We start from the raw sequence: 57,671 nt of genomic DNA on the forward strand, positions 1-57,671 counted from the left end.
ACTCGCACCTCACAACAGGGAAGACAACTGACCTGCTGCAAGCTCCAGTTGGCCCCCACTCGCGCTCCGGGGGCAGTCGAGAGACCGCGATGACCATCGGAACTGTCCGTCTCGGCCCTGGCCGAGAAGACTCCCGAAGGGGCCGATCCCGTGAAGAACCTTGCCTCGTCGGCCGCGCTGTCGGAGCGCGCCGAACGTATTGCCCAACGAGCCCGCGCCGACAACTGGAAGAAGCCGCCGCGGCGCATCGAGACGTCCGAGTGCATCACCTGCGACAGCTGCCTGCGCGGCTGCCCCGCAGAGTTCGGCGCCATCTTCGACCGAGGCCTGGACGTGGTGATCGTCCCCGAACTCTGCTCGGGCTGCCCCGCGTGCGTGCTCGAATGCCCGGTCGACTGCATTTACGTGGACGAGGACTGGACCCCGACCGACGACGCGATGTGGAACCACATCGAACTCACCGCCGAAGGTGCCGCATGACAGGCCCCGCAGGGCGCCGCGAATCCCGCCGCGCCAGCAACGCGAGAAAGCGGATCAGCCGCCGCCCCAGCCGGCTCGGCATCCCCGCCGGAACCACCGCCAAACCGGACCGCGTGCGCGAACCCGATGCCGGATTCCCCGGGCTGCTCAAGAACGTCTGGCAGCGCGCCACCGAGGCCGGTGAGCTGCCCGCCGTACTCGACGTACTGCTCACCCTCGACCGGCACGTGCCCGCCGACGTGCAGCTGCGGGCCCTGAACTCGGCCGAACAGGCGGCCCTGTTCGCCCTCAGCGGGCTCAGCTGGCGCACAGACGCGAAGGCGGAGGTGGCGGCGGACGCGGGCGACGGCGCCGAAGCGCCCGCCTTCCTCGGCGAGATCGGCCTTGCCACCAACGGCCGCATCGCCCTGCGCACCCCCGGCGGCCGCCCCCTCGACCCCCGCGACCTGGTCGGCGGCATCCGCCGCGTGCCGTGGACGGCGACCACTCTGGCCACGTACCGGCAACAGCTTGACCGTGCCGCCGAGCGGCGCACCCAAGCCGTCGCGGACTGCCGCGCCTGGCTCGCGGAACAGGGACCCGAGGGCCGCGACGCGCTGCTCGATCAGGCCAAGGAAGCAGCCCTGCGCACCGCCCCGTTCGTCCTCTACCAGGAGGACAAGCAGTACACGAACTTCCGCGACCAGAACACGCTCACCGGCAAGACCCTCTGGCCAGGTCACCCTGACTGCGCCCTCAGCGCGCTGCAGGGCGTCCCGCTCGACCTTTGGTCGGACCACGACACCCAGTTGCTCGTCTGCCTCACCCTGCTTGTCCGCTCCGCCGGGCCGGGGCGGGTCGAAGAGGCCAACGGCACCCAGCTGACCGTCGAGCACGTCGCGCACATGCTGGAGCGGATCCGCCGCGGCTACAACGCCGTACCCGGCGGCGAACCGGTCCCCGCTGCCCCCTCGACCCGCGTCGCCGACCTGCACGACCTCGCCGTCGCCCTGCGCGAACGCCGCCAACACGCCGGCCGGCACGCCCAGTTGTACCGGGAGATCCACGGCGCGCTCATGCACAAGACCGAGCGCGTGGCCGCCGCGCCTGGCAGAGCCGCCCGCGCCCGCGAGGACGCCGTCGTCGCCCGCCTGTGTCGACGACTGCCGCTGCACGGTGACACGCTCTCCGAGCTCGGCCAGGACGTGGCCGCCGCGCCCGGCTGGCTCGCCGAGCCGCACGGCGACTTCGGCACCGGCCTGGAATCGCTGGTGTACGAAACCGTCGCCGCGACCAGTGTTGCCTTCCGTGCCGACTTCGCGATGAGCCGCGGCATGCGCTCCCTGCCCGACCTCGTCCGGGCGCTGCGCGGCGAGAGCTGGGCGGAGATCTGCGACTGGGACATCACCCACTTCTTCTGCTGCGTGGTGCCGCTGCCCGAGGCCGCCGAGCACTTCGGCGGCACCGCCGCGCTCGCCGACGCCGCCTGGGCCATGTCCTCGCGCATGCAGTACAACTCCTGGCACTTCGTCGCGGGCAACCTGCCGCGCGAGCCCGAAGTCCTCGCCCGCGACCACTTCGTGCCGCCCACCATCCCGGACGTCGCGTTCCACTCCGACCAGCACCACCACGGGCACGTCAACAACAGCGTGCGATTCTCCATCCGCTCCCCGCAGGCCGTCGAGGTCGACGGGCGACGGTTCAACGGCTTCATGGACCTGCGCCTGCTGCGCAGCACCGGGGAGCCGTTCGGCGAGCAGGACCTACTCGCCGCACACCGGGTGTCGGCATTCATCGCCCACGCCACCGGCCTCGCCGCGGAACTCGTCACCGCCGGAACCGACGTGGAGGTCACCGCGTTCGACGCCGCCTGGCATTGGGCGAACGTCACCGGCCAGACACCCGACGCACCCGAGGCCGACCAGGTCCGCCGCGCTTCCTGACGCGCGACGGGCCGCCCGCCCGCACGCGACAGCCTGACCCGTACGGCAGGTCCCGGCACCCACAGGAGAGGAGAAACCGATGATCGCCCGCGGCATCAGCCACACCAGGGAACTCCTGCGACGGCAGGAGATCACCGCCGTCGAGCACACCGAAGCCGTACTGCGCGCCATCCGCGAACGGGACACCCTCGACGCCTTCGTCGCCGTCGCGGGCGACGAGGCGCTGCGCGCCGCCGAGTACGCGGACGCCCGCATCCGCGAATTCGGCGCCGACGCCTGGCGGAACATGCCGCTCCTCGGCGTCACCGTCTCCGTGAAAGATCTGCTGCAGACCCACGACCTGCCCACCACCCGCGGCTCGCTCCTGCCCAACGACCGCCGCGCCGAGGACGCCCCCGCCGTGGCCCGGCTGCGCGCCGCCGGCGCCGTCGTCGTCGGCAAGACCACCACCTCCGAGTACGGCTGGTGCGCCGCGACCGTCAGCCGGGCCGCCCCGCCCACCCGCAACCCGTACGACCCGCGCCTGACCGCGGGCGGTTCGAGCGGCGGCGCCGCGGCAGCCGTCGCCGCCGGGCTCTGCGACGGTTCCCTGGGCACCGACGGATCCGGCTCGATCCGCATCCCGGCCGCTTTCTGCGGCGTCGTCGGCTACAAACCGTCCTACGGCCGCGTCCCGTACTTCCCCAACGGCGCCGACCGGCTCGCCCACCAGGGCCCGATCACCCGCACCGTCGCCGACGCCGCACTGCTCGGACAGGTCATCGAGGGCCCGCACCTCAACGACCCCGACTCCGGCCTCGGCTCCCTCGACGCACCCCGCGCCACTCAGCGGCTGCGCATCGGCTGGATCGAGTACGAAGGCACCGGCGACGAGATCCGCCACGTCACCGACCGCGCCCGCGCCGCCCTCACCGCCCAGGGCCACGTCGTCGAGGACGTCGAAGTGCGCTGCACCAACATCTACCCCGCCCTCGTCGACATCTACGCCGCCTCCGAAGCAGCAGGACAGCGGCCCGAGGACGACGAGTGGGCCGACCGCGGGCGTCTGGAGGTCGTACGGCACGGACACACCCTCAGCGGCGCGGACGTGATCCGCGCCGAGGAAGTCCGCCAGGGCCTGCGCTCCACCCTGCGCACCGTCATGGACAGGTACGACATCCTCGCCATGGCAACCGTGCCCATCGAGCCGTTCGCCGCCGAGGACATCGGCCCATCCTGGGCCGCCGACCCCCGCGACCTGCTCTGGCTGGCCTGGGCGCCCGCCTCGTACCCCTTCAACATGACCGGGCAGCCCGCGCTGTCCCTACCCGCCGGCCTGACCCGCTCCGGACTGCCGGCCGGCCTCCAGCTCGTCGGCCCCGTCGGCGCCGACGACCTGGTCATCTCCCTCGCCGGAAGCCTGGAGTCCGAACTCGGCGTACCGGCACCGCCCGTGAGCAGCCCCGCAACCGCTCCCACTGTGTGAACCAAGGAAGGGACGTACCGCCATGCATGCCAGGTCCTGGTCCTCGCCCGCCGCGGAGGGCAGCGTCGGGCGGCCCTCGTTCGTCACTGATCACGCACTGTGGGACGAGGCCCGGCTCGCCGCCGCCGAACGCGTCGAGGCGAGCCTCGCCGACATCGACTTCGTCCGCGTCGTGTTCGGCGACCCGCACGGCCTGGCCCGCTCCAAGACCCTCACCGCCACTACCTTCCGCAGCGTGCTGCGCAACGGCATGAACTTCAGCCCCGGCCCGTTCCTCTTCGACACCGGGCACGCCGTAGCCGTCGACTTCCTCGGCGACCACGGCATCGGCGTCGACGAGATCGCCGGGGCCGGAAACTTCATCCTGGTGCCTGACCCGCTCACCTTCCAGGAACTGCCCGGCGGCGAGGCCCGCACCGCCTGGGTGATCGGCGACGAGTACCTGCGCGACGGCACCCCGCACCCGCTGTCCTCCCGGGCCGTTCTGCGCCGCATCGCCGACCGGTACACCGCACACGGCCTCTCCGCCGTTCTCGGCCTGGAGGTCGAGTGGTACCTCACCCGGCGCCTCGACACCGCACCCGGCAACACCGGCAACGGCTTCGGCCTGCAGGGCCAGGCCCCGCACGTGGCCGCCCTGAACGCGGGCTACCAGTTCAACCTCGACGCCCACTACGACAGCGTCGCCCCCGTCACCGACCCGCTCGCCCTGCACCTGCTGCGCCTCGGTCTGCCGCTCAGGTCCATGGAGCACGAGTCCGGGCCAGGGCAGGTCGAGACGACGTTCAGCCCGATGTCCGCCCTGGACACCGCCGACGCGATGCTGCTCTTCCGTACCGTCACCAAGAGCTGGTGCGCCCGCCGCGGCTACCACGCCTCCTTCATGGCGCAGCCGCTTCTGGACGCCGCCGACCCCAGCGGCTGGCACCTGAACCAGTCCGTCACCGAACTCGCCTCCGGCGCCAACCTGTTCCGCGCCGAGGGCCTCTCCAGCGGCCTCTCACCCCAAGGCAAGGCGTACGCCGACGGGCTGCTTTCCTGGGCCCGCGAGCTGTTCCTGCTCTCCGTACCCACCGTCAACGGCTACCGGCGTCTGGCCGCCGAGCACACCCTGGCGCCCACCCGCATCGGCTGGAGTCAGGAGGACCGTACCGCGATGCTCCGCGTCGTCGGCAACGGCGCCGGTGCGCACATCGAGAACCGCATCGGCGAGCCCTGCGCCAACCCGTACCTCAACATCGCCGCCCAGCTGTTCGCGGGCCTGGAGGGACTCACCGCCCAGGCCGCGCCGGCACCCGCGCCCGGAGGCCCGGCCGCCGGCCCGGGCAGCGGCGGCGCCGAACTCGTGCCGCAGAGCCTCGCCGACGCCCTCCATGCCTTCCGCGCCGGGCGCGCCGCACAGCTCCTCGGCGAGCCGCTCGCCGCCTGTCTCGCCAAGCTGAAGGAGAGCGAACTGCGTCGCTACGAGGCCTGGTCCCTGCAGGCCGCACCCGCACCCGGGCAGGTCACCGAGTGGGAGCAGCGTGAGTACTTCGGCGCCTACTGAATGCTCGCGGCCCCCGCTGCCCGAGGTTGTGTCCCCACCCGCCCCGATGGACGAAGGCCCCGCATGATTCCCCGTTACACGCTGCCCGAGATGGCGGACCTCTTCTCGGACCGGACCCGCTACACCACCTGGGTCCGGGTGGAGATCCTCGCCTCCGAGGCACAGGCCCGCCTCGGCCGCGTACCGCACGAGGCCGTCGAGGACATGCGCCGGGCCCCCGTACCCGAGCCGGAGCGGGTCGCCGAGATCGAGCGCCAACGCGACCACGAGGTGCTCTCCTTCCTCGCCGCCTACTGCGAGAACATCCCCGAGACCTCCGCACGCTGGGTGCACCTCGGCATGACCAGCTACGACCTCGTCGACACCTCCCTCGGCCACACCCTGGCCCGGGCCACCGACCTCGTCGCCGGTGCCGCCCGGCGGCTGCGCCGCGTGCTGACCGAACGGGCCCTGGAACACTGGGACACCGCCATGGTCGGCCGCACCCACGGCGTGCACGCCGAACCCACCACCTTCGGGCACAAGCTGGCCTCCCACGCCTTCGCCGTCGACCGCTCCCTCACCCGCCTCGCCGCGGCCCGCGAGGCCGTCGCCGTCGGCACCGTCTCCGGTTCCGTCGGTACGTACGCCCTGATCGACCCGCGCGTCGAGGAGCACGTCTGTGCCGCACTCGGTCTCACCGCCGAGCCCGCGCCGAGCCAGGTCGTCGCCCGCGACCGGCACGCCCAACTCCTGCAGTCTGTCGCCACGTTGGGCGCCTGCGTCGAGCAGATCGCCCTGGAGCTGCGGCTGCTGCAGCGCACCGAGGTCCGGGAGGTCGAGGAGCAGCGCACCACCGCCTACCAGGGCTCAAGTGCCATGCCCCACAAGCGCAACCCCACCACCAGCGAACGCCTCTGCGGCCTCGCCCGGCTGCTGCGCGGCTACGCCGACACCGCCCTGGAGAACGTGGCGCTCTGGCACGAGCGGGACCTCGCTCACCAGTCCGTGGAGCGGGTGATCCTGCCCGACAGCCTCTCTGTCGGCCACTTCCAGGTCACCAAGGCCGCCGACCTGGTGGCCTCCCTCACCGTCAACACGGACCGGATGCGCGCACACATCGACCAGACCGACGGCCTGATCTACAGTTCCCCGGTCCTCGCCGAACTGCTCGGCGACGGCATGGAACGCGAACGCGCCTACCGCAGCGTGCAGGCCGCCGCCAACCACACCATCGCCACCGGGGAACACTTCGGCGCCACTCTCGCCAAGGAAGGCATCGACCTGGCCGGGCTCAGCCCCGAGCGCTTCCTCGCCCACCACGCTGTGATCCGCACCCGATTGGAGAAACTGCATGAGCTGGAAGACTGACCGCGTCGAGGGCGCCTCGCTCGACCTGGACGAGGTCCTGGCCGTCTACCACGCCTCCGGACTCGGCGAGCGCCGCCCGGTCGAGGACCGGGAGCGTTTCGCGGCCATGCTCGAACACGCCAACCTCGTGCTCGTCGCCCGCGACGAACAGGGCGCCCTCATCGGCATCGTGCGCGCCGTCTCCGACTTCTCGTACGTCACCTACGTCTCCGACATCGCAGTCGTACGGGACCACCAGCGCACCGGCATCGGCCGCGCCCTGCTCGACGCCACCCGCGACGCGGCCCCGGCCGCGAAGCTCGTACTCCTCTCCGCGCCCGCCGCCGTCGACTACTACCCGCACATCGGGTTCACCCGGCACGAATCGGCGTGGGTGCGCAACCCGTAGGACCTGAACAGCCGGGGCAGCCGGGCTGTACCGGGGCTCGACCACGCTCGCCTAGATTCACGGCGAGGGCGAGCCCCGGACCTGCGGCGGCGCGCCCGGCGGCCGCACGCGCGCACCGCACAGGAACCTCGGGGGAGGCATGACCCAGACATCGGCACCCGCGCTGCTCGACACCCGCCCACCCGCACAAGCCCCGCCGCCCGCCCCGCGCGGCGAGCCCGAGGTCAGCGGCCACGGCACGCCCGTCCCGAACCCCTCCGGGCGCCGCATCCTCGTCGTCGACGCCGACCCCGGCTGTGCCGACGCCCTGGTCACCCAACTGCGCCGGCACGGCCACGAGTCCCTCGGCGTCAAACGGGGCGCGGCCGCGCTGCGCGCCCACGAGGACGCCGACCTGATCCTCCTCGACCTCGAACTGCCCGACCTGGACGGCCTGGAGGTCTGCCGCGCCATCCGCGCCGTCAGCCGGGTGCCCGTCATCATCGTCACCGCCCGCGCCTCCGAACTCGACTGCGTCCTCGGCCTGCAGGCGGGCGCCGACGACTATGTGGCCAAGCCGTACGGCCTGCGCGAACTCATGGCCCGGATCGAGGCCGTAATGCGCCGCGTCCAGTGGCAGCCCGCCGCCGCCCACACGATCCACCGCGGCCGCCTGCACATCGACGTCGGCTCCCGCGAAGTCCTGGTCGACGGCGAGGAAGTCGCCCTCACCCGCAAGGAGTTCGACCTGCTGCGGCTGCTCGCCTCACACCCGGACACGGTCATCTCACGCAAACAGCTGCTGCAGCAGGTCTGGGGCGACTCCTGGTCACGCCGCACCGTCGACACCCACGTCAGCAGCCTGCGCGGCAAGCTCGGCGACAGCAGTTGGATCGTCACCGTACGCGGCGTGGGCTTCATGCTCGGCAACGGCTGAGGAACCCACGAGGAGGTGCGGGCGGGCACAGCAGAGCGGTGGCGCCGGGGTTCTCCCCGGCGCCACCGTCATGTCATCCGTCAACCTCCCACCGCAGTGGGGCCGTTCAGCCCTGGGCCGGCAGCTCGGCAGGCTGCCGGGTGGTGGGCATGATGCGGTGCCAGAAGTTGGAGATACCCGTCGCCACCAGGAGCGCGGCGAGCTGCTTCTCGTCGTAGTGCTTCGAGGCCTCGGCCCACAGCTCGTCCGACACCGGGTCGACCGTGTCGCTCAGCCGGGTCGCGGCCTCGGCAAGGGCGAGGGCGGCACGCTCCTCCGGCGTGTAGAACGGGGTCTCGCGCCAGGCGGCGACGTTGAAGATCCGCTCGGTGCTCTCCCCGGCCGCCTTGAGGGCGGTGGAGTGCTGGTTCACGTTCCAGCTGGAGCCGTTGATCTGGCTGGCACGCAGGTAGACGAGCTGAAGCGTGGTGTCAGGAACACCCGTCTCCTTCACCGCGCCGACGACCTTCAGCAGGGACGGGAGTACCTCGGGGCCGAGCACGGCGGCGGGGTTGGGCATACGAGCGGTCATGATTTCCTCCAGAGTTCTCACATCAATTGGCGCATCCGGCTACCGGGCGCTCCGTGCTTCTCAGGTGCTGCTACTGCTCTGACGAACCGGAAGGCACAGTTGTGACCATCGGCCCCGAGCAGTTCCGAAATCCCCCAGGTCGTTGTCGAAGGCAGGCGTCCAAGGTGTGCCGCTGTCGTCCGGGGCGCTCCCGGGAGGTGCGCGCAAGCAGGCCGGTCCCGATGATGCCGCAGCCGCACCCCGGGCACGGGGCGCCCGGAGCCAACCTTGAGCAGGGCCCGAGCGGTCCTGCAGCGGACTCCGACTGCCGCTGAACCAGGACCTGTTGGAAGGATCAGACTGGGGGAGGGGGCGGGTCAGACCGGGATCGCCTCCACGATCGAGACCGCCGACGCAGTCTCCACCACGCGCTCCAGCCTGAAGCCCGCCCGGGACACCAGATCGGCGTACTGGGACGGCGTACGCTCCCTGCCGCCCACCAGCAGCATCAGCCACATGTCGACGAGCTTGCCGGAGTGCGGGTCGTCGCCCTCCTCCGGGATCACCATCTCGATCAGGAGCAGCCTGCCGTCCGGTTTCATGGCGGCCCGGATGTTCCGCAGGATCTGCAGGGCCTGCTCCTCGGGCCAGTCGTGCACGATGTGCTTGAGGACATACGCGTCACCGCCCTCGACGACCGGCTCGAACAGGTCACCGACGTGCGTGTCGCAGCGGTCCGCGACGCCCTGCTCGGCGAGGAAGGCGGCCGCGCCGTTCCCGGCCACCCGGGGGTCGGAGAGGATGCCCCGCACGCCGGGGGACTGCTGGAGAATGCCCGCGAGCAGGCCGCCGCGTCCGCCGCAGAAGTCGACGACGGTCCCGAAGCGCGAGAAGTCGTAGGCCGACAGGATCGGCAGCGTCTCCGTGTCCGACATGTTGCCCATGCCGCGGATGAACACCTCGCCGTACTCCGGGTTCTGCGTCAGGTACTCGAACGAGCCCATGCCGCGGTGCTTGGGCACGCTCGGCTCCCCGGTCCGCACCACTTCCAGAAAGTGACTCCAGTCCTCCCAGTGCGTCGGGTGCCCCATCAGGACAGCGATATCGCGCATAGACATCGGGTGGTCAGCGCGCAGCGCGTCGGCCATCGGCGTCATGGCGTACGTGCCGTCCGCCCGGCCCTCGAAGATCTGGTGCCCGGCCAGGAGGCGCAGCAGGCGGCCCACGGCCCCGGCATCAGCGCCGACCCGCCGGGCGATCTCGGCGGGGGAGAGCGGGCCCTCGTGCACCTCCTCGGCGATGCGCAGCTCCGCGGCGGCGTAGATCGCCTGGGTGAGCATGGAACCCATCGCCAGCTCAAGCAGGGCGAACGGCGGCGGGGCGAGCTCACGGCTCTGCTTCTGCAGCTCGGCCCGGTTCTTTTCCGCTTCCCGGACGACCTGCGGGGGCGGCAGTTCGAGCATGCGATTCCTCCAGGTGAATGGCGCAGTATTTCCCCGCATGGGAAGGGGGCTCGAGCCGACGGTAAAGAAAAGGAGTGGATTTCCCCTGGAGCTTCGCTCGATACCGATCAGGGCCTATTCGGGCCGTCCGGCCTAGGGCGTGTCCGGCTCTTCGTAAATTCAAGTGGGGCCCTCTACGGTGGCGCACGCTTCTAAAACTGCTCTCCGGAAAACAGGGGGGAGCGTGCATCGAAGGAGAGAAATGCAGAATTCGCGCAGCTCCTGGAAGAGGATCCTGCTGACCTCGGGCGTGGCCGGTGCCCTGGCCGTGCCGCTGGCCGTCGCCCCGGCCGCTGCCACGGACCGCACCGACTGGACCGTGCAGGTCATCGCCTCCGGCTTGAAGAACCCCCGGGGCGTCACCGCGCTGCGCGACGGCACCGTCCTGGTGGCCGAAGCCGGCGAGGGCAGGCCCGGCTGCGCCGTCGGCGAGAAGTGCGTGGCCGCCACCGGTGCCGTCTTCGCCGTCGACGGCAACCGCCAGGGCAGGGTCGTGACCGGCCTCGCGTCCGTCGCCGAAGGCGCCGAGGCGGGCGCCCCGGCGAGCGCCAACGGCCCCTCCAACGTGCTGCCCGACCATCGGGGCGGCTACATCGTGGTCAGCGGCCTCGGCGGCACCACCGGCGAGCGCACCGCCCTCGGCGCGGACGCCGCGACCCTGGGCACCGTGTTCCGTACCAGTGACAACAAGGTCCTCGCGGACCTCACCGACCACGAGACGCGGCTGAACCCCGACGGCGGCGACGTACATGCCAACCCGTGGTCGCTCGTCCGCAGCGGCTGCGGCTTCCTGACCACCGACGCGGGCGCCAACACCGTCATCCGGTCCGCCCCGGGCGGCCGCACATCCACCGCGGCCGTCGTGCCCAAGAACGAGCTGCCCTCCGGCGCCGCCGAGAGCGTGCCCACCGGCATCGCCAAGGCCGCGGACGGCACCGTGTACGTCGCCGACATGAGCGGCGGGCAGGTCGACGCCTCCCGCATCTGGAAGATCGCCCCGGGCGGTGAGCCCGAGGTCCTCGCCACCGGTATGACCAACCTGGTGGACATCGCCCTCGACGAGAAGGGCGACCTGCTCGCCCTGTCGTACAGCCAGGCCCCGCTGGCCGGCCCCCCGCAGCCGGGCGCCGTCTTCGCGGTCGGCACCGGCACCGGGGACGTCACCGAGATACCGACCGACGGCAAGCTGAAGCAGCCGACCGGCATCGAGGCCGACGGCAACGGCGGGGTGTACATCACCAACAAGACCCTCGGCACCGACGGCGAGCTGGTCCACCTCTCCCGCTGATCGCTCACCGCTGACCCAGTGGCAGCCCCTCAAGCACGGCCCCGTCGCACCTCCCCCGCCGACGGGGCCGTCCGCCGTCTGCATCCACTGCCTCCTGACCTGACCAGCAGAACTCCCCTGTCTCCACCGACACTTGAGGAACTCTCAGGCGCACTCCGGTTATATCTGGCGCGTGCCCGCATACCGTCCGCACGGACTCGTATCCGGGTCATGGCCCAGCAAACCGACGGGAGTTTCCATGAGTGACGCGGCTCAGAACCCGGGTGCCCGCATGTACGAGGAGTTCGTCGCCGTCCACGCGATCCTTCGCCGCGGCACCCGGCTGGTCGCCGACGCATTCCACGGGCTCGCCGCCGGACGGCGGACGGACACCGCCACGCTGGTCGAGGCGACCCGCTGGCTGCTTGCGTTCACCCACGCCCACCACACGGCCGAGGACGACCTGTTCTGGCCCGTACTCAACGGCCTGTACCCGGACTCCGCGGCCGGCCTCAAGAACCTCTCGGACGACCACGTGGTGCTCGACCGGGAGCTGCACGCCCTGGAGACGGCCGTCGACGACCTCGACCGGGCCCACGCCGCCGGGGCACCCACCGATGGGCCCGCGCGCCTCGGCGCCGAGGTCGCACGCCGGGTCCAGGACGTGCTCAGCGGGCACCTCACCGCCGAGGAGGCCATAGTGCAGGAGCTGTTCCCGGGCGTGCCCGGGGACGACATCGCCCGGCTGCGCGAAGCCTTCATCCAGGGCTCGCCCCGCTTCGGCCTGCACTTCATGTTCGGCCTGCTCGAAGACCCCGAGCCCGCCCGGGGACGCGACCTGTTGACGGAGAACTTCCCGCCGCAACTGCGGGACGCGGGCCCCCAGCTCCTGGGCCGGTACGAGGACAGCGTCCGGGCCCTCGGCCTCCGACAGGGAACGGAATCCGGCAGCCCGGTCACATCCGTCACCTCCGATCCGTCATAGCAGTGACGGACGCTCCCCAGGCCCACCGCGCCGGCCCGTCCCCAAGGTTCCCGCTGTGCCGACCGCTGCGTCGGGGACCGCTCACCGATGACCCGATCCCGCACAGTTGAGGAGTAACACAATGGCTGCACCCGACTCGGCCACGAGCCGGTCAGGTCCCGGGGCGGGCTTCAGCCCCGGGGTGATCCTGGCCTTCGTCTGCATGGGCCAGTTCATGGTCTTCACCGACGTGTCGATCGTGAACCTCGCGCTGCCGTCCATTCAGGACGGCCTGGGCATGACCGACGTCAGCCTGAACTACATCGTCACCGCGTACGCGACGATGCTCGGCGGCTTCCTGCTCTTCGGCGGACGCCTCGCGGACACCTTCGGCCGCCGCCGCATGATGCAGATCGGCTTCACCATCTTCGCCCTGGCCTCCCTGACCTCCGGCCTCGCGGAGAACGGCACGATGCTCATCGCCTCGCGCGCCGTCCAGGGCTTCGGCGCGGCGATGATCACCCCCGCCGCCCTGGCGACCCTCACCAACACTTTCGAAGAGGGCGCCGCACGCAACAAGGCACTCGGCGTCTGGGGTTCCCTCTCCGGTATCGCCTCGATCATCGGCGTGATGCTCGGCGGTGTACTCGCCGACGGACCGGGCTGGCAGTGGATCTTCTGGATCAACGTGCCCATCGGCCTCGGCGCCGCCCTGATCGCCCCGCGCATCATCCCCGAGAGCAAGGGCGGCGAGCGCGGCAAGTTCGACACCTTCGGCGCCATCACCCTCACGGCCGGCCTGCTGCTGCTGATCTTCACCCTCGGAGAGGCCACCCACGTCGGCTGGGGCACCTTCCGCACCATCGGCTCCCTCGCCGCCGTGGTCGTGCTGTTCGCGACCTTCCTGACCATCGAGTCGAAGGTCGCCTCGCCGATGATGCCGCTGCGCATCTTCCGCCTGAAGACCATGCGGGTCGCCAACATCGCCGCCGTCCTGGTCTTCGGCACCTTCACCGCCCTGTTCTTCTTCGCCAGCCTCTTCATGCAGGACGTCTTCGGGTTCTCGCCGATGAAGGCCGGCTTCGCCTACGTGCCGCTCGCCGTCTGCGTCGCACTCGGCGCGGGCATCGCCTCCGGCCTGGTCACCAAGATGGCTGCGCGCCCCGTGGTCGTGATGGGCCTCGGACTCAGCGTCGTGGGCCTCCTCCTGATCGCCCGTGCCCCGGCCGACGGCAGCTACCTCGTCGACCTCCTCGGCCCGTTCATCCTGCTCGGCCTCGGCTGCGGCATGGTGTTCGTGACCCTGCAGATCGCCGCGTTCGTCGGAGTCTCCGACAAGGAGGCGGGCATCGGCGCCGGCCTGATCAACACCAGCCAGGAGGCCGGCGGCGCCCTCGGCCTCGGCGTCGTCGCGACCATCGCGTACAGCGGGATGGCCACCAAGATGGCCGCCGCGGGCGGCGACGAGGCAGCCATCGTCAAGGCGAACGAGAGCGCCAACCAGACCGCGTTCCTGTCCGCCGCCGTCCTCGGCGTCATCGCCCTGCTTGTCGTCGCCTTCCTGATGCCGCGCGGCCAGCAGTCCATGAACTCCGCCGAGGCCCGGGCCCAGGACGAGCCCGCCGAGGATTCCGACTCCGCCCTGGCCGCCACGTCAGAGAAGTGACCGCCACGCCGGAGAACTGACGGCACCACGGCCCACCGCGCCGGACCCCGCACCACCCACGGCCCCGCCGATCCCGCCAAGGGACCGGCGGGGCCGCCGCGTTCCCGCCGCCGTTCCCGCCGCCGTTCCCGCCGCCGTTCCCGCCGCCGCTCCCGCTCCTGTACTCCGCCTACAGCGCCGCTCGATGCAGCAGGTCTTCACTGGGCCTGACCCGGCAGACGACCTGGCCTGACCCATGTCTCACTGCCGCGCGACAAGAGCTGACAAGCCACACCCATCTGCAGGAGGAGTGCCACATGGCAAAGGGCGCGATAGTCGTCGGCGCTGGGCCGGTCGGGCTGATGCTCGCCGGTGAACTGAGGCTCGGCGGCGTGGACGTCGTCGTCTACGACAAACTCTCCGGACCCAGCGGCGAGTCCCGCGGCCTCGGCTTCACCAGCCGCACCGCCGAAGTCCTCGACCAACGCGGACTGCTCCACAGACTCGGCGAATTCCGCTGGGGACAGCAAGGCCACTTCGGCGGCGTCCGCATCGACTTCACCCTCCTCGACGAGAGCCACTTCGGCGTCATGGGCCTCGCCCAGTCCGTCACCGAACAGACCCTCACCGACTGGCTCACCGAACTCGGCGTACCCATCCGACGCGGCTACGAAATCACCGGCCTGAAGCAGACCCCTGACACGGCCGTCGTCCAGTACGACGGCCCCGACGGCCCCGGTGAGGACACCGCCCAGTACGTCATCGGCTGCGACGGCGGCCACAGCACCGTACGCCGCCTCGCGGACATCGCCTTCCCCGGCGACGCCGCCACTCGCGGCATGTACCTGGCCGACGTCACCGGAGCCGGCATCCGGCCCCGTCCCATCGGCGAACGGGTCCACGGCAGCGGCATGGTCCTCTCGGTCGGCCTTGGCGACGGCTACGACCGGATCGTCATCCACGAACCCGGCGTACGCCCCCACCATGGCGAGGGCACCCTGACCTTCACCGAGGTCGCCGACGCCTGGCAGCGCATGACCGGCGAGTCCATCCACCACGGCGAAACCCGCTGGATGACCGCCCTCACCAACGCCACCGGCCTCGCCGAGCAGTACCGGCGAGGTCGTGTCCTGCTCGCCGGCGACGCCGCCCACGACCACGCCCCACTCGGCGCGCAAGGCGTCAGCGTCGGCATCCAGGACGCCGTGAACCTCGGCTGGAAACTGGCCGCCACCCTCAACGGCCGGGCCCCCGATGGCCTCCTCGACACCTACCACGCGGAACGGCACCCCGTCGGCGAGCAACTGCTCCGCAACGTCCACGCCCAGTCCCTGCTGTACCTGAGCGGCGAGGAGATGGAGCCGCTCCGCGCCGTCCTGCGCGAACTCGTACAGTCCCCCGCCGCAGCACGCCACCTCGCCGGCCAGGTCAGCGGCCTCCACCTGCGCTACGACGTCGGCGCCACCGGCCACCCACTGCTCGGCCTGCGCCTCGCCCCCGGCCTCCAACTGCGGCCTACGAGCAGCCAGACGCCTCGGCGGGTCGCGGAACTCCTGCACACGGCCCGCGGTGTGCTCATCGCCACCGGCGACACCGCCACCACCGAGAAGACCGCCGCTGATTGGTCCGACCGCGTCGACATCGTCACCGGCACCTGGACCGAGCAAGACGGCCCTGAGGCGGTCCTGCTGCGTCCCGACGGCCATGTCGCCTGGGCCGCCCCCGACGGCGGCGACCTCCAGGCCGCCCTCACCCGCTGGTTCGGGCCGGCCGCGTAACACCCGCCGTGGACAGGCCAGTTGACCGCCCCGCCCAAGACCCCGGAAAGGCCCACGCCATGACAGTCCTCGTCACCGGAAGCAGCGGCAAGGTCGGCTCCCAGCTCGTGCAACTCCTGCATGAGAAGGGCGTCGCCGTACGCGCCGGCTCAAGTAACCCCGACAGGCTGACCCCGAACGCGGGCATCGAGACCGTGGAGCTCGCGCTCGACAACCCCACCCACTTCGCGCCCGCCCTCGACGGCATCGACGCCGTCTTCCTGTACTGCGAACCGGCCGCCATCGACGCCTTCGTCAAGCAGGCCGAGGCAGCCGGCGTCCAGCACGCCGTCATTATGTCCGCCGACGCCGTGCTGCGCCCCGGCGCCGACTCCGACCCGATCGCCGCCGGTCACCTCGCCGTCGAGCGCGCCCTCGCCGCGTCCGCCCTCACTTCGACCGCCCTCAACTGCGGCGCGCTCGCCAGCAACGCCCTGCCCTGGGCCTGGTCCCTCAAGGGCCGGGGCGCGGTCGCCCTGCCCTACCCCGACAGCCACGCCGACCCGGTCAACGAGCGTGACGTCGCCGAGGCGGCGTACGCGGTCCTCACCGAACCCCGGCTGCGCGGCCTCTCGTACCACCTCACCGGGCCGAGCTCGCTCACCTTCACCGAGCAGATCGGGATCATCGCCGCCGCCGTGGGCCGGGACATCCCCGTCGAGCAAGTCACCCCCGAAACCTGGTGGGCCGGCAAACCCGGCTTCATGCCCGACGACATCGCCGACGCCCTGCTGAAGTTGTGGGCCGCGAGCACCAACCCCGTACCGCTCTCCGACGACGTCGAGACGCTCACTGGCCACCCCGCCCGCCCCTTCTCCGAGTGGGCGGCGCAGCACGCGGCCGCCTTCCGCACCTAGGCACGCCCATGGACGCGCACACCGAGCCCCGACGACGCGAGGAGACCGGCCACATGACACGGAACAGCAGAAAGACGACCGCTCCCGGCCCCGGAGCGACCACCCCACCCGCCGCGACCGGCACCACCGCGGCCACCACCGTGCCGAGCGACGAGGCGCTAGCCCGCTCCCTGCCCGGCGGCTTCACCAGCGAGTACGCAACCGTCAACGGCCTGCGCATGCACTACGTGACCGGTGGACACGGCGACCCGCTGTTCCTGCTGCCCGGCTGGCCGCAGACCTGGTGGGCCTTCCACAAGATCATGCCGGACCTTGCCCGCCACCACCGGGTCGTCGCAGTCGACATCCGCGGCCAGGGCGGCACCGACATGCCCGAGGGCGGCTACGACAAGAAGACCATGGCGAGCGACCTGCTCGGCCTCGTCCACACCCTCGGCTACCGCCAGGTCAACCTGACCGGGCACGACATCGGTGCCATGGTCGCGTACAGCTTCGCCGCCAACTACCCCGAAGCCACCCGCAAGTTGGCCCTGCTCGACACACCGCCCGCCGACGCGAGCGACTACGACCGGCCCCTGCTGATGCGGCCGAACCGCGGAGTCGCCCTGTGGTGGTGGGCGTTCAACCAGCTGCACGAGCTGCCGGAACAACTCCTCGCCGGGCGGATGCGCCACCTGCTCGACTGGCTCTTCGCCCACTCCCTCGCCGACCAGGACCTCGTCACCGAGCAGGACCGCGAGATCTACGCCCACGCCCACAACACCCCTGAAGCCATCCGCTCCGGCACCGCCTGGTACCAGGCCTTCCACCAGGACATCGAGGACCTCGCCAAGTACCCACCGCTGACGATGCCGCTGCTCGGCATCGCCGGCACCTACACGTACGACGAACTGCAGCGGAAGCTGCCGCCGCTCGGCACCGACGTGCGCGTACAGCAGGCCTCCGGATCGGTGCACTTCCTGCCCGAGGAGGAGCCCGAGCTGATCAGCGAGGCGCTCCTGGAGTTCTTCGCCTGACCATCCGTCCGCATGAAGGTCCAACTGCAGGAGGAGTACGAAATGGCAAAGGGCGCGATAGTCGTCGGCGCTGGGCCGGTCGGGCTGATGCTCGCTGGTGAACTGAGGCTCGGCGGCGTGGACGTCGTCGTCTACGACAAACTCCCCGCGCCCAGCGGGGAGTCGCGCGGCGTCGGCTTCACCCGTCGGGCCGCCGAGGTGTTCGACCAGCGCGGACTGCTCGACCGATTCGGCGACGTCGAATGGGCGCAGGGCCACTTCGGCGGCGTACGCATCGACTTCGGAAAGCTGGCAGACAACCACTTCAGCGTGCGCGGCATCCCCCAGTTCCGCACCGAGGAGATCCTCGAGGACTGGCTGAAACAACTGGGCGTACAGGTCAAGCGCCAGCACGAGGTGACGGGCTACCGGCAGACCCCGGACGGCGTCGTCGTCGAGTACCAGGGCCCCGACGGGTACGGCGAGGAGCACGCCGCCTATCTGGTCGGCTGCGACGGGGCGCGCAGCCTGATCCGCCGCCTGGCCGGCATCGACTTCATCGGCTGGAACGCCACCCGGGGTATGTACATGGCCGACCTGGTCGGCGCCGGCGTGCGCCAGCGGCCCATCGGCGAGAAGACACCCGACGGCATGGTGATGGCGTTCAACCTGGAGAACGGCGTCGACCGGATCGTCATCCACGACGAGAACCTGCGGCCACCGGAGGACAAGAGCTCCCTGAAGTTCACGGAGATCGCCGACGCCTGGCAGCGCATGACCGGCGAATCCGTGCACGACGCCGAAGTGCGCTGGATCAGCTCCTTCACCGACACCACACGCCAGGCCGAGCACTACCGCAGTGGCCGCATCTTCCTCGTCGGCGACGCCACACACATCCACATGCCCGCCGGCGCCCAGGGCATGAGCGTCGGCGTGCAGGACGCCGTGAACCTCGGCTGGAAGCTGGCCGCGACCCTGGCCGGCTGGGCGCCGGACGGCCTCCTGGACACCTTCGAGAGCGAACGGCACCCGGTCGGCGAGAAGTTGATGCGCAACACCCGCGCCCAGACCAAGCTCTACCTCACCGGCGACGAGATGGAGCCACTGCGCTCCGTCATGCGCGAACTCGTCGAACTCCCCGACGTCGCACGGCAGCTCGCCGGAATGGTCAGCGGCCTCGACGTCCGGTACGACATGGGAGAGCAGGCGGGCGAACACCCACTCCTCGGCCTGCGGCTCGACCCCAGCCGGGGCCTGCGGCTCCCCGACGGCGATCACTGCCGCGTCGCCGACATGCTCCACGCGGCCCGCGGCGTCGTCCTCGTCACGCCCGCCGCGGCCGACGCCACCCGCATCCGCAGTACGGCCGCCGAGTGGACCGACCGCGTCGACCTCGTCACCGCCGACTGGGCGGCCGACGGCGACACCCCGGCACCCGACGGCCCCCAGGCGCTGCTGCTGCGTCCGGACGGCCATGTCGCCTGGGCGGCCCCGGACGGCGTGGACCGGCTGCGGAGCGCCCTGGAGCGCTGGTTCGGCACGGCGGTGGGCGGGGTTCCGGTGGTCTGACGCCGAACGGCCGCTGTTTTCCCCTCTGTTGGAGGGGCCGGTCACATCCGTGGCACTCCGTTCGTCAGAGAGACGAGGGCCGGCCTCATCGGGTACGGCCACCTCACCGCCGGCGGGCACATCCCCCGCACCGCAGGCGGTGCGGTGGCTCTCACCGACCACCCGGCTCCCCCCAGGCCCGGGACCCCGACCACAGGCAGGGGTCCCGGGCCTGGCTCGCTACGGGCTACGAGTTGCAGAACCCCGGCCGAGGAAGGTCTCAGCCTCCGTCGCCGTCTCCGCTCAACTCCGGCTTCGCGCTCCGGCCTTGGCGGCCTCGACGAAGGCCCGGAACAACGGCACGGTGTCGTCCCCGAGTTCCCCGTGCGCCTGCAGCCCCGCGAGGAACGGCGCCGCAGGGTCCTCGGCCTCCGCGCCCTCGATGACCCCGTCGTCCGACCAAGCGGTGGCCACCAGACCGTTGCCGAGCTTGCTGATGCCCTGGTGGTGGTGGCAGTACACGGTCGGTGACGGCCCGAGCGCGGAGCCGAGCACCGAGTCCGGCTTCACCTGGATGACCCGCGGCTCGTACTGGCCGGGCACGGCAGGGGAGTGCTCGGGCAGGTGCTGGTCGAGGGTGCCGCCCCGCGAGACGGAGATGAGCTGCAGGCCCCGGCAGACCGCCAGGACCGGAATGCCGCGCCGCTCGGCCACGGCAAGGGCGGCCAGCTCGGCGGTGTCCCGCGCCTCGTGAGGCGGGAAAGTGAACTTCTCCCGCTCGGCGCCGTACAGCGCCGGATCGATATCGGCACCACCGCTCATCAGCAGGGCGTCCACCCGCTCCATGACGGGCTCGACCGCCTCGGCGATCGGAGGCAGCAGTACGGGCGCCCCACCGGCCTGGGCCACCTTGGTCAGGTACGGCTGCGGGAGTAGCGAGACCGCCACGTCACCCCAGATGTTCCAGTTCACCGTGGTTGCGTCGGCGGTCACCGCCACTATGGGTTGCGTCATCGGGCTGCCGTCCCTCTCATCCGAGTTGACTCATGTCGGCCGGGCACCCGGGAACGTGCCGAGTCCGGCGCTGCGGCCAGTGCACCCCACCTCCCTGGACCGGGAGTCGAGCGCTCGCCGATGCGGACCCCAGGCCCGCGCCCGGGCTCATGCGTCGAGGGCACGGGCCTCGGCGTTCTGGGGCTGCTCGTCCAGGTCCAGATCCAGGTACTGGTGCAGGGCGGCCGCGAGCCGGTGGGAGTGGCCCGGCCAGCCGTGGGCAACCGTGTACGCCCCGGCCGCGACGAGGTTGGCGCGCTCGGCGGCCAGCCACACCCGGGCCGCCTGCCCGTCCCGGAACGGCGCGGCCCCAGGCACGGTCCCCGATGTGGTCCCCGGCGCCGCCGGAACCGCGGTGTCCCCGGGGGACAGCAGCCTCCCGGCAGCCGAAGCCCCGGCCAGGTAGTGGTCGAAGAGCCGGGTCAGCGCGGCACGGCGGTTGTCGACCAGCTCCTCCTCCTGCGCGCGGGCAACGGCGTACCGCCGCAACAGGCCGTGCAGCGCATAGCGGTCGGCCCCGTGCTGGAGCAGCATGTGCGCGTCGAGCAGCCCCTCCAGGAGACCCTCGGCCTCCCGGCGGCCCACACCCGCGAGCGCGCCCGCCGCACAGGCGTCGGCATCCGGCCCCGGATGCAGCCCGAGCAGCCGGAACATCCGCCGCTGAGCGGGCGTCAACCGCCGGTACGACGGTGCGAAAGCGGCCGCGACCCCCCGCTCGGAGGTCGACAGTTCGCCGAGCCGGCACCGCTCGTCCCGCAGCCGGTCGGCCAGGTGAGCGGCGGTCCACTGCGGCCGGTGCTGCAGCCGGGACGCGGCGATCCGCACAGCGAGGGGGAGTTGCCCGCAGCGATGTACGACATCGAGGGCGGCGAGCGGATCCGCGGCGGCCGGTTCCCCCGCGATCCGGGTGAACAGCTCAAGCGCGTCCGCCACCGGCAGCGGATCGAGGGACAGGGCGAGCGCACCGTCGAGACCGGTGAGCCGGCGGCGGCTGGTGACGAGCATGCGACTGCGGGTCGCCCCCGGCAGAAACGCCCGCACCTGGGCAGTATCGACAGCGTTGTCCAGGAGCACAAGCACCCGGCGGCCGGCCAGTTCGGCCCGCCACCGCGCCGCCCGGTCGGTGGCGGAGACCGGGATGTGCCCGGCGGGGACGCCGAGTTGCCGCAGCAGCACCCCGAGCGCCGTACCCACGTCCAGGGGCGGACTGCCGGGTGTGTGCGCCCGCAGATCGACGAAGAGCTGCCCGTCGGGGTACGCGTCGGCGCACCGGTGTGCGGCGTGCACGGCAAGCGCCGTCTTGCCGACCCCCGCCATACCGTCGATCCCCCAGACCGTCGCGGCCTCGTCACTACCCGCGCGGTCGGTGAACAGCCGCTCCAGCTCGGCGGTACGCCCGCAGAAGTCCCAGGGGGCGTACGGCAGGAAGTTGGCGCACCGCGACAGCACGCTCGCCCCTGCCCCCGAACCCGCAGCACGGACGGAACCCACGGCACCCACCGAACCCGCAGCACCCACCGAACCCGCAGCACCCACCGAACCCGCAGCACCCACCGAACCCGCAGCACCCACCGCGACCGGCCGCGAGGACGCCACGGAAGAACCCGACGCCACGGCGGACGTGTGCAGCCCAAAGCGGTGCAGCGCCGGATCGTCACGCAGGATGGCCTGTTCCTGCGTGGCGAACGCCCGCCCCGGGGTGAGGCCCTGCTGGTCGACGAGCGTTTCACGCAGCGAGCGGGCGACCGCCAGGGCGTCGGCCTGACGCCCCGACCGGTGCAGGGCGAGCATCAACTGCCCGGCCACCCGCTCCCGTAAGGGATGAGCCGTCACGTACGCGGTGAGCTCGTCGATGATCTGCTCATGCCGGCCCAGCGACAGCTCGACCTCGGCCAGCTGCTCGAAAGCTGTCAACTGCCGTTCCTCCAGGCGGGCCCGCGCGCTCGCGGTGTAGTCGGCCCGCACACCGGTCAGCGGCTGGCCCCGCCACAGGGACAGCGCGGCGCGGAGCTCCGCGGCGGCGGCGACCGGATCGGTCTCCCGCACGGCGGTCGTACGGGCGGTGAACTCCGCCAGGTCGAGCTGGCTGGGCAGCGGCGAGATGACGTATCCCGCCGTCCGCGTCTGCAGGAGCTCGTCCGCGCCCGCCCTGCGCAGCACCCGGCGGACCGCCGCGATCGACGCGTGGATCTGCGCACGGGCCGTGTCCGGCGGCGTCGGCCCCCACATGGCGTCGATGAGCCGTTCCACGCTGATCACGGTCTTCGCGTGCAGCAGCAGATAGGCCAGCACGGCGCGGTGCCGGGGCGCAGCTCCGCGCATCGGCTGACCGGCCAGCGATATCTCCACCGGCCCCAGAATTGCGAAACGCACCGTCATGACAGTCCTTTCCTGCCGCGCAACGAGCTGATGTATAGCGAATCAATCGCGAACGTATGAACTCCCCCACCCACACTGGCCATTGGGCCCGAGGCCCGAATTCTGACCGTGTCCGTGGAGAGGTAGGTATGAGCGCGAAAATCGCTCTGATCACGGGAGCAAACAAAGGCATCGGATTCGAGATAGCGCGCCAGCTCGGTGAACTCGGCATCACCGCCGTCATCGGGGCGCGCGACGAGCAGCGGGGCAAGGCCGCGGCGGACAAGCTCGGCCAGCCGTTCGTACAACTGGACGTCACCGACCCCCGGAGCGTCGAGACCGCCGCCAAGTGGATCGAGCAGGAGTACGGCCGCCTGGACATCCTGGTCAACAACGCCGGGATCACCGTCCCGCCGCCTGCCGGCGTCCCCACCGGCACCACCCTCGAAACGCTGCGGAACATGTACGAGACCAACGTGTTCGGCGTGGTCACGGTGACCAACGCGATGCTGCCGCTGCTGCGCAAGGCACCGGCCGCCCGCATCGTCAACCAGTCCAGCGAGCTCGCCTCGAAGACCCAGGTGATGCTTGAGGACACCCCGCTGTGGCCGCTCAACAACATGCCGTACAACTCGTCCAAGGCAGCCCTGAACATGATCACTGTGGCGTACGCCAAGGAACTGTGGGGCAGCCCGATCAAGATCAACGCCTGCGACCCGGGCTACTGCGCCACCGACATCAACGCCCACCAGGGATTCCTCACCGCCGAGCACGGGGCGAAGATCGCCGTCCAGCTGGCGACCATCGGCGAGGACGGCCCCAACGCCGCGTTCTTCAAGCACGACGGAAGCGCACTGCCCTGGTGACAAACCCCTGCCGCCCCGCCCGCACCTGGGCCGGGCAGCCCCGTGGCGGCCTCCGCCTGCCCCAGGCGAAGGCCGCCACGGGTGACGCGCGGGAGCCACAGAACCGGACCCGCCGTACGGCCCGGCGCTGAACCCGGCGGTCCGACGGGGGACGACCCGAGCCCCCCACCCCGCACATCCCACCTCACCCAGCGAAGACGGGAAGCAACAATGGAAGCACGCATGAACAACCCCGCCGGATTCCTTCCCGACGCCATGAAGGGCATCGGGCTGCTGATGAAGGCGACCCGCGAGGGCGGCGTACCCCAGCCCACCCTGGAACTCGTCCACCTGCGGGTCAGCCAGATCAACGGCTGCAGCGCATGTGTCGACGCGGCCTCCCGCAGCGCCCGCGAGGCCGGCGAGACCGACGAGCGGCTCGCGACGGTGGCCGCCTGGCGCGACACCCCCTTCTTCACCGACGCCGAACGGGCCGCCCTCGCCCTGGCCGAGGCCGCGACCCGGCTCGCCGACCGCAGCGACGCGGTACCCGACGACCTGTGGGCCGAGGCAGCCCGCCACTACGACGAGAAGCAGCTGGCCGCCCTCGTCCTGCAGACCGGTGTGGCCAACCTCTTCAACCGCCTCAACGCCACCACCCAGCAGATCGCCGGCAAAGCCTGGTGACCCTGCAGCTCCGGTCAAGGGCGGCCCGGCCCGCCACGCACGGCGGCCGGCCGCCCCAGCGATGTACGGGGACACTCAGACCGCTGCCGCAGGCAGCCGGTCCTGGTCCCGTTCACGCCGCTCACCGGGCGACGTCGACCAGCGCCGGGTGATCGGCCGCTCCACCAGCGCATACAGCGCCCAGGACAGCAACACCGTCACCCCGAGCGCCAGCGTCACGATGCCGGCCGTTTCCCAGACCGAGAAGAAGCCGTCCAGCTGCTTGCGCAGGAACGTCAGCACGATGAAGTGGATCAGATAGAAGGCGAACGAGATCTCCCCCAGCCACACCATCGGACGGCTGCTCCAGAACCGGGACTTGCCCTTGATGTCCGAGGACGCGGCCGCCGCGATCAGGAAAATGATCGGGACGATGGTCATCGACCGCTGCGCGTACAGGAACGGCACGAACGTGCACGCCACATAGCTGCCGACGAGCAGCAGCGCCGACCAGGCCATGCCGATGTTGAACCAGCGCCCGCGCAGTACCGCCTGCGCGACCAGCATGCCGAGCGCGAAGTCCAGCATCCGCGTCGCCGGCATGTAGTACGCGAACCAGTACTGCTCGGCGGAGATCGGCGCCCCGAGCGCGGCACCCGGAAACAGCGGACGGTCCGGGACGAACAGGTGCGTCACCAGCGGCGTCGCCATCACCGCGGCGGCCGTCCCTGCGATCCAGTACTTCAAGTGACCCGCCCGGATGCGCTTGAACAGGTTGTGCAGCAACGGGAAGGACGCGTAGAAGAGCACCTCACACCCCAGCGACCAGCTCGGCTCATTGACGCTGGAGAACACCGCGAACTCCGGCACCCACACATGCACCATGAACAGGTTCGCCAGCGCGGTCCCCGCCGGGGTGTACGCCGACGCCACAAGCACCATGGCGAGCGCCCAGGTGATCGCGTAGTTCGGATAGACCTTGACGAACCGTCTGCGCCAGAACCGCCGCGCGGTGTCGTCCCCGCGAGCCGACCAGGTGAGCACAAAGCCACTGAGTACGAAGAAGAACACCACCCCGAGCGACCCGGCGTCCCCCGTCATGTCGAACAGCCGGAACGCGGCCGCATCCGACTCCAGAAACCGAAGATGCGGCAGCGGCAACCCGACGTGGTTGAAGAACACCAAGAGCGCCGCGGCGATCCGCAGCCCGGTCAGCGACGGCAGTCGCGAGGCATGTCTGCGCTCCGTCGGCTTCCTGGCCAGATTCTTGGCTGCCGGTGGCGGCTTGTCCATCATCGTGGACGGGGCACGACCACCCGTTGTTTCGTCGCGTATCACGACAAACTCTCCTCGCGCATGGGGAAGCGACCTGCGGAACGTGCAAGTCACCAGTGCGCGCTGATTAAACGGTGAGTGGCTTGAACTTTACTGGTGCCGTGATCCGGAGCCCTGGACGCGAACGCCGACGGCCCGGCACCCACTCAAGGGCCGGGCCGTCCAGCCGTATCCGTATGTCCGCCTGCCCAACTGCCGGGCTCAGGCGTCGAGCAGCGCCACATCCAGAAGCCGCAGCCGCTCCGGATCCGTGATCACCTCGATCTCCGTGATCCGCTCGCCCTCGATCTCGAACGTCATCGCCCGGAAACGCTCCCCGACCTGCGCAGCGATGACCCCCGGCGAACCATCGATGAGCGCCGGCTGCGCCACCCGCGCGATCTGCGCGAACGTCGCCGCCGCCCTGGCCACCGCCGCGGACCCGCGCTGCAACTGCCCATTGGAACGCGCCACCACATCCGGATCCAGTACGGCGACCAGCGCATCGAAGTCGCCCCCGCGCGCCGCAGTCACGAACGCCTCCACGACCTCACGCCGCCGCCGCAGATCCTGGTCACCCCCCGACGACGCCGACGGCGCACCCCCGCGCACCCGCCGCCGGGCACGGCTCGCCAACTGCCGGGCCGCCGCCGGAGTACGCTCCACGATCGGCGCGATCTCGTCGAACGGCACCCCGAACATGTCGTGCAGCACAAACGCCAGCCGCTCCGGCGGCTCCAGCGACTCAAGCACCACAAGCAGCGCCAGACTCACCGAATCGGCAAGCAGCGCCTGCTGTTCGGGGTCCCCGTCATCGTCCTGCACCATCGCCGACGCGGGCACCGCAGCGTCGAACGAATCTTCACGGCGGATCCGCCGCTGCCGCAGCACATCCAGGCACACCCGCCCCACCACGGTCGTCAGCCAGCCCCGGAGATTCTCGATGCCGCGGTCGTCCGAGCGGCTCAGCCGCAGCCAGGCCTCCTGCACTGCGTCATCCGCCTCGGTAAGCGAACCCAGCATCCGATAGGCAACCGCCCGTAGATGATCCCGGCTCTCCTCGAACCGCTGAGCCAGCCACTCCTGCTCGTCCATGACACCTCCAGGTCGTCTGCCGTCACCAGCCTGACGTACCGGACCCCCGCATTGTGACGAGAACCCGCGTCCACCCAGCTCGCACCCCCTCCCAAGGCCCTGTCCTCCACCGGAACCCGAGCCCGGTTTGAGCGCCCCCGCCGACGGTGGCGGAAAGAAGGAGCCGTGGACGGCACACCCGGGCGCCCACAACAGATCCACCCCGCACAACCACCGGTTACGGCAGCCGTCCCGTTCCACCTGAACCCCAGGAACCCACCCCGACCCCTGGGGACGGCTGCCGACGCGGCGCCGCAGACACAGACGCCGCGGCCGGCCGTCCCCGCCTGCCGAGCGGAGTGTCCTCGTGAGCAGCGGACGTATGGAAGTGTGCCTCGTCGGCGCCGGACCACGCGGCCTTTCCGTACTGGAACGGCTCTGCGCACAGGAACGGAAGTCCCCCCGATGGGAACACCTCACCGTGCACGTCGTCGACCCGGACCCGCCCGGCTCCGGCCGGGTATGGCGACCCTCGCAGTCCCGGCACCTGCTGATGAACACCGTCGCCTCTCAAGTCACCGTGTACACCGACGCAAGCGTCACCATCGACGGCCCACTTGAGGAAGGCCCCAGCCTCTACCAGTGGGCCAAAGCCCTCGGCCCGAGCGCCCTCACCCCCGGCGACGGTCGGCCTCACGACGACCAGACCCTCGCCGAAGTCCGCGACCTGGGCCCGGACACCTACCCCACCCGCGCCCTGTACGGCCACTACCTCGTCTGGGTCTTCCAACAGGTCACCGCCAACGCGGCCGACCACATCACCGTGCACACCCACCGCTCACGGGCCATAGCCCTGGACAACAGCACGACCGACAGCACCAGGGCGCAAACCGTACTCCTGGCAGACGGCACCAGCCTGACAGGCCTCTCCGCAGTCGTCCTCGCCCAAGGCCACGTACCTGCCCAACTCACCCCGGCAGAGCGCGAACTGACCGGATTCGCCGCCCGCCACGGCCTCACCTACATCGCCCCGGCCAACCCGGCCGACATCGACCTCTCTGGCATCGCACCCGGCGAAACCGTGCTCCTCCGCGGACTCGGCCTGAACTTCTTCGACTACATGGCCCTGCTCACCCAGGGCCGTGGCGGCACCTACACCCGCACCGACGGCCGCCTCGTCTACCACCCCTCCGGCCGCGAACCCCGCCTGCACGCCGGATCCCGCCGCGGCGTCCCCTACCAGGCCCGCGGCGACAACGAAAAGGGCGCCGACGGCCGCTACTTCCCCAACCTGCTGACCACCCGCCACATCGAAGAACTCCGCACCCCCGACACCCGCCGCAGACCGATCCGCTTCAGCACCGACCTATGGCCACTGATCTCCCGAGAAGTACAGAGCGTCTACTACCGCGCACTCCTCACCGCCCGGGGCGAACCCCCCACTCACATCGCCGAGTTCACCACCCACTACCTGCACACCGAACCCGGCCCAGCTTCTGACCAACTCCTCGACGAGGCACACATCCCCACCGACGAACGCTGGGACTGGGACAAGGTAGCCCGCCCCTACACCCCCCACGACCTGAGCAACAGGGACACCTTCCGCACCTGGCTGCGCACCCACCTTGACAACGACGTACACCGCGCCCGCGAAGGAAACGTCACCGGCCCCTTCAAAGCCGCCCTCGACGTACTACGCGACCTCCGCAACGAAATCCGGCTCGCCGTCGACCACGGCGGACTCGCCGCCGACTCCCACCGCGACGACCTCGACCGCTGGTACACCCCACTCAACGCCTACCTGTCCATCGGCCCCCCAGCATCCCGTATCGAAGAAATGGCCGCCCTCATCGACGCAGGCATCCTCGACATCACCGGTCCAGGCCTGAACATCACCACCGCACAAGACCCCCACCCCCACTTCACCGGTACGTCCACCGAGATCCCCGACGTCAACGTGCCCGCCACCGCCCTGATCGAGGCCCGCCTACCCGACACCGACCTGCGCCGCACCGCCGATCCCCTGATGCGCCACCTCCTCCGCACCGGCCAGTGCCACCCCTACCGCGTCCCCGTCCGCGGCGGCACGCACTACGAGACCGGCGGACTCGCCGTCACAAAACGCCCCTACCACCTGCTCGACTCCCACGGAACCCCCCACCCGCGCCGCTTCGCCTACGGCGTACCCACCGAGTCTGTGCACTGGGTGACCGCAGCCGGAATCAGGCCCGGCGTCGGCTCGGTAACCCTCGAGGACTCCGACGCCATAGCAGCAGCAGTCCTGGCGCTGCCCCCACTACCGGCCCACACAGACACCCCCACCACCAAGGCCACCACAGCCACCGGAGCACCGGCCACAAGCGCGGGAGCAACACCATGACGCCGACACACGAACCACCAGCCACCGCTGCCCCCCTGGATACCGGACTCCTCTCCCCGGTCCGCGCAGGCACCCCCGTAGAAGCAGCAGTCGGCGACACCGCCTGGCTACAGGCCATGCTCGACGCAGAGGCCGCCCTCGCCCGCGCCCAAGCACGCTGCGGCACCGTCCCTCAATCCGCCGCCGCACACATCACAGCCGCAGCACGCGCGGAACACCTGGACATACGACAACTCGCCCTGGCCGCACGCGAAACAGCCAACCCCGTAGTGGGCCTGGTCAAACAACTCACCACCCTAGTGGCCAGGCGCTCACCCGAAGCCGCCGAATACGTCCACCGCGGCTCCACCAGCCAGGACATCTTCGACACCGGCGCCATGCTCGTGGCCTCCCGGGCACTCCGCCAGATCGTCACCGACCTCAAGGTCGTGGCCGCGGCCCTCACCGGCCTCGCTGCCACACACCGCGACACCGTGATGGCCGGCCGCACCCTCACCCTGCACGCCGTGCCCACCACCTTCGGGCTCAAGGCAGCCGGCTGGCGCCAGCTCGTCCTGGCCGCGACCACACGCCTGGAACACGTCGCCGTCAACGGCCTGCCCGTGGCCCTCGGCGGCGCAGCCGGGACACTGGCCGGATACCTCCAGTACGCAGATGACGACGCAGCCCCAGCGGCCGTACTCGACAACCTCGTTACGGCCTTCGCCGACGAAACAGGCCTTGCGACCCCCGTGCTGCCCTGGCACGCCCTGCGCACCCCCATCGCCGACCTCGCCGCGGCCCTCGCCCACACCAGCGGCGCCCTGGGCAAGATCGCCGCCGACGTACAGGTCCTCACCCGTACCGAAATCGGCGAAGCAACTGAACCCACCACCGATGACCGGGGCATGTCCTCAGCCATGCCCCACAAGCGCAACCCGGTCCTGGCCACCCTCATCCGCTCAGCAGCCCTCCAAGTCCCCGCCCTCACCTCCACCCTGACGCACTGCCTCACCACCGAGGATGAACGCTCCGCCGGGGTCTGGCACACCGAATGGCAGCCACTGCGGGAGTGCCTCCGTCTGACCGGCGGCGCCGCCCACACCGCGGTCGAACTTGTCCAGGGACTCACCATCCACCCCGAGCAAATGCGTACCAACCTGAACATGACTGGCGGGCAGATAGTCTCCGAACGAGTCTCGGCCTTTCTGGCCCCCCGCTTGGGCAAGACAGTCGCCAAGGACCTCCTCACTCAGGCATCCCGTCAAGCAGCAGAAACACACCGACCGTTGGCAGAAGTCCTCCACCGCCTACCGCAACTGAACGGAGTACTCACCCCAACCGAACTGACCGACCTACTCGACCCGACCGCATACACGGGCGCAGCAGGCCCCCTGGTCGACTGCGCACTCGCAGCCCCCTACCCGCACTACCCAACTCATCAAGGTCGGTGCGCCGTTCGGGAGTGAGTTGCCTGCTCAGCATCAAGCGGGTGATCCACAAGCCGTGCCGGTCGCGACGAGTCGGACCTTCGCGCGACGGCCTGCCGGACATCCCCGGGGTGCGCGAACGCTGGGGCAAGAACGTGGTGTTCTGCCCGTACTGCCACGGCTACGAGGTACGGGACCAGCCCATCGCGGTGCTCGGCACCCACCCCGGCGGCGCCATGGGCCACGCCCAGCTGCTGCGCCAGTGGTCCGCGGACATCGTCTTCTTCCCGCACACGCTGGAGCTGAGCGACGCCGACCGGGGACGCCTGGAGGCCCGCGGCATCCGGATCGCCGAGGGCCCCATCAGGCAACTGGTCGTCGACGGCGACCGGTTGAGCGGCGTCGAACTCGCCGACGGCACCACGGTGCCGCGCACCGCGGCCTTCCTGATCTCGCAGATGGCACCGCTCGACGCCGCGATCGACGGCCTGGACTGCAAGAAGGACGAGGGCGGCTGGCTGGTCACCGACCGCACCGGACGCACCAGCGACCCGGGCGTCTGGGCCGTCGGCAACGTCGTCGACCCGCGCGCCCAGGTGATCACCGCGGCCGGCCAGGGCGCCGCCGCCGCGTTCGCCCTCAACATCGACCTGGTCGAGGAGGACGTCGAGAACGCCGCCGGCCAGGCCTGACGGCTGTCCCCCGTACGGGATTCTCCCCGAATCCGCCCGTACGGGGTGCACAGCGGCGAGCGCCGACCGGCCCGCGGACCGGTCGGCGCTCGTATGCGTTCCGCTGTCCGGTCGGGCGGTCGGCCTCAGGCCTGCGCCTCCTTGCGGGAGGCCGCGCGGTCGGCCAGGACGACCGGCACGGTGAGCAGCGCCAGGGCGGCGCCGATCCACGGGATGGCGGTGAGCCCGGCGCCGGCGCCCAGGGCGACTCCGGCGAGCGCGGGGACGATGCTGATGCCGAGCTGGAACATCGATACCGCGGTGGAGCCGGCCAGAGTGGGCGCCTGCGAGGCGATGGCGAACACTCGCCCGTAGATGGCCGGGTTGAGCACGAAACCAGCGATGCCGAGCAGCAGCACGAGCGGTACGACGGCCAGCACGTGGTCGGCCAGCGCGGCCAGCAGCACGGAGCAGACCAGGATCCCGCCCGCCCCGAGCAGGAAGGCGAAGTGCGGACGGCCGTCGGCCGTCCTGCCGCCGACGGACAGTCCGACGAAGGCGCCCACGCCGAACAGGGTGAGGATCGCGGGAACCCACACGGAGTCGATGCCGGTGATGTCGGTGAGGAACGCCGCGAGGTAGTTGTACGAGATCATGTACGCGGCGGTGCTCAGCAGGGTGGCGAGGTAGACGACCCACAGCTGCGGCTTGCGCATCGTCCGCAACTCCCGCTTGACGCTGGGCTCTTCGGTCGCCCGGGTCGCGGGCACGGCGACGAGCGTGAGCACCGTACCGAGGACGGTCAGCGCCACCACGCCCCAGAACCCGCCCCGCCAGCCGGTGAAGTGGCTGAGCATCGCACCGGCCGGGCCGCCGGCCACCATCGCGACGCTGAGCCCGCTGACGACCACGCCGGAGGCGCGTGCCGTGCGGTCGGCCGGGACCAGGCTGATCGCGGTGACCGCCGCGACCGCCCAGAAGCCGGCGTAGGCGAGCCCCAGGACGAAGCGGGTGATGAGCAGCACGGCGTAGCTGTCGGTCACCAGGCCGATCGCCACGCAGACGGCGAACAGGACCTGCGTCGCCACCAGCGTGGTCCGCCGCGGCCAGCGCAGCGTCAGCACGGCGAGCGGCGGTCCGCCGATGACCACACCGATGGCGAACGCCGAGATCAACGCGCCGGCGGAGGACAGCGAGATATTCAGGTCGTCGGCGACGTCGGGGAGGACCCCGGCCAGGAGGAACTCCGCGCTGCCCATGGCGAACAGGCTGAACGCGAGCAGATAGACGGCCAGCGGCAGGCCCTTGCCGTTCTGGCCGGTGTTGCCGGAGCCGGGCGACTGCTGTGCGGATTCTGTTTGGACGCTCATCGGGTGCGAGCTCCTTGATCGGGTGTACGGGTGACAGGTCAGGGCGCAGGCGGGCGGGCTACCGAGAGGCTGCGGGCTGCCGCAGCCGGACGGTTCGGGTGCTCCGGGCGAGCGGCCGACAGGCCGACCGGCCTCGGGCAGAACGGAGTCGAGGACGAGAGGGGCGCGTGTTCCAGGCCTGCGGGTGGTACGGCGCACCGGTTCCGCCACGCCGAACGTGGCGGCCGCCGTGTGTCCCTGACGCTGCTCCCAGTGGCGCCGGGCGCACAACTTCTGTTGCCAATACCGGGAAAGCTACGAAGGAGAGCCGCAAGCCTGCCCACGCGTGGGCGAGCCGTGCGCCTCACCCGTGCCCGAACAGGGCGAACGGCTGGTCGCACCACCGCGTCACCGAGGGTGGCAGCAGGTCCTGAAGGAGTGTCTCCGGAGCACCGGGACGGGCTCCTGGGCCCGCACGCCACCCCTGCCCGGCAGCTCCACCGGCGCGATGACCACACGGGGCGCGACCCCCCGGCCCAGGGCAGACACCGAGGGGAACTTCAGCGCACCCGGCGGAAGAAGGACCGCAGATCCTCGCCCAGCAGATCGGTAGCGTCGGGGGCCCAGTGGCTGCCGGGGTCGCACTCGCCCAAGGACACGATGTTCTTGTGGCCGCGCTCGGCGAAGCGGCGCAGCGGGCGGAAGTCGTGGGCGAACGAGGCGAGTCCGAGCGGGAACGCGGTCGGCTCGCCGTCCGGCTCGGCGTGGTGGTTCTCGTAGCAGAACCGTGCCGAGGACGCGGCGGTGTTGGTGAGCCAGTAGATCGTGGCGTTGGTGAGGATCACGTCCGGGTCGGGGACACCACCGAGCAGTTGGCAGATCCAGGCGAGCATGCCCGGTAGGGGAGTCGGTGAGGGCGTGCGACAGGGTCTGCGGCTGCGGCCGGGTCGTCGGAGGGAAGGAGAAGATCTGGTTGACGTGCACCCCGGTGATGCGGTCGGCGTGCCGTCCCCCCCCCAGCCCTTGGCGCGGGTGTGGCCGGAGAAGCCGAAACCCGGCAGGGACGGGATGACCCAGTGGAAGGCGTCGAGCACTTTTCCGCGACCGTTTCTCGGCCGAAGCCGAGTGCGTCTCAGCCGTTCTCCTGGTGGGCTCAACGGGTACGTAGGCCCGCCGTGCCAGTTGACGTCGCCAGCTCGCGACCCCTCTCCCGCAGCCGAACCCGCCCCCTCCCGGACACCGGCCCACCGCCCCCTCCGGAAGCAGCGACGGAAACGTGCACGGACATGACCGGCCTCCCGACGAACAGAGTCACAGACGGACGCCGCACACCCTGCCGACCCCCGCTGGAGAACCCCTGCACACCACCTCGCGCGAGCCCCCTGGCGTACGATGATCGAAACTGCCGCAGCCGTCAGCGGTACGGCATCGTGCGATCGTGCGACGGAGGCATCAGTGCTCATCACCGCCCGGGACGTGGAAGCCGCAGCCGCGCAGATCACCCCGCACGTACTGCGCACCCCCACCGTCACCAGCCCGGGGCTGACCGGACTCCTCGGCGCCCCGGTCACCACCAAGCTCGAACTCCTCCAGCGCACCGGCTCCTTCAAGTCGCGCGGCGCCACCGCCAAGCTGCTGTCGCTGTCCGACGAGGAACGCGCCGCCGGAGTGGTCGCGGTCAGCGGCGGCAACCACGGCATCGCCACCGCCGTCATGGCCGGCGCACTCGGCATCGACGCGACCGTCGTCATGCCCCGCACCGCCCCCCGCCGCGCCGTCGAGACCGCGGAGGCCGCCGGAGCACACGTCGTCCTCGCCGACACCATGGACGCCGCCTTCGCCCACGTCGACGAACTCCGTACGAAGGGCCTCACCCTCGTCCACCCCTTCGACGACCCCGTCGTCATCGCCGCCCAGGGCACAGTCGGCCTCGAACTCGCCGAAGACGCAGGCGAGTTGACCGACATCGTCGTCAGCATCGGCGGCGGCGGACTCATCTCCGGCGTCGCCACCGCCCTGAAGGCCCGCCGCCCCGGCATCCGCGTCTGGGGCGTCGAAACCGAAGGCGCCCAGGCCATGACAGCCGCCCTCGCCGCAGGCGCCCCCGTACCCGTCCGACTCACCTCCGTCGTCACCACCCTCAGCGCCCCCAGCGCCTCCCCCCTCACCTACGAGCACGTCTCGACCCTCGTCACCGACGTCCTCACGGTCACCGACGCCGAAGCGGTCCAGGGCACCCTCGACCTGGCCGAACACGCCAAACTCTGGACCGAACCCGCCGCGGGCTGCGTACTCCCCGCGGCCCGCCGGATCCTGAACCGCATCGGCAAGAACGCGAAGCTGGGCCTGATCATCTGCGGCGGCAACGCGACGACGGCCGACGTGCACGCGTGGGCGGAGCGGTTCAACCTGACCTGACCCGCCGTACACGCGACGGTGAAACGGGTTGGCGGACGGCTCGGCAGTCGGGCCCGCACGACTCCTTCCGCAGCCACGCGGGCGCCCACCAGTTGGCGCGGCCCGCCAGGGTGAGGAAGGCGGGCACCAGGACGCCCCGTACCACCGTCGCGTCCAGGAGCACGGCGACGGCGAGGCCCGTGCCGAGGAGTTTGAGCACCGTCAGACCCGAGGTGGCCAGTACGCCCGTGACCAGGGCCACCGCGAGCGCCGCCGTGGTGATGAGCCGCCCGGTGCGGGCCACACCCTCCACCACCGCGTCCCGGTTGGACAAGCCCCGCAACCAGTGCTCGCGCACCCGCGAGAGCAGGAAGATCTCGTAGTCGACGGCGAGCCCGAACGCCACGGCCGCCATGAGCAGCGGCAGCGTCAGGTCAAGGGCGCCCGTGACGGTGAACCCGCCGAGCACGCCCCGCAGATGCCCGTCCTGGAAGACGTACACCACCACCCCGAAGCTCGCCGTCAGGCTCAACGCGCCCACGAGCAGCGCCTTGAAGGGCAGCAGCACACTGCGGGTCAGCAGGAAGAGCATCGCCCACGTGGTGACCGCGAGGATCCCACCGGCCAGCGGCAGCCGCTCGGCCACCGCCGCCTTCGTGTCCGCGAGCACCGCGGCGCGGCCCGCCACCAGGGAACCCTCCGGAGACTCCGCGCGGACCTCGGCCACAAGCCGCTGCGCCGCGGCCGACTGCGGCTCCGCCGTACCGGCCACGGACAGCACAGGTCCGAGCCCCGGCAGGGACACCGCGCGGACCGCGGCCACGGCGTCCAGCGCGGCCACCCGCTTCCGGACCGCGGCGGCGTCCGCCACCTCGGGCAGCACCACCGTGAGCGTGCGCTCGGCGGGCGCCGCGAACCGCTCCCGGATCTCCTCGGCCGTCGCATGGGCCTCCGCGCTCGCCGGCAGCGTCCGCTCGTCGATGAGCCCGAAACGTACGTGCCCGAACGGCGCCGCACAGAGCACGAGCAGCACCGCACAGCCGACCCCGTACACCGCGGGCCGGCGCGTCACCACCCGCGCGACCCGCCGCCACAGCGGACTGTCGGTCCGCCCGGTCCGGCCGATGCGCTCGCCGAGCAGAAGCAGCACCGGCGGCACGACGGCCATGGCCGCGGCGGCCGCGAGCAGCGCGACCGCCATGCCCGCGCACGCCATCGAGCGCAGGAACGGCAGCGGCAGCACAAGCAGCGCCCCCATCGACAGGGCCACCGTGCAGGCCGAGGCCACCACCGCCCGCCCGGCGGTCCGCACCGTGCGGGAAACGGCGTCGGCCACCCCGAGACCGTGCCCCAGCTCCTCGCGGAACCGGGTGACGAGGAACAGGCCGTAATCCACGGCGAGTCCGAAGCCGAGCGCCGTCGTGAGGTTCATCGCGAACACCGACACCGGCATGGCGTACGTCAGCGCCCGCAGCAGCGCCGCCGTACCCGCGACCGCGAGCACGCCGATGACGACGGGCACCAGCGCGGCGAGCAGCGAACGCAGCGCCACCACGAGCAGCAGCAGCGTGAGCGGCGCCGCGATCAACTCGGCGGTGACCAGGTCCCGTTCACTGCCCTCCGCGGCCTGCACGCTCACCCACGAGGGGCCGGTCGCGGAGACCTCCAGGGGCCCGCGCTCGCCCGTCAGCCCCGGGACCAGCCCGCGAGCGGTGACCGCCATGTCCCGGTCCGCGCCCGCGAGATCCGCGGTGACCAGGGCCGCCCGCCCGTCCTCGGAACGCAGCAGCGCACCGCCCGGGGACCAGTACGAGCGGGTCGACTCCACGCCGTCGGCCGCGGCCAGCTCCCGCGTGAGCCGCTCGCCCGCCTCGCGGGCGGCCGCAGCGTCCACTCCGGCGGCGGACCGGGCGAGCAGCACCAGGTCCGGCGGGGCCGCGCCCGCCCGGGCCAGCACCGCCGCCGCCCGGTCCGCCTCGGTGTCCTTCGCGGTGTAGCCGCCGTTGGCGAGCCGCTCGTGGGTACCCGCACCCGCGACCGCGCAGAGAGCGGCCACCAGGGCGGCGAGCAGCAGCACCAGACGGGGGCGGGCGGCCACGCGCGTCACGCGGCCCGGAAGAAGAGCACGGCGTTCTGCCCGCCGAACCCGAAGGCGTTGCTGAGGGCACCCGTCATCCGGTGAGCCCGGGGCTCCTTGGTGACGACGTCGATGGCCACGCCCTCGTCGAGCCGGTCCAGGTTGGCGGTCGGCGGGACGAGCTGCCGTTCCAGCGAGAGCACCGTCACCGCCGCCTCCACCGCACCCGCGGCACCCAGCGTGTGACCGATGACCCCCTTGACGGACGTCACCGGCGGCGCACTCGAACGGAAGAGGGCACCGAGCAACTCCGCCTCGATACGGTCGCCCTGCGGAGTCGAGGTGCCGTGCGCGTTGACGTGGTGGACGTCCGCCGGGTCGGCCCCGGCGTCGGCGAGGGCGGCCTCGACGGCCCGCCGCGCACCGTCGCCGTCCGGCCGGGGGCTGGTGGCGTGGAAGCCGTCGGCGGAGGCCCCGTAGCCGGAAAGATAGCCGCGGATACGGACGCCGCGGGCGCGCGCGTACTCCGGCCGCTCCAGGACGAGGACCCCGGCGCCCTCGCTCAGCACGAAGCCGTCCCGGTCCGCGTCGAAGGGGCGGGACGCGACGGCCGGGTCGGCACGGCGCCGGGAGAGCGCGCCGAGCCGGTAGAAGGCGGCCGAACCCATCGGCACCCGCGTGGAGTCGGTGCCGCCCGCGATCGCGATGTCGCAGGTCCCCGCGCGCAGCAGGTCGCGGGCGACGCCGATCGCGGTGGCCCCGGAGGCGCAGGCCGTCGACGTGGTGAGGCAGGGCCCGGTCGCCTGCAGGTCCGTCGAGACCTCGCCGGCGACCATGTTGGGCAGCGAACGGGTCAGCGTGGTCGGCGAGATGGCCTCGACGCGGCCCTCGACGAGCTTGGCGTACGCATCGGCCCAGGCGTCGCCTCCGTTGGAGGCCACCCCCATCACGACGGCGACCCGCGGCCCGTCCCACGCTTCCTTGTCCAGTGCCGCGTCCGCCACCGCCTCGCGCGCGGCCACCATGGCGAGCTGGATGAACCGGTCGATGCGCCAGGTGAGCCGCCGGCCGAGGAGGGCGGCGGCGTCGAAGTCCGGCACCCAGCACGAGAAGTCGACGGGCAGTCCGGCGAGGGCCTCGTCGCGCGCGGCAAGACCGGTTCCGGCGCAGATCCCCGCCCAGGACTCCTCGACGCCCACCCCAGCGGGGGTGACGAGGCCGAGCCCCGTGACGGCGATGTCCCGTGCCGTCACCGGACCGCCTTCCGCAGGGCCTCGGTTGCCTTCTCCGCGCCGACGGCGATCGTCAGGTGCTCGGCGGCCTCGGCGAGCGTCATGTCCGGCCGGTCCTCGGGCAGGCCCGCGCCGAGGTCGTCCTCAAGCAGCGTGGCCAGCTCCAACCGGGCGAGCGAGTCGAACTCCAGCGACTCGAAGGTGGCGTCCGGCCGGATCTGCTCCTCCGGCACGCCGAAATGGCCGGTGAGCAGGCGGGCCATCACGTCGTAGACGGGCTCCATCGTTGTTCTCCTTGGTGTCGGTGGACGGGGGTCGAGATGGCGGGGTTCGAGATGGCGGGGGTCGAGACACGTCCGGCCGTTCGCGGCCGACGTGCACGGTGCCCCACGCCCGCTGCCGGGATCCCCTATCGAACCGTCCGCCCGCTGCACAGGTGCGCGACGCACCGGCCGGGGGCCACGGGCCGCACCGACTTCATACGCCTGGCGGTGCGGCCGTCCACTCGCTCCGAAACCGGCGAACCCGACTCCGTCCAGGTCTCCGTCCAGGTCTCCGGGCGACACGTCCGGCGGCGGCGCTCCCCTCCTCAACTCCGGGGATGGGCCCGGGCATTGTCGGCACACGAGGACAAGAAGTGAACGGACGACGGAAGTTGGGCCGCCGCGGCAGTTCGACTGCCGGCCACCGGCCACGTCCGGCCACGTCACTCAACGGGCACGGACGACCGTCACGACGGCATGCCGGGCAGTGCCCGCGAGGACCTCCAGGACAAGGCCGCTGCCGGTCGTGGTGTACCGCTCGCCGTCGTCGGTCCTGGCTCGCCGCCCGGGGCCGGACGCGGCGATGTGCACGGCGAGGCGTCTGCTCAGTGGTTCGGTGAGGGGTTCGGACTGGACCCGGCGTCCGTCCGGAAGGCGCACCACCACGGTGCGCGGACCCACGGCGTCTCCGGTGTAGCCGACGGCGTCGGCGTCGATCGTCTCCACGTGCCCGATCCTGAGCCTTCTCTGCACGGCAACAGCGCGATCAACACCCATGACTCATGCATCAGTTCATATCGACGCACCCCGAACGGAGCAACAGCCGGTCGGTGGCGACATGACCGTCCGGGACGCGGACACCCCCGTACGACCCAACCCGCGGGCCGGACCGGCCAGTTGTCCGCTCCGACCAGGTTCTGGTGCGGTGGGGAGACCGACCCGCGCAGCGACCGAAGCTACTCAACTCCGGAATTGGGGCATCCGTTTTTTCCGGGGCCGCCCGGCCTCGCTCGATCGGCTGTCAGCGGCGGGTTTCGACCTTCATGTCGCCGCGGGTCAGCGAGCGACCGAAGTCGTTGGCGAGCAGGTCGTGCGGGATCCCGAGCCCGATCGCACTGGCCTCGTCGAGGCGGGCCAGCTGGGAGGCGGTGAACTCGACCTGCAGGGCGCCCAGATTGTCCTCGAGTTGTGCGGGCGTACGGGCGCCGATGATCGGTGCCGTCACGCCCGGGTTCCGCAGCGTCCAGGCCAGCCCGACCTGGGCGCGGGTGCGGCCCAGCTCGGTGGCGACCTCCTTCACGGCGTCCACGATGGCGAAGTTGCGTTCGGTGAGCACACCGTTGGCGAGAGTCACACTCTTGCGGGTGCCGTCGTCGACTGCGGCGTGCGTCGAGGTCAGGTCGTCGCGGCTGTACTTGCCGGTGAGCACCCCGCCGGCCAGCGGTGAGTACGGCACCACGCCCAGCCCCATCTCGCGTGCCATGGGGATCAGGTCACGTTCCCCGGTGCGCTCGATCAGGCTGTACTCGATCTGCAACGCGACCAGCGGCGACCAGCCGCGCAGGTCGGCGACCGCCTGCATGCGCGACACCTGCCAGGCAGGAGTGTTGGAGATCGCCACGTGCAGGACCTTGCCCTGCCGGACCAGATCGTCCATGCCGCGCAGGATCTCCTCGACCGGTGTCGTGGAATCCCATACGTGCAGGTAGAGCAGATCGATGTAGTCCGTTCTCAGCTGCCGCAGACTGGTTTCCACCGACGCGAAAAGGTTCTTGCGGTGAGGACCCCCGGAATTGGGATCGCCCGCCCGGCGCAGCGTGGTGTATTTCGTTGCCAGCACCAGGCTTTCGCGGTTGTCCCGGGTGAATTCGCCCAGCAGACGCTCGGAGCTGCCATCGGTGTAGGTGACGGCGGTGTCGATGAAGTTGCCGCCCCGCTCGATGTAGAGGTCGAACAGCTTGCGCGCCTCGTCCTGCTCGGCGCCCCAGCCCCACTCGGTCCCGAAGGTCGCCGCGCCCAGCGCCAGCGGTGAGACCCGCAGCCCGGAGCGGCCGAGGAGCCGGTAGGTGTCGAGGGTGAGCGCCATGGTGTCCTCCTGTGCTCGTGATCCGTTCGGGAACGAGTCTGTGACCGCTGCGAGCCGGAGGTAAGGGAAGGAAAATCCTGGGAATGCCAGTCCCACCCTGGCTGTTGGAGCGACCGTGACGACCCGCACCGCGACGACCAGCACCGCGACGACCCGCACCGTGGACGCGACACAGGAGCTGGCCGCGTTCCTGCGGACCCGGCGCGAACGCCTGGACCCGCACGATGTCGGCCTCCCGTCGCGTCGGAAGGCCCGACGGACCCCGGGGTTGCGCCGCGAAGAGGTCGCAGAACTGGCCGGGCTCAGCATCGACTACATCGTGCGCCTGGAACAGGCCCGCGGGCTGCGGCCCTCCGCGGACGTGGTGGAGGCACTGTCCCGGGCGCTGCGCCTCGCCCCCGACGAGCGCGCCTACCTCTTCGACCTGGCCCGGCATCGCCCCCGCAACGCCGACGAGCCCGCCACCACCGCGGCGCCGCCGCTGGCTCGGCTGGTCGCCGACCTGTCGCCGCTCCCGGCCATGCTGATGAACCACCGCTACGACATCCTGGCCTGGAACGGCGAAATGGCGAGGCTGCTGCTGGATTTCGGCACCCTGCCGCCGTCGCAGCGCAACGCGATGTGGCTGTGCCTGATGCACCCGGCGATGCGCGAGCTCTACGTCGACCGCGAACGCGTCGTACGGGAGGGGGTCGCCCACCTGCGTGCCGCGTGGGCCGCGCATCCGGAGGATCAGGCGCTGACCGACCGCATCGCCGAATTCACCACCCATGACGCGGAATTCGCGCGACTGTGGGCCGAGCGAGAGGTCAACGTCAACGGGCGCGGGCACAAGTTGATGCGGCATCCCGAAGTCGGTCCGATCGCAGTGCATTTCGAGACGCTCACGCCGCTTCAGGATCCGGACCAACTGCTGGTGATCCACCGCGCCGCGGACGAGGAGAGCCAGTCGGCGTTGGACCAGTTGAGCGCAGGCTGACGTCGAACCGCCCATTCCAGGAGATCGCCCCACCGTCGGCCTCGACGTCAGCCCTGCGTCGAGGGCTTTCGTGGCTCAGTTCGCACCCGTTTTCAAGGGGGCGCGCTGGTGCGGTAGGAACGAAAAATAGCCAAGCCTTTCGACAGTCAGGTGCGGTGGAGCCGGTGACCGCCCTCGTCGTTTCAGTGAGACGCGCCCATTGATCACCTGATTCTATTGGGCGAAAAATTACCTGCAAGGGAATTGCCCATTCGCTGCAGAGCGCCCTCGATCTACTTCATCCCAGGTCATCGCCTTCAGCGAGGATTCTTGTGTGATCGGATTCACGGTTTGGTGTGCGCTGCAGGCGAGGGTTGGTCTCGGAAATGCAAAGTTCTGCCCCAGGTGAATTGATCATTCCTGAGTGACGTGTTATCGCACTCAAAAGGGGTGTAGTATGTTCGCTGATGTATTCAAGATCGACCCATTTGCAAGGGGTCGGTGGGGGAAACCGGGGGTTCGCCCACTGTCAGGCTTCTTCGGCCTGGACGACGAGTGGCTGATTTTCTGCCCTACGCCAACAGGGGAATCCCGTGGTCGGATGGTGACGCAAAATACGGGGGAAATGAAGTGCAGTTCAACGTGCTCGGTGCCATGGAAATACTGACCGACGACGGTCGGTCCCTGGAGCTGAACGCCTCGAAAACAGGACAGGTGATCGCACTGCTCCTCGTGCGCTGTCAGGAGACGGTCAGCTCGGACACCCTTCTCGAAGAGCTGTGGGGGCAGCGGTTACCGCGCAGCGCGCGTACCACCCTGCAGACGTACGTATATCTCGCGCGGCAGATGTTCGACCGGAAGCTGGCCGGGCTGCCCGGGCGTGAAGTGCTGGTGACCCGGCCACCCGGCTACGCCATCCTGGCCGCCGAGGACTCCGTCGATGCCAAGCGCTTCGAACGGCTCGTCACGGAAGGCAAGGGACTGCTCGACGGGGGACGCCCAGATGGAGCGATGGCACGCCTGGACGAGGCCCTGGAGCTGTGGCGCGGCCCCGCGTTCTCCGGACTGGCGATGGGCAGGGTGCTCAGCGCGCACCTGACGCACCTGCGCGAAGTGCGGATCCGGGCGATCAGCCTGCGCGTCGAGGCGCTGCGCCGACTCGGCTACTACCACGAACTGGTGCCGGAGCTGTCCTCGCTGGTCGCGTTCCACCCGCTCAACGAGCACTTCCACGCCTGGCTGATCGAGGCCCTGTACAAGACCGGCAGGCGCGCCGACGCCCTCCTCGCCTACCACCAGCTGCGCACCGTCCTCGACCAGGAACTCGGGGTCGAGCCGTCGCCCGTGATCCGGCAGCTGCAGTACGAGGTCCTGAACCACGGCCGACTCGAAGACGCGGCACCCGCGCGTGGCGTCACCGCAGGCGACTGCCCCGGGTAGCGACGCCATCACGGCGTCCGCAGTGCCCCGGGTTCGCGCACCAGCGCCGAAGGTTCGCTCTCCCGTGCCCCGGCCTCCCGGAGTGCCGCCCCGTCCTTCCGCTGACGGGCACCGGTCTGTGGCGTACCCGCACCGGTTTCCCGGGAGCCCGCTCCTCCGTCAGGCACCTCCTCGCGGAGGCGACCGCCGCTCCCGGCCCGCAGCAGCGGACCCAGCTCCGCGCGTAGCCGGGATCGCGGCACGGTCTTGTCGACGAAGCCCCGCCGGAGCAGGAACTCGCGGTCTGGAACTCGTCGGGCAGACGCTGCCGGATGGTCTGCTCGATCACCCTCCGCCCGGCCAATCCGAGGCGTGCCCCCGGCTCGGCGAGGATCACATCGGTCCACATCGGTCAGCGTCGCGAGGGACGCCGCGACGCCGCCGAACGCCGGGTCCGTGATCAGCGAGACGGTCAGCACCCCGGCCTCGTCCAGCTGTCCGAGCGCCGCGCCGGTCTCGGCCATCTGCACCAGCGACAGCGCGCCCTCCTGCATCCGGGCGCCGCCCGAAGCGGTCACGAGTACCAGCGGGGTGCACTCCGCGAGCGCCCGCTCCATCGCGGTGATCAGTTCGCCGACCGCGCTGCCCTCGTCCATCCCGGTGCGGGCCCGTGCCCCGGCCGGCCGGTCGGGGTACGGCATGGTGTCCACGAAGCCGAGCGGGTCGGAGCCGTCGGTGCTCAGCGGCAGGGCCTCGAACCGGCCGGCGTCGGCGAGTTGCTCCAGGCGCTGCCGGGCGGTCAACCGCTGGTGCGCCCGGCCTTCGGGGCACACGTACAGGTTGCGGGCCAGCCGCTTGCCGTAGATCGGTGTGTGGCAGTCGGTGCACAGCACCCAGGCGTCGTCCTCCTCGGCCGCCGCCGTGCCCGCCGCCGCTGTCGGCCGACCGCCGTCGATCGCGTTCGTATGGACTGTCCGGGTCGTCATCGGGCGCCCTGTCCCTTGTGCTGTGCTCAGATCCCCAGGCCTTCCGTCGCGTAGGCGTCGGCCGCGGGCTGGAACTGGAGCGCGATGTGGCCGGCGGCGGAGTTGACGTCCCGCCAGAACCGCTGAAGCGGGTGGGTCTCGGACTGCCCGGTGGTGCCCGCGGCGCGAAAGAGCCGGTCGACCGCCGTCCCGAGCAGCTCGACGGCGTAGGAGCAGTCGCGCAGATTGCGCGTCACCTCCAGGCGCCCGGCCGCCGCGCCCTTGTCACCGACCAGCGCGGCGCGCTCCAGGAGCAGCCCCGCGGCATCGACGTCTGCGGCGCACCGGGCCAGCGTGGCGTGCGCCGAAGTCCGGTCCGGCTGCGGGGCGCCCGGCCGGGCAGCGAGTGCCCTGACCTTGTCGGTGAAATACGCGGACCAGGCGCCGAGCGCCCCGCGCGCGGCGCCGAGCACCGGGGCGGCGAAGGACAACCCGTTGACGGCCTCCAGCGGCACCGAGTGGCAGGGCGCCGTGGAGCCGGTGGCGCGGCCGGTGAACAGATCCTGGCGGTCGAAGCACCGCGAGTCGGGGATCAGGATGTCCTCGACGGTGACGGTGTTGCTGCCGGTCGCCCGCATACCGATGGTGAACCACGTGTCGGTGGCGGTGAACCGCGCCCTGGGCACCGCGAACACCTTGGCCGACGGCCGGCCCTCGCTCGGGATCGTGGCGCACACCAGCGCCCAATCCGCGTAGTCCACCGCGCTGATGTAGGGCCACTGGCCGCTCACGCGCCAGCCGCCCGGCACCTTGCGCGCCTGCCCCGCCGGCGTCAGAGAACCGACCACGACGGCGTCGGGGCCGCCCGCCCACACCTCACGGAAACCGTCCGCGGGCAAGAACGCGGCCATCCGGGAGAGATTGGCCATCAGCGAGGCGCACCACGCGGTGGCCGCGCACTCCTGGCCGATCTCGGCCACCGCCGGTGTCAGCTCCCGGAACGTCCCCGCGCCGCCGCCGCACTCGGCGGGCACGAAGTGTCGGGGGAACCCCGCTTCGACCAGGGCCCGGGCCACGTCCGCGTCGAGCCGGCGCGCGTTCTCCGCCGCGCTCGCGCGCTCGGCGGCGAGGGCGGCGACACGGGCGGCTTGCAGAGCGGTGGGTGAGCCCGGACCGCCCGGACCGCCCGGACCGCCCGGACCGCCTGCACCGCCTGCACCGCCCGCACCGGTATCGGCCGTTGCGGAGGTCGCGTCGGTAGCGCCGGTGGCGGTGGCAGTGGCGGTGGTCGAGGCGTCGGTCATGTCGGTCGCTGGGGTCGACGCGGATGGCGCGGTGGTGGCGGAGCGGGCGGGGGATCGGTCCAGCATCCCGGTACCTCACTGGTCTCCGTGGCAACCCACGGCTCGGCTCGGCTCGGTCGGTTGGCGCGCCTCAGACGGTCGTCCGCCGTTGTCCAAGCCGACTCGATATCCGCTGGAAGAACCTCGATCAGCCCAGCGACCAGCGGAGCAGGTCGTCGAGCCCGGCCTTGACATCCCGGGCCGTGACCCCTCGTGTCCGTCGCTGATGGGCGATCAGGGACGCGGAGAGAGGGGCGAGGAGCGCGTCGGCGAGGAAGTGCGTGTCCGTCCCCGGCGGCCGGGCCTGGTCGAGCAGCGCGACCAGATGCGCGTGGTGGACCGCGTACGGACCGCTGCGGTACCGGGCCCCGGGCGCGCTGGTCTCGGCCGCGAGCATCAGCTCGAACTGCGCCTCCAGGCGGTCGGCGAGGGCGTGCAGGAACGCCCGGACGCGCGCCGTCGGCTCGGCCCCCGGCCCCAGCGGCGGCGTCCCCGCCATGAACTCCGACTGGAAGGAGCGTTCGTGCTCGTCGAGCAGCGCGAAGACGAGCCCCGCCCGGTCGCCGAAGCGGCGGTAGATCGTGCCCACGCCCACCCCGGCCGCACCGGCGACCAGGTCGACGGTGAGGCCCTGCACACCGTGCGTGGCCGCGATCCGGGCCGCCGCGGCGAGGATCCTGCGGCGGTTGCGGGCGGCGTCGACGCGCTCGGGGGCGGGCTGTCCGACCACCGGCAGCAGGGGCCGCGGGACCGGCGTGTCGGACTCGGGCGGCAGGGCGGAGCGGCGGCTGTCCACCGTGGTTCCTCACTTCCTGCTCGGGAGGCCGGTCGGCGTGGACGAGGGAGGTCGGCGCAGTCTACGTGCCGCTTCGCGCCGGAGAGGCGGGGGTGGCGCCGGGAACCCTTGCGAACCGGAGTGCGTTCCGGTTAGTGTCGGGGCCGCAGACGCCGACACGTCCCAACTCCCCCTGCGCACAAGGAGGTTCGGACGGGAGAAGGACAGGCCGCCGAGGTTCTCGTACGGTGCCGGACGCGCCTGTCTCACGCCGCAGTGCACACCAGACACGTCACCAGACACGTCACCAGACACGCCTCTTGGCGGCAGCCGCGCAGCACACGGCCCGCTCCAGACGACGAGGGCAGGAGTCCGAAATGAGCCTGAACGTTGCTGTCATCTACTACTCCGCGACCGGAAACGTGCACCAGATCGCCCAGGCGGTCGCCGAGGGAGCGGAAAAGGCCGGGGCGGAGGTACGCCTGCGCCGGGTCGCGGAACTCGCCCCGGACAGCGCGATCGACGCCAACCCGGCGTGGCGGGCGCACACAGAGGCCGCCGCCGCTGTCGAGCTCGCCACGCTCGACGACCTCACCTGGGCCGACGGCATCGCCTTCGGCACTCCGACGCGGTTCGGGAACGTGGCCGCGCAGCTCAAGCAGTTCCTGGACACCACCGGCGGACTGTGGGCCGCGGGCGAGCTCGCCGACAAGACGGTGACCGGCTTCACCAGCGCCGCCAACGACCACGGCGGCAACGAGTCCACGCTGCTCGCCCTGTACCACACCATGCACCACTGGGGCGCGATCACCGTTCCGCCCGGCTACACCGACGCCAGCGTCTATGCCGCCGGCGGCAACCCTTACGGCACGTCGCACGCCTCGCGCGACGGCGGCCCCACCGAGGAGGTGCTGGTCGCCGCCGGCTTCCAGGGCCGACGGCTGGCCCGGATCACCGCCCGCATCGCGGGGGAGGGCGAGGCCTGAAACGGTGCACGGCCCTGCCGAGCCTTCGAGCCGTCTTGGACTCCGCCACGGGAGGGTGGCGTGGGAGGCAGCTCAGCGGCAGGCATCCAGGCGGTACAGGGGGAGATGGAACGGTCATGACGCACCAGCGGGACGTACCCGAACCGCACAGCGCCCGTACGGCACCGGGAGCGCAGGAAGCACCCGAGCCGGAGGCAACGGGGCCCGACGTACGGGAGTCGGCGTTACCGGAGCCGGAGTTACCGGAGCCGGAGTCCGGGGACTCGGAGTTGTCGCAGGCACCGGAGCCGCCGGTCTCGGACGCACGGGAATCGGAGGGAGTCCGCGCCCACCGGCACAAGGTGCTGTGGCACACCGACTTCAGTGAAGGCTTCGCCACCACCGGGCCGGAAGCCCGCTGGTACCACTCCGCGACGGGCCCGTACATCGGTGACGACGGCGTCGTCACCACCGGCGAGCGCGGCCTGCGCGTGTGCTCCGGCGGCGTCGGCGCACAGGGCGATCCCGCGTTCGTACGCACCCTCGCCCAGGAGCAGGACAACGGCCACGGACTTCCCGGTCTGCTCGACCACGTCAAGTGGCTCGCCTACATCAAGCACCACTCCTCGACCGGCCTGCCGGGCTTCGACGCCCCGCCCCACGGAGAGCTGGTCTTCGAGGCCGAGGTGTCCGGCCGCACCTACGGCACAGCGGCCCACCCGTTCGGGGCGGCCGTGCACGATCCCGAGGACGACCTGCGGCTCGCCGCGTCCGCGATCAACGCCTTCGACCCGGAGACGCTTCTGGTCGTCGACTTCTTCCTGACCAACCGCAGGATCTACGCCTTCTACGAACGGCTGCCGTTCGCCCGCCGACAGCTCGGCGACTACGCGTCGTTCTCCTACGCGATACCCGTCGCCCGGCGCACGCCCGACCGGCGCCACCGTCTCGCGCTGCACTACAACCGCTCAGCGGGCCTGGCGCGCTGGCTCATCGACGGCCACGAGGTCTTCCGCGTGGCACGCCTGGGATACCGGCTGGCTCCGCCGCAGCACCCCGTCCTGGACCACGGAGGTGCCGATGCCGCGGTGGCTCCGCGCCAACTCAACGGCGGCATCGGCCTGTTCAGCCTCCTCGACGGCGCGCCCGCGGGCCGGGCCGGAGCCGGTCTCGTACGCCTCTCCAGCGCGGAGGACTTCTACTTCGCCCAGTCCGCCCCGGCGCCGGAGCCACAGGAATTCCTGGACGACAAGAGCGCGGAGACCAACCGCCTCTTCGGACAGGGCGCGAGCATCGACGTGGCCCGCTACACCGTCCGGAGGGGGCTCCACCAGTGAACGACCGCAACGCCGAGCAGCCCGCGCCGACGCTGGCCGAGCTGGCAGGCACCTGGCGGCTGGTCTCGTACGACGACGTGGACGACACGGGCGGCGCCGGCGAAGGACCGCTCGGCCCGGCCCCCGCAGGACTCCTGCTCTACGACGGACAAGGGCACATGGCGGTCAGCATGATGCGGACCGGACCCCCCGCGCCCGCCGCGCCGGGGCCGCAGTCCGGCGAAGCGGCCCCTGCCCGGCAGCACGAGACGTTCATGGGCTACGCGGGGCGGTGGCGCCTGACCGGCGAGCGCACCGTGGTCCACCACGTCGCGGTCAGCGCCCACGGCCACATGGTGGGCCAGGACCTCATCCGCGAGCTGGAGCAGGACGGGGACCGGCTCGTTCTGTACGGCACCGCCATGATCGGCGGGCGGCCGCAGCGGCGGCGGCTCTGCTGGGAACGGGTGCGCGAGTGACCCGTCCCGAACTCCCGTAAGAACGCACTCCTCTTCAACGCGAAGGAAACACCGCCATGAAGGCCCTTACCGCATCCTCCTACGGCCCGGTCGAGCAACTGACCATCACCGATGTGCCCAGGCCCGTACCCGCGGCCGGACAGGTTCTGATCAAGGTGCGGGCCGCCGCCCTGAACGCCCTGGACATCCGGCTCACCACGGGCGAGTTCCGCGAGCAGATGCCCATAGAACACCCCTTCCATCCCGGACTCGACGCCGCGGGCACGGTGGAGGCCGTGGGCGAGGGCGTCACCCGGTTCGCCGTGGGGGACGAGGTCGTGGCGTTCACCTACCCGCACTTCGGCACCGTCGCCGAGTACGCACTGGCCGCCGACGGACCGAACCTCCTCCGCCGCCCGCCCGCGCTCCCGCCGGAGGCCGCCGCAGCGCTGCCGCAGGCCGCCATGACCGCCGCCGCAGCCCACGACGCGGCCCAACTCAAGCCCGGACAGAGCGTGTTGGTGATCGGCGCACCCGGCGGCGTCGGGTCCTACCTGCTCCAGCTCGCCACCCGGTCCGGCGCCGAGGTGCTCGCCACCGGCAAGCCCGAGGACGAGGAGTACCTGCGCCGCCTCGGGGCCGTCGCGACCATCGACTACACCAGCAGGGAAGTCGCCGAGGAAGCGCGCCGGCTGCGCCCCGCCGGTGTGGACGTGGTGGTCGACCTGGTCAACGCGGGGCCCGGGCTCGCCGCCACCGCGGCAGCCGCCAAGGACGGCGGACTCCTCGTCTCCACGCTGGGCGGCCCGCCGCGGTTCGAGCGCGAGGTCACGGCCGCCTACGTGGGAGTGGAGCAGGGCATCGGGCAACTGGAAGAGCTCGTGCGGCGCACGGCCGAGGGGGAGCTGGAGGTACGCGTCGACCTGCACCCGTTCACCCGGGCTGTCGAGGCGGCGCAGCAGTTCGCCGGCGCCCACTCCCGGGGCAAGCTCGTCATCGGCTTCTGAGCCGCTGCCGGGCCGGGCCACCGGTCCCGCCCGGCACGCACCACGAAGCGACCGCACCGAGGTGACTGCAGTGGCCTACGACTACGACCCCGAGCTGGCGTCCTGGGCGGACCGCCTGGCGCCGGTCGACTACACCGACCCGCTCGCCGCGCGGGCCGCGGTCCGCGCCATCGCGGGGCGCCGGCCCGCCTACCAACCCCTCGGTTCCGTCGAGGAGTTCGACGCCACCGCCCCGGGCCCGGACGGCGCCCCGCCCGTCCGGCTGAGGGTCCACCGCCCCGCCCGCCGGGGCACGGAGCCCGGCCCCGGGCTGCTGTACCTGCACTGGGGCGGCTTCGTGTGCGGCGACGTGGACGCCATCCGGCCCACGGTGCAGCGCCTGGCGGACCGTACCGGTGCCGTCGTGGTGGCGGTGGCCTACCGTCTGGCTCCCGAGCACCCCTACCCCGCCGGCCTCGACGACGCGTACGCGGCCCTGTGCTGGACGGCGGAGCACGCGGCGGACCTCGGCGTGGACCCCGCGCGTCTCGGGGTCGGCGGAGAGAGTGCCGGTGGCGGCCTCGCCGCGGCACTCGCCCTGCTCGCCCGCGACCGCGGCGGGCCGGCGCTCCGCTTCCAGTGCCTGATGTGGCCGGAGCTCGACGACCGCCTGGAGACGGTGTCGGCCCGGTCCTTCACCGACACACCCAAGTGGAACCGCGCCTGCGCGCAGGCCAGTTGGGGCTTCTACCTGGGTCCGCGACACCGGCCCGGCGCGAACGAGGTGCCGCCCTACGCCGCCCCGGCACGGGCACCGGACCTGTCCGGGCTGCCTCCCGCGTACGTCTGCGTCTGCGAGTACGACCCGGGCCGGGACGAGGCGATCACCTACGCGCACCGGCTGATCCAGGCCGGGGTGCGCACCGAGATCGGCTACTACCCGGGGACGTTCCACGCCTCCGTCTCGGTCGCCGAGGCCGCCGTGAGCCAGAAGATGCTCGCGGACCAGACCGACGCGCTGGTCCGCGGCCTGCGCGGCGCACCGCCGGGCGAGCCGGCATCCCGTACACCACATACCGGTCCGGACGGAAGGACGAGCGCATGACCGACGGTGCAGGCGAGAAGGTCGTCTGGGACGCCGACTTCACCAGCGGCTTCACCACGACTGGCCCGGGCGCTCGCTGGTGGTACTACGGGCAAGGGCCCTACATCGGCGACGACGGCCACGTGACCACCTCCGAAAAGGGCCTGCGGGTGGTCGCCGGCGGCGTCAACCCGGCCACGGGAGAGCCCGCGTTCGTCCGCACCCTCGGGCAGGACCACGTCAACGGCGCCGACCTGCCCGGCGAGATCGACCACGTCAAATTCCTGGCCTACGCCAACGAGACCGCCGGCAGCGGGACGCCCGGCTTCGACGCGGTCCGCGGGCAGGTGCTCCACTTCGACACGGTGCTCTCCGGGCGCACCTACGGCACCGCCGCGCACCCCTTCGGTACCGCGGTGCGCGACCCGGACAGCGACCTGCGGCTGGCCTCGGTCTCGGCGCCGATCGTGGACTTCGAGAGCTTCGTCGGCATCGAGTTCTTCCTCACCAACACCAAGGTGTACGTCGTCTACGAGAGGCTTCCCTTCGGCCGCCCGCAGCTCGGCGACTACGCGGCGTTCCTCTACGCCGTCCCGGTCGCCGACCGCTCACCGCAGGACGTGCACCACTGCCGGGTGTCGTACGACCGCGCCGCCGGAACCGTCCGCTACCTCCTGGAGGGCGAGGAGGTCTTCCGGGTCGACCGGATAGGCCACCGCCTCGCCGGCCGTGAGCATCTGATACTCGACCACGGCGGCGAGGACACCCTGGCCGAACCGCGCCAGTTCGCCCCCGGCGTCGCCCTGTTCACGGTCCTCGACGGGTCGCTTCCGGGGCGCGTGGACTCCGGCCTGGTGCGGCTCACCTCCCGGCAGGGGCACTACTACAGTCCCGCGAAGGGGCCGCCCACGCCGCAGACCTTCGCCGACCACCGGAGCGAGGCGGCCGCCCGGCTCTTCGGGCAGGGCGCCGAGGCGACGGTGTCCAGCTGCACGGTCTCCACGTCCGAGGCCGCCGGAGGAGGCTGATCCCGTCCCCTGCCCGTACGGCCCGTCCCGGCCGTGACACGATCGGGGCCCGCGGAGCGTCCGCCGCGGGCCCCGTCAGGGCGTCGGTGTCCGTGCGAACCGCGTCAGCATCCTTCGGGAAGTTCGACGGACTGCGCGTGGCGGAAGAAGTCCGTCGGATCGAACCGCGCCTTCACCTGCTGGAGCCTGCGGTAGTTGTCCTTGTAGTAGAGGGCGTGCCACGGCACCCCGGACCTGTTGTACCGGGGGTCACGGATGTCGGTGTCCGGGGAGTTGATGTAGCAGCCGTCGGACTGTTCGCCCGGCACCGGGTAGCCGCCGGTCTCCGCGAACGCGGTGTGGAAGATGTCACGGAGCCAGCCCATGTGCTGCTCGTCCTCGCGCGGGTCCATCCAGTAGTTCTCGAACAGGGCGAGGAACGCCGAGTCGCGGTGCACGGACGCGGTGGCGTGCGGGGCGACGGCGTTGATCCGGCCGCCGGCCACCCCGGTGAGCTGGAGAGTCGCGTGCGGATTGGCGTAGTCGTCGCGGGTCATCTGCTCGTAGAGCGTGCCGATCTGGGCGTCGGTGAAGCCCTTGCGCATGTACGCGGTCTTGACTCCGCTGCGCATCGCGGGGCTGGTCATCAGGGTGGGATTGCTGGTGCCTATCAGCTCGGTCGCCTCCAGCCAGCGAAGTCTCTGCACCGGCGGGACGGCGGCCTTGGTGCCCTGGGTGAGCGCCGAGAGGTAACCGGTCAGCAGCGCCTCGGCGTTGGGCACCCCGGCGTCCATCTGCGTGAGGATGTTGATGCTCTGCGACGCCTTGTGCTGGAGGAAGACCACGCCGGTCAGCGAGGCGTACGGAGAGCCGGGGTCCATGTTCTGCTCGTGCCACGTGCCGAAGTTGCGCACCAGGCGGGTGAAGCCGGTGCGGTCCAGGTCGGCCCAGGGCACCGGGACGACGCTCAGGAGGACGTCCTTGGGCGGGCGCGGCAACTGCTCGGACGGGTCCGCGCCGCGGCAGCCCGGGGAGCGGAACCAGTAGCGCGTGACGATGCCGAAGTTGCCGCCGCCGCCACCGGTGACGGCCCACCACAGGTCGTGGTGGGGGTCCTCGGGATCGCGGGACGCGGTGACCCGGCGGGCCCGGCGGTCGCGCCCGACGACCACCATCTCCACCGCCTCCAGGTGGTCCACCACATAGCCGAACTTGCGGGACAGGAGCCCGTACCCGCCGCCGCTCGCATGGCCGCCGATGCCGACTCCGGGACACACCCCGCCCGGCAGGGTCACTCCCCACCCCTTGAACAACCACTCGTAGATACGGCCCAGTTGGGCCCCGCCCTCGACGGCGAAAGCCCGGCGCTGCCTGCAGTAGTAGACGTCGTACATCAGGGACAGGTCGATGATGACGTCGGCCTCGGGGTGGTAGACGAACGGCGCGTAGCTGTGGCCGCCGCCGCGGACGGAGACCCGTCGGCCGGTACGGGCGGCCCGGTCCACGGCGTGCAGCACCTGGTCGGAGTTGCCGACGACCTGGATGTACTCGGGTGCGGCGACCCAGCGCTTGTCGTTCCCGATGACGAGCTCGGGATAGCGGGGGTCGTCCGGCGTGACCCGCACCGGTCGGAACGGCGCGGCGATGCTCCGTACCGGCTCGAAGCCGGCCGCGGACGCCTCCGGTAAGGGGCGTCCGTCGTGGGCGGCGTCTTCCCTGTTCTCCTCGTGGTCCATGGTCCCTTTCTCGTTCTCCTAGTGGCTGTCCTGACGACGCGTCGGGGCCTCGTAGTCCGAGGGGTCGACACGGCGGGTGCGGCGCCAGTACTCCTGGGCTGTGAAAGGCCAGTTCTGCGCCGTTCTCCCCTTGTCGTTGGTGAACCAGCTGCTCACCCCGGACCACCCCCAGGCCCGCTCCGTATTGGCCCGGTCCACCCAGGCGTTGTACGCGTCGTGTACGTCCTTCTTCACGTTCAGGGACCGCCGTCCGGTTTCAAGGAGAAGCCGCACCGCGTCGAGAAGATAGGTCACGCCACACTCGGAGAAGTAGAAAATGCTGCCTCCCTGCCCGGAGAGGTTGGTGTTCGGGCCGTAGAGGCAGAAAAGATTGGGGAATCCGGGGACCGTCAGGCCCAGATAGGCGCGGGCGTCACCGTCCCACAGGGCGTGCAGATCGATCCCGCCGATTCCGGTGATACGCATCGGCGCCAGAAAACTGGAAGCGGTGAACCCGGTTCCGTAAATGAGTACATCGGCCTCGTGCAGAGCCCCGTCAGCGGTCCGCACACCCTTCTCGGTGATCTCGGAAATGTCCTCGGTTATCAGCGAGACATGGTCGCGCCGCAGTGTTCTGAGCCATATCCCGTTGTCCCGGAGTACACGCTTGGCCCCCACCGGATAGTCGGGCAGGACCTTCGGCAGCAGCTCAGGCGCATCGGACAACTGGGCTTCCATGTGGCGGGTGAGCGTGGCGCGCAACGCGTCGTTGGTCCCGGAGACCGCGCGCTCGGTGGGCGGGTAGTCCCGGTCCACGACCCAGCCTTCCAGGACGCCCCGCAGCCCGGGCGCGAACAGCCAGAAGCGGTGCCAGGCCGCGTAGTAGGGGATGTGCTCGTACAGCCAGGCAGTGCTCCTCGGCACCGCGTCGTGATAGTGCGGGGTGGGCCGCAGCCACGGCGGGGTGCGCTGGAACACGGTCAACTCGCCCGCCGTTCGCGCCACTTCCGGAATGAACTGGTACGCGCTGGCGCCCGTGCCGACGACGGCCACGCGACGGCCGGCGAGCGCTACGCCGTGGTCCCAGCGGGCGGAGTGGAACGCCGGACCGGAGAACCGCTCACGGCCGGGGATGTCCGGCAGCCTGGGCCGGTTCAGCTGTCCGACCGCACTCACCAGGACCTCGCTCCGCACGGTCCGCGCGCCGTCCGGGCCGCGCAGCCGCAACTCCCAGGAGGACCGCTCCTCGTCCCAATGGGCCGCGCCCACCTCGGTGTCGAACCGGATGTGCTCGTACAGGCCGTGGACCTTCGCGAACTCCTGGAAGTACTGCAGCAGTTGGTCCTGGGTGCAGAAGTAGTCGGGCCAGTCGGAGCGGTTGGCGAACGGATAGCTGTAGAGGTGGCTGGGCACGTCGACCCGGCAGCCCGGGTACTGGTTCTCCAGCCAGGTCCCGCCGACATCGGCGTTCTTCTCGTAGATGGTGAACGGCACGCCCGCCTGGCCCAGCCGGTACCCGGCGAGGAGTCCGCTCATTCCGGCGCCGATGACCGACACCCGTACGCCGTCCGGGGCACCGGAGCGCCGGGGCGTACCGGCGCGCGCGGTGAGGTCCTGTGCTCGCCAGCCGGGTGCCCTCGGGTCCTCACCGGGCAGCACAATCTCCTCGGCGAGCAGCGGCAGCAGATCCTCCGTGCCGCCCCCCATGGCCCAGCCGCTGATCCGGCGCAGCGTCTCCCGGTCGGGCGGCGGCGGAGGCACGCTGCCGGCCTGCCGGTAGCGGACGAGCGCGCGGAACGCGGCTTCCCGCACCGCGGCCTGCTGCTCGGCGGAGAGCCCGCCCTGCGGGGCGAAGAGCCAGCCGGCGGTGCGCAGATCCTCGCGGAGCACGGACAGGTCGCCGCTCAGGTGCGCCACGGTCATCAGCAACGCGGGCACCTCGGCGCTCTCCAAGTGGGCCCGCAGAGCGTCGTCATCGACGGTGATCGGCCGCAGCGACGCGTGGAACGACATGGGGCGACGCCTTTCGTGACGGGTCGGAGGCCCGGGCGGTGTGCCGCCCGGTCGAGCTGGGTGGTTTACGGCTCCTCGTGACCGGAGGACCTATCCGGTCCCGGCACAGCCGGAGCCGCACAGGGCGCCGAAGCCGCGGTCGACGTAGACCGCGGGGCGGCCGCTGTGCCCCGGCAGGGTCACATGCTCCGCCTCACCGAGGAGGACCACGTGGTCGCCCGCGTCGACCCGGCGCCGCACCGCGCACTCCACGACCGCAAGGGCCCCCGCCAGTACGGTGCCCCCGCGCGGGGTGGTCACGAAGCCGCCGCCCGCGAACTTGTCCAGGCCCTTGCCGGCGAACCGCCGGGCCAGCTCGGCGTGTTCGGGCCCCTCTCGCAGCACGCTGACGGCGAACCGGGGGCTCTGCGCGAAGACCCGGAAGCAGCGCGCCGACGTGGCCAGGCAGACCAGCAGCATCGGCGGGTGCAGCGACACCGAGCAGAGCGAACTCGCGGTGAAGCCGTGCGGCCCGCCGTCCTGGTCATGGGTGGTGACGAGGGCGACGCCGGTGGGGAACCGGGCCATGGCGCCGCGGAAGAGGGCAGGGTCGAGGCCGCCCTCGGCGGCGCCGTCCTGCCCCGCTCCCGCACGGGCCCCGGGCGCTGGCCCGCAGTCCACCCCCGGCTGCGGGGTCATGACGCGTCCCGGTGGACGAAGTCCGCGAGGGAGACCGTGTACTGGCGGGTGCCGGAGCGGTAGTCCAGGCAGTACTTGGTCGGATACCAGCCCGAAACGGCCCACTCCTCGGGCAGTTCGACCGGTTCGCAGCCACCCTCGCGGCCCTGGGAGAGCCCCTCGATCCACGCCTTGTCGACCATCGGCTCGTAGAAGGTGATCTCACCGTCGTAGGCGCCGTACATGAACGTCTGGGTGAAGGGCTTGCCGTGCATCTCCGGCGCGTCCATGTCCATCAGGTGGTTGCCCATCTGAGGCACCACCGCGCCCATGTCCATGTACCGGTCGGGCATGTACCGCTCCGGCACCGGCTCGCGGGCCGTCTTGAGGTCGTCGCAGTTCATGATCCCTCGGCACGGGCCGGTGCGGATGCGGCGCACCGCCGCCTCGTCCTGGATGTAGAAGTGGAAGTCGAAGTGCGGAACGCTGTAGTAGTCCGGCGGGTGACCGCGCGGATCCCACGTCAACTGGGCCCATTTGAAAGGGGTTCGCACATGTTTCTGGAACCCCTTCGGCAGGTCCAGGGCCAGTTCGACCTCATCCACGCACTCCGTGGCCCGGTCCACCGTGCCGTCGCCGTTCACGTCGTAGCAGAGCTTGCCGTCGCCGTCCTCGGGGAGGTCGCGCAGCGTGTCCGCGGAGAAGGTGTAGCCGAGGGCGAGCGGGCGGGAGCCGCGGCGCTGCGAGTACACCCGCATGGTGCCGTCGCCGAGGCGCTGCGGTGCGCCGAACTCGGTCGTGACGCGGCCCTTGCCGCCCTCGGCCCCGGCCGCCGCCGACGGCCGCGGGCCGTCGTCCGTGCCGCCGGCGTTCACCGCCACCCAGCCGCCGAGCAGGGCGGCCGTGAGGGCGGCCGCGGCGGTCCGGCGCAAGGTCCGGGACCGAGCGGCCGGGCGTGACCGGCGGGGCTGCTGAGGAGTTGCCGTCTCCACGGTGGAAGTCCTTTCCGGTAGGGAAGTCGAGCGCGTCAAGCCAGGCAGGTCGGCAGGTGGCCCCCGTTGAACGCGACCATCTCGTGGAAGACGGCCAGTGGGTCCAACGGCGGCTGCGGCCCGGCCGCCGCGGCTCGCCCCGGGGCATCGGACCCCGCCGGGCGGGCCAGTTCGGCGTACGCGACGTGCAGATTGCCGACGATGCGCTCCGCGTCCAGGAGATGCCCGAACTCCTCGCGGTTCGCGCTCCGGGCGGTCTCCAGCGGCGTCAGACCCCGCGCCGCCCCCGCTTCGGCCAGCTCCTGGATCCAGCGCACATAGCGGGCGTTGTCGTCGAGAACCTCGGGCCCGGTGACCGGCCCGTGCCCCGACACCACCGTCCGGGGCCGCAGCGCGCGCAGCCGCTCGATCGCCCGCAGCGTCCCGGCGACCGTGCCGAACAGGCAGAACGGCGCCGCCCCCGAGAACACCACGTCCCCGGCGAACAACACCCGCTCGTCCGGCAGCCACACCACCACATCGCCGTCGGTGTGCGCCGGAGCCACGGAGAACAACTCCACGCGCCGCTCCCCGAGATGCACCGTGAGCCGGTCGCGGAACGTCAGCGTCGGCAGCGAGAGCCGCACCTCACC

The 57,671-nt window shown here is 71.3% G+C and carries 49 protein-coding genes (1 of these 49 running past the window's edge); 28 read left to right on the forward strand and 21 right to left on the reverse strand.

From position 1 onward, the window contains the following. Positions 1–150 precede the first annotated feature (150 nt). The 7 genes from QIT00_RS29215 to QIT00_RS29245 all read left to right on the forward strand — a co-directional run bounded on the left by QIT00_RS29215 (position 151) and on the right by QIT00_RS29245 (position 8,067). Positions 151–480 (forward strand): 4Fe-4S dicluster domain-containing protein, encoded by a 330-nt coding sequence (locus tag QIT00_RS29215; protein WP_282538434.1) that lies wholly within the window; start codon positions 151–153, stop codon positions 478–480. Further along, positions 477–2,402, forward strand: a complete 1,926-nt coding sequence (locus tag QIT00_RS29220; RefSeq protein WP_282538435.1) for a hypothetical protein — start codon at positions 477–479, stop codon at positions 2,400–2,402. The genes QIT00_RS29215 and QIT00_RS29220 overlap by 4 nt, the downstream gene beginning before the upstream one ends. A 79-nt stretch (positions 2,403–2,481) precedes the next feature. Continuing rightward, positions 2,482–3,867: an amidase gene (locus QIT00_RS29225; RefSeq protein ID WP_282538436.1), complete on the forward strand. Its 1,386-nt coding sequence runs from the start codon at positions 2,482–2,484 to the stop codon at positions 3,865–3,867. A 22-nt stretch (positions 3,868–3,889) separates the two neighbouring features. After that, positions 3,890–5,413 carry a type I glutamate--ammonia ligase gene (locus QIT00_RS29230; protein WP_282538437.1) on the forward strand — a complete coding sequence of 508 codons (1,524 nt, stop codon included), beginning with the start codon at positions 3,890–3,892 and terminating at the stop codon, positions 5,411–5,413. Positions 5,414–5,476: 63 nt separating this feature from the next. Beyond that, positions 5,477–6,763, forward strand: a complete 1,287-nt coding sequence (purB, locus tag QIT00_RS29235; protein WP_282538438.1) for an adenylosuccinate lyase — start codon at positions 5,477–5,479, stop codon at positions 6,761–6,763. After that, a complete protein-coding gene (locus QIT00_RS29240) occupies positions 6,747–7,151 on the forward strand; it encodes a GNAT family N-acetyltransferase (protein WP_282538439.1) in 405 nt (134 codons plus the stop codon). The genes purB and QIT00_RS29240 overlap by 17 nt, the downstream gene beginning before the upstream one ends. 139 nt (positions 7,152–7,290) lie before the next feature. Continuing rightward, entirely contained in the window at positions 7,291–8,067 is a 777-nt protein-coding gene (locus QIT00_RS29245; RefSeq protein ID WP_282538440.1) for a response regulator transcription factor, read from the forward strand. A gap of 106 nt (positions 8,068–8,173) precedes the next feature. Here QIT00_RS29245 and QIT00_RS29250 read toward each other — a convergent pair whose 3' ends face one another. Continuing rightward, positions 8,174–8,638: a carboxymuconolactone decarboxylase family protein gene (locus QIT00_RS29250; RefSeq protein ID WP_282538441.1), complete on the reverse strand. Its 465-nt coding sequence runs from the start codon at positions 8,636–8,638 to the stop codon at positions 8,174–8,176. A 356-nt stretch (positions 8,639–8,994) separates the two neighbouring features. Further along, positions 8,995–10,080, reverse strand: a complete 1,086-nt coding sequence (locus QIT00_RS29255; RefSeq protein WP_282538442.1) for a methyltransferase — start codon at positions 10,078–10,080, stop codon at positions 8,995–8,997. Positions 10,081–10,321: 241 nt separating this feature from the next. Between QIT00_RS29255 and QIT00_RS29260 the strand changes: the two genes are divergently transcribed. From QIT00_RS29260 to QIT00_RS29290, 7 genes are all read left to right on the forward strand, one after another. Beyond that, entirely contained in the window at positions 10,322–11,407 is a 1,086-nt protein-coding gene (locus tag QIT00_RS29260) for a ScyD/ScyE family protein (RefSeq protein ID WP_282538443.1), read from the forward strand. Between the two features lie 238 nt (positions 11,408–11,645). After that, positions 11,646–12,371, forward strand: coding sequence for a hemerythrin domain-containing protein (locus tag QIT00_RS29265; protein ID WP_282538444.1), 726 nt, complete (start codon positions 11,646–11,648; stop codon positions 12,369–12,371). 121 nt (positions 12,372–12,492) lie between these two features. Further along, the gene (locus QIT00_RS29270) at positions 12,493–14,016 is read left to right on the forward strand and encodes an MFS transporter (protein ID WP_282538445.1); all 1,524 of its coding nucleotides are present in this window, start codon (positions 12,493–12,495) and stop codon (positions 14,014–14,016) included. 296 nt (positions 14,017–14,312) lie between these two features. Next, positions 14,313–15,773 carry an FAD-dependent monooxygenase gene (locus QIT00_RS29275; protein WP_282538446.1) on the forward strand — a complete coding sequence of 487 codons (1,461 nt, stop codon included), beginning with the start codon at positions 14,313–14,315 and terminating at the stop codon, positions 15,771–15,773. A gap of 59 nt (positions 15,774–15,832) precedes the next feature. After that, complete coding sequence (locus QIT00_RS29280) at positions 15,833–16,669, forward strand: NAD(P)H-binding protein (RefSeq protein ID WP_282538447.1); 837 nt, start codon at positions 15,833–15,835, stop codon at positions 16,667–16,669. Between the two features lie 53 nt (positions 16,670–16,722). Continuing rightward, a complete protein-coding gene (locus QIT00_RS29285; RefSeq protein WP_282538448.1) occupies positions 16,723–17,685 on the forward strand; it encodes an alpha/beta fold hydrolase in 963 nt (320 codons plus the stop codon). A gap of 12 nt (positions 17,686–17,697) precedes the next feature. Continuing rightward, on the forward strand, positions 17,698–19,233 hold the full coding sequence (locus QIT00_RS29290; protein ID WP_282538449.1) for an FAD-dependent monooxygenase: 1,536 nt from the start codon (positions 17,698–17,700) through the stop codon (positions 19,231–19,233). 282 nt (positions 19,234–19,515) lie between these two features. Here the strand turns inward: QIT00_RS29290 and QIT00_RS29295 are convergent, their stop codons facing one another. Then, a complete protein-coding gene (locus QIT00_RS29295; protein WP_282538450.1) occupies positions 19,516–20,226 on the reverse strand; it encodes a gamma-glutamyl-gamma-aminobutyrate hydrolase family protein in 711 nt (236 codons plus the stop codon). Positions 20,227–20,373: 147 nt separating this feature from the next. Further along, positions 20,374–22,644 carry an AfsR/SARP family transcriptional regulator gene (locus QIT00_RS29300; protein ID WP_282538451.1) on the reverse strand — a complete coding sequence of 757 codons (2,271 nt, stop codon included), beginning with the start codon at positions 22,642–22,644 and terminating at the stop codon, positions 20,374–20,376. 128 nt (positions 22,645–22,772) lie between these two features. On the opposite strand from QIT00_RS29300, the gene QIT00_RS29305 reads away from it, so the two are divergent. Together QIT00_RS29305 and QIT00_RS29310 are read left to right on the forward strand one after the other, a co-directional pair. Beyond that, on the forward strand, positions 22,773–23,489 hold the full coding sequence (locus QIT00_RS29305; RefSeq protein ID WP_282538452.1) for an SDR family oxidoreductase: 717 nt from the start codon (positions 22,773–22,775) through the stop codon (positions 23,487–23,489). Between the two features lie 222 nt (positions 23,490–23,711). Further along, positions 23,712–24,155: a carboxymuconolactone decarboxylase family protein gene (locus QIT00_RS29310; RefSeq protein ID WP_282538453.1), complete on the forward strand. Its 444-nt coding sequence runs from the start codon at positions 23,712–23,714 to the stop codon at positions 24,153–24,155. A 75-nt stretch (positions 24,156–24,230) separates the two neighbouring features. Here the strand turns inward: QIT00_RS29310 and QIT00_RS29315 are convergent, their stop codons facing one another. Continuing rightward, the gene (locus QIT00_RS29315) at positions 24,231–25,472 is read right to left on the reverse strand and encodes an acyltransferase family protein (protein WP_282538454.1); all 1,242 of its coding nucleotides are present in this window, start codon (positions 25,470–25,472) and stop codon (positions 24,231–24,233) included. 198 nt (positions 25,473–25,670) lie between these two features. Continuing rightward, entirely contained in the window at positions 25,671–26,543 is an 873-nt protein-coding gene (locus QIT00_RS29320) for a sigma-70 family RNA polymerase sigma factor (RefSeq protein WP_282538455.1), read from the reverse strand. A 346-nt stretch (positions 26,544–26,889) separates the two neighbouring features. Here QIT00_RS29320 and QIT00_RS29325 point away from each other — a divergent pair, with 346 nt between their 5' ends. Genes QIT00_RS29325 through QIT00_RS29335 form a run of 3 tightly spaced genes read left to right on the forward strand, consistent with a single transcriptional unit; the run spans position 26,890 to position 31,003 of the window. Further along, the gene (locus QIT00_RS29325) at positions 26,890–28,902 is read left to right on the forward strand and encodes an FAD/NAD(P)-binding protein (protein ID WP_408909879.1); all 2,013 of its coding nucleotides are present in this window, start codon (positions 26,890–26,892) and stop codon (positions 28,900–28,902) included. Then, positions 28,899–30,350 (forward strand): nitrosuccinate lyase, encoded by a 1,452-nt coding sequence (locus QIT00_RS29330; protein WP_282538456.1) that lies wholly within the window; start codon positions 28,899–28,901, stop codon positions 30,348–30,350. Before QIT00_RS29325 ends, QIT00_RS29330 begins: the two co-directional genes overlap by 4 nt. A gap of 23 nt (positions 30,351–30,373) precedes the next feature. Next, complete coding sequence (locus QIT00_RS29335; RefSeq protein ID WP_349017210.1) at positions 30,374–31,003, forward strand: NAD(P)/FAD-dependent oxidoreductase; 630 nt, start codon at positions 30,374–30,376, stop codon at positions 31,001–31,003. A gap of 125 nt (positions 31,004–31,128) precedes the next feature. On the opposite strand, the gene QIT00_RS29340 is transcribed toward QIT00_RS29335, so the two are convergent. Both QIT00_RS29340 and QIT00_RS29345 read right to left on the reverse strand, forming a co-directional pair. Then, positions 31,129–32,352 (reverse strand): Cmx/CmrA family chloramphenicol efflux MFS transporter, encoded by a 1,224-nt coding sequence (locus tag QIT00_RS29340; RefSeq protein ID WP_282538457.1) that lies wholly within the window; start codon positions 32,350–32,352, stop codon positions 31,129–31,131. 539 nt (positions 32,353–32,891) lie between these two features. Then, positions 32,892–33,224 carry a hypothetical protein gene (locus QIT00_RS29345; protein ID WP_282538458.1) on the reverse strand — a complete coding sequence of 111 codons (333 nt, stop codon included), beginning with the start codon at positions 33,222–33,224 and terminating at the stop codon, positions 32,892–32,894. A 499-nt stretch (positions 33,225–33,723) separates the two neighbouring features. On the opposite strand from QIT00_RS29345, the gene QIT00_RS29350 reads away from it, so the two are divergent. Next, entirely contained in the window at positions 33,724–34,749 is a 1,026-nt protein-coding gene (locus QIT00_RS29350; RefSeq protein WP_408909880.1) for a pyridoxal-phosphate dependent enzyme, read from the forward strand. Here the strand turns inward: QIT00_RS29350 and QIT00_RS29355 are convergent. The 5 genes from QIT00_RS29355 to QIT00_RS29375 form a co-directional block, all read right to left on the reverse strand. After that, positions 34,736–36,826, reverse strand: coding sequence for an MMPL family transporter (locus tag QIT00_RS29355; protein WP_282538460.1), 2,091 nt, complete (start codon positions 36,824–36,826; stop codon positions 34,736–34,738). The two genes, QIT00_RS29350 and QIT00_RS29355, sit on opposite strands and share 14 nt — an antisense overlap. 5 nt (positions 36,827–36,831) lie before the next feature. Then, a complete protein-coding gene (locus tag QIT00_RS29360; protein ID WP_282538461.1) occupies positions 36,832–38,058 on the reverse strand; it encodes a beta-ketoacyl-[acyl-carrier-protein] synthase family protein in 1,227 nt (408 codons plus the stop codon). After that, entirely contained in the window at positions 38,055–38,321 is a 267-nt protein-coding gene (locus QIT00_RS29365; RefSeq protein WP_282538462.1) for an acyl carrier protein, read from the reverse strand. Before QIT00_RS29365 ends, QIT00_RS29360 begins: the two co-directional genes overlap by 4 nt. A 426-nt stretch (positions 38,322–38,747) precedes the next feature. After that, on the reverse strand, positions 38,748–39,026 hold the full coding sequence (locus QIT00_RS29370) for a hypothetical protein (RefSeq protein WP_282538463.1): 279 nt from the start codon (positions 39,024–39,026) through the stop codon (positions 38,748–38,750). 295 nt (positions 39,027–39,321) lie between these two features. Next, positions 39,322–40,386, reverse strand: a complete 1,065-nt coding sequence (locus tag QIT00_RS29375) for an aldo/keto reductase (protein WP_282538464.1) — start codon at positions 40,384–40,386, stop codon at positions 39,322–39,324. A gap of 115 nt (positions 40,387–40,501) precedes the next feature. Here QIT00_RS29375 and QIT00_RS29380 point away from each other — a divergent pair, with 115 nt between their 5' ends. Continuing rightward, positions 40,502–41,365: a helix-turn-helix transcriptional regulator gene (locus tag QIT00_RS29380; RefSeq protein WP_282538465.1), complete on the forward strand. Its 864-nt coding sequence runs from the start codon at positions 40,502–40,504 to the stop codon at positions 41,363–41,365. Positions 41,366–41,998: 633 nt separating this feature from the next. After that, positions 41,999–42,784, forward strand: a complete 786-nt coding sequence (locus QIT00_RS29385) for an AfsR/SARP family transcriptional regulator (RefSeq protein WP_282538466.1) — start codon at positions 41,999–42,001, stop codon at positions 42,782–42,784. A gap of 8 nt (positions 42,785–42,792) precedes the next feature. On the opposite strand, the gene QIT00_RS29390 is transcribed toward QIT00_RS29385, so the two are convergent. From QIT00_RS29390 to QIT00_RS29400, 3 genes are all read right to left on the reverse strand, one after another. Next, complete coding sequence (locus tag QIT00_RS29390) at positions 42,793–43,749, reverse strand: carboxyl transferase domain-containing protein (protein ID WP_349017211.1); 957 nt, start codon at positions 43,747–43,749, stop codon at positions 42,793–42,795. 26 nt (positions 43,750–43,775) lie between these two features. Further along, positions 43,776–45,098, reverse strand: a complete 1,323-nt coding sequence (locus QIT00_RS29395) for an acyl-CoA dehydrogenase family protein (protein WP_282538467.1) — start codon at positions 45,096–45,098, stop codon at positions 43,776–43,778. 121 nt (positions 45,099–45,219) lie between these two features. Next, the gene (locus QIT00_RS29400; RefSeq protein ID WP_282538468.1) at positions 45,220–45,867 is read right to left on the reverse strand and encodes a TetR/AcrR family transcriptional regulator; all 648 of its coding nucleotides are present in this window, start codon (positions 45,865–45,867) and stop codon (positions 45,220–45,222) included. Between the two features lie 356 nt (positions 45,868–46,223). Between QIT00_RS29400 and wrbA the strand changes: the two genes are divergently transcribed. The 6 genes from wrbA to QIT00_RS29430 all read left to right on the forward strand — a co-directional run bounded on the left by wrbA (position 46,224) and on the right by QIT00_RS29430 (position 51,683). Then, positions 46,224–46,832, forward strand: coding sequence for an NAD(P)H:quinone oxidoreductase (gene wrbA, locus QIT00_RS29405; protein ID WP_282538469.1), 609 nt, complete (start codon positions 46,224–46,226; stop codon positions 46,830–46,832). A gap of 116 nt (positions 46,833–46,948) precedes the next feature. Then, positions 46,949–48,148 carry a DUF6081 family protein gene (locus QIT00_RS29410; protein WP_282538470.1) on the forward strand — a complete coding sequence of 400 codons (1,200 nt, stop codon included), beginning with the start codon at positions 46,949–46,951 and terminating at the stop codon, positions 48,146–48,148. Then, positions 48,145–48,606 (forward strand): lipocalin-like domain-containing protein, encoded by a 462-nt coding sequence (locus QIT00_RS29415; RefSeq protein ID WP_282538471.1) that lies wholly within the window; start codon positions 48,145–48,147, stop codon positions 48,604–48,606. The genes QIT00_RS29410 and QIT00_RS29415 overlap by 4 nt, the downstream gene beginning before the upstream one ends. Before the next feature lie 56 nt (positions 48,607–48,662). Further along, complete coding sequence (locus tag QIT00_RS29420; RefSeq protein WP_282538472.1) at positions 48,663–49,592, forward strand: NADP-dependent oxidoreductase; 930 nt, start codon at positions 48,663–48,665, stop codon at positions 49,590–49,592. 70 nt (positions 49,593–49,662) lie between these two features. Next, a complete protein-coding gene (locus QIT00_RS29425) occupies positions 49,663–50,676 on the forward strand; it encodes an alpha/beta hydrolase (protein ID WP_282538473.1) in 1,014 nt (337 codons plus the stop codon). Beyond that, the gene (locus QIT00_RS29430; RefSeq protein ID WP_282538474.1) at positions 50,673–51,683 is read left to right on the forward strand and encodes a DUF6081 family protein; all 1,011 of its coding nucleotides are present in this window, start codon (positions 50,673–50,675) and stop codon (positions 51,681–51,683) included. Before QIT00_RS29425 ends, QIT00_RS29430 begins: the two co-directional genes overlap by 4 nt. A gap of 104 nt (positions 51,684–51,787) precedes the next feature. On the opposite strand, the gene QIT00_RS29435 is transcribed toward QIT00_RS29430, so the two are convergent. The 5 genes from QIT00_RS29435 to QIT00_RS29455 form a co-directional block, all read right to left on the reverse strand. After that, a complete protein-coding gene (locus QIT00_RS29435; protein WP_282538475.1) occupies positions 51,788–53,398 on the reverse strand; it encodes an FAD-dependent oxidoreductase in 1,611 nt (536 codons plus the stop codon). A gap of 18 nt (positions 53,399–53,416) precedes the next feature. Next, positions 53,417–55,390 carry a flavin-containing monooxygenase gene (locus QIT00_RS29440; RefSeq protein ID WP_282538476.1) on the reverse strand — a complete coding sequence of 658 codons (1,974 nt, stop codon included), beginning with the start codon at positions 55,388–55,390 and terminating at the stop codon, positions 53,417–53,419. 90 nt (positions 55,391–55,480) lie between these two features. Beyond that, complete coding sequence (locus tag QIT00_RS29445; RefSeq protein ID WP_282538477.1) at positions 55,481–56,068, reverse strand: flavin reductase family protein; 588 nt, start codon at positions 56,066–56,068, stop codon at positions 55,481–55,483. Then, complete coding sequence (locus QIT00_RS29450) at positions 56,065–56,979, reverse strand: hypothetical protein (protein WP_282538478.1); 915 nt, start codon at positions 56,977–56,979, stop codon at positions 56,065–56,067. The genes QIT00_RS29445 and QIT00_RS29450 overlap by 4 nt, the downstream gene beginning before the upstream one ends. A gap of 95 nt (positions 56,980–57,074) precedes the next feature. Beyond that, on the reverse strand, positions 57,075–57,671 hold the 3' portion of the coding sequence (locus QIT00_RS29455) for an MBL fold metallo-hydrolase (RefSeq protein WP_282538479.1). Its footprint extends 378 nt past the window's final position; 597 of the gene's 975 nt are visible here — the last part of the coding sequence; the start codon falls outside the window, past its right edge — the gene reads right to left on this strand; the stop codon is at positions 57,075–57,077.

This window comes from Streptomyces luteolus (assembly GCF_029968015.1).
In the GTDB taxonomy this organism is placed as follows: Bacteria; Actinomycetota; Actinomycetes; order Streptomycetales; family Streptomycetaceae; genus Streptomyces; species Streptomyces luteolus.

Excerpts from the sequence above, each read along its gene's own strand:
- QIT00_RS29350 (WP_408909880.1), top strand. The coding sequence starts at position 33,724 with ATGATCGAAACTGCCGCAGCCGTCAGCGGTACGGCATCGTGCGATCGT.
- QIT00_RS29220 (WP_282538435.1), top strand. The coding sequence starts at position 477 with ATGACAGGCCCCGCAGGGCGCCGCGAATCCCGCCGCGCCAGCAACGCG.
- QIT00_RS29340 (WP_282538457.1), bottom strand. The coding sequence starts at position 32,352 with ATGAGCGTCCAAACAGAATCCGCACAGCAGTCGCCCGGCTCCGGCAAC.
- QIT00_RS29410 (WP_282538470.1), top strand. The coding sequence starts at position 46,949 with ATGACGCACCAGCGGGACGTACCCGAACCGCACAGCGCCCGTACGGCA.
- QIT00_RS29435 (WP_282538475.1), bottom strand. The coding sequence starts at position 53,398 with ATGGACCACGAGGAGAACAGGGAAGACGCCGCCCACGACGGACGCCCC.
- QIT00_RS29385 (WP_282538466.1), top strand. The coding sequence starts at position 41,999 with ATGGAAATACTGACCGACGACGGTCGGTCCCTGGAGCTGAACGCCTCG.
- QIT00_RS29445 (WP_282538477.1), bottom strand. The coding sequence starts at position 56,068 with ATGACCCCGCAGCCGGGGGTGGACTGCGGGCCAGCGCCCGGGGCCCGT.
- QIT00_RS29230 (WP_282538437.1), top strand. The coding sequence starts at position 3,890 with ATGCATGCCAGGTCCTGGTCCTCGCCCGCCGCGGAGGGCAGCGTCGGG.
- QIT00_RS29260 (WP_282538443.1), top strand. The coding sequence starts at position 10,322 with ATGCAGAATTCGCGCAGCTCCTGGAAGAGGATCCTGCTGACCTCGGGC.
- QIT00_RS29280 (WP_282538447.1), top strand. The coding sequence starts at position 15,833 with ATGACAGTCCTCGTCACCGGAAGCAGCGGCAAGGTCGGCTCCCAGCTC.
- QIT00_RS29250 (WP_282538441.1), bottom strand. The coding sequence starts at position 8,638 with ATGACCGCTCGTATGCCCAACCCCGCCGCCGTGCTCGGCCCCGAGGTA.
- QIT00_RS29310 (WP_282538453.1), top strand. The coding sequence starts at position 23,712 with ATGAACAACCCCGCCGGATTCCTTCCCGACGCCATGAAGGGCATCGGG.
- QIT00_RS29440 (WP_282538476.1), bottom strand. The coding sequence starts at position 55,390 with ATGTCGTTCCACGCGTCGCTGCGGCCGATCACCGTCGATGACGACGCT.
- QIT00_RS29285 (WP_282538448.1), top strand. The coding sequence starts at position 16,723 with ATGACACGGAACAGCAGAAAGACGACCGCTCCCGGCCCCGGAGCGACC.
- QIT00_RS29320 (WP_282538455.1), bottom strand. The coding sequence starts at position 26,543 with ATGGACGAGCAGGAGTGGCTGGCTCAGCGGTTCGAGGAGAGCCGGGAT.
- QIT00_RS29275 (WP_282538446.1), top strand. The coding sequence starts at position 14,313 with ATGGCAAAGGGCGCGATAGTCGTCGGCGCTGGGCCGGTCGGGCTGATG.
- QIT00_RS29305 (WP_282538452.1), top strand. The coding sequence starts at position 22,773 with ATGAGCGCGAAAATCGCTCTGATCACGGGAGCAAACAAAGGCATCGGA.
- QIT00_RS29240 (WP_282538439.1), top strand. The coding sequence starts at position 6,747 with ATGAGCTGGAAGACTGACCGCGTCGAGGGCGCCTCGCTCGACCTGGAC.
- QIT00_RS29345 (WP_282538458.1), bottom strand. The coding sequence starts at position 33,224 with ATGCTCGCCTGGATCTGCCAACTGCTCGGTGGTGTCCCCGACCCGGAC.
- QIT00_RS29330 (WP_282538456.1), top strand. The coding sequence starts at position 28,899 with ATGACGCCGACACACGAACCACCAGCCACCGCTGCCCCCCTGGATACC.
- QIT00_RS29375 (WP_282538464.1), bottom strand. The coding sequence starts at position 40,386 with ATGGCGCTCACCCTCGACACCTACCGGCTCCTCGGCCGCTCCGGGCTG.
- QIT00_RS29265 (WP_282538444.1), top strand. The coding sequence starts at position 11,646 with ATGAGTGACGCGGCTCAGAACCCGGGTGCCCGCATGTACGAGGAGTTC.
- QIT00_RS29225 (WP_282538436.1), top strand. The coding sequence starts at position 2,482 with ATGATCGCCCGCGGCATCAGCCACACCAGGGAACTCCTGCGACGGCAG.
- QIT00_RS29430 (WP_282538474.1), top strand. The coding sequence starts at position 50,673 with ATGACCGACGGTGCAGGCGAGAAGGTCGTCTGGGACGCCGACTTCACC.
- QIT00_RS29255 (WP_282538442.1), bottom strand. The coding sequence starts at position 10,080 with ATGCTCGAACTGCCGCCCCCGCAGGTCGTCCGGGAAGCGGAAAAGAAC.
- QIT00_RS29270 (WP_282538445.1), top strand. The coding sequence starts at position 12,493 with ATGGCTGCACCCGACTCGGCCACGAGCCGGTCAGGTCCCGGGGCGGGC.
- QIT00_RS29295 (WP_282538450.1), bottom strand. The coding sequence starts at position 20,226 with ATGACGCAACCCATAGTGGCGGTGACCGCCGACGCAACCACGGTGAAC.
- QIT00_RS29290 (WP_282538449.1), top strand. The coding sequence starts at position 17,698 with ATGAAGGTCCAACTGCAGGAGGAGTACGAAATGGCAAAGGGCGCGATA.
- QIT00_RS29395 (WP_282538467.1), bottom strand. The coding sequence starts at position 45,098 with ATGCTGGACCGATCCCCCGCCCGCTCCGCCACCACCGCGCCATCCGCG.
- QIT00_RS29365 (WP_282538462.1), bottom strand. The coding sequence starts at position 38,321 with ATGGAGCCCGTCTACGACGTGATGGCCCGCCTGCTCACCGGCCATTTC.
- QIT00_RS29245 (WP_282538440.1), top strand. The coding sequence starts at position 7,291 with ATGACCCAGACATCGGCACCCGCGCTGCTCGACACCCGCCCACCCGCA.
- wrbA (WP_282538469.1), top strand. The coding sequence starts at position 46,224 with ATGAGCCTGAACGTTGCTGTCATCTACTACTCCGCGACCGGAAACGTG.
- purB (WP_282538438.1), top strand. The coding sequence starts at position 5,477 with ATGATTCCCCGTTACACGCTGCCCGAGATGGCGGACCTCTTCTCGGAC.
- QIT00_RS29390 (WP_349017211.1), bottom strand. The coding sequence starts at position 43,749 with ATGACGACCCGGACAGTCCATACGAACGCGATCGACGGCGGTCGGCCG.
- QIT00_RS29420 (WP_282538472.1), top strand. The coding sequence starts at position 48,663 with ATGAAGGCCCTTACCGCATCCTCCTACGGCCCGGTCGAGCAACTGACC.
- QIT00_RS29300 (WP_282538451.1), bottom strand. The coding sequence starts at position 22,644 with ATGACGGTGCGTTTCGCAATTCTGGGGCCGGTGGAGATATCGCTGGCC.